General features: G+C 60.2%; 54 protein-coding genes and 1 pseudogene (1 of these 55 running past the window's edge). 33 read left to right on the top strand and 22 right to left on the bottom strand.

The features are described 5' to 3' along the window. On the bottom strand, positions 1 to 544 hold the 5' portion of the coding sequence (locus U1A53_RS20200) for a hypothetical protein (protein ID WP_322283667.1). The gene continues 290 nt to the left of window position 1, outside the view; only the first 544 of its 834 coding nucleotides appear in the window; it begins with the start codon at positions 542 to 544; its stop codon lies beyond the left edge, outside the window. Positions 545 to 666: 122 nt separating this feature from the next. Here U1A53_RS20200 and U1A53_RS20195 point away from each other — a divergent pair, with 122 nt between their 5' ends. From U1A53_RS20195 to U1A53_RS20185, 3 genes are all read left to right on the top strand, one after another. Next, positions 667 to 1605 carry a hypothetical protein gene (locus tag U1A53_RS20195; protein WP_322283666.1) on the top strand — a complete coding sequence of 313 codons (939 nt, stop codon included), beginning with the start codon at positions 667 to 669 and terminating at the stop codon, positions 1603 to 1605. A 31-nt stretch (positions 1606 to 1636) separates the two neighbouring features. After that, entirely contained in the window at positions 1637 to 2560 is a 924-nt protein-coding gene (locus tag U1A53_RS20190) for a hypothetical protein (protein WP_322283665.1), read from the top strand. Between the two features lie 150 nt (positions 2561 to 2710). Continuing rightward, the gene (locus tag U1A53_RS20185; RefSeq protein ID WP_322283664.1) at positions 2711 to 5050 is read left to right on the top strand and encodes a hypothetical protein; all 2340 of its coding nucleotides are present in this window, start codon (positions 2711 to 2713) and stop codon (positions 5048 to 5050) included. Between the two features lie 21 nt (positions 5051 to 5071). On the opposite strand, the gene U1A53_RS20180 is transcribed toward U1A53_RS20185, so the two are convergent. Beyond that, positions 5072 to 6553 carry a PQQ-binding-like beta-propeller repeat protein gene (locus tag U1A53_RS20180; RefSeq protein WP_322283663.1) on the bottom strand — a complete coding sequence of 494 codons (1482 nt, stop codon included), beginning with the start codon at positions 6551 to 6553 and terminating at the stop codon, positions 5072 to 5074. A gap of 23 nt (positions 6554 to 6576) precedes the next feature. On the opposite strand from U1A53_RS20180, the gene U1A53_RS20175 reads away from it, so the two are divergent. The 6 genes from U1A53_RS20175 to U1A53_RS20150 all read left to right on the top strand — a co-directional run bounded on the left by U1A53_RS20175 (position 6577) and on the right by U1A53_RS20150 (position 11029). Then, positions 6577 to 6981 carry a Dabb family protein gene (locus tag U1A53_RS20175; protein ID WP_322283662.1) on the top strand — a complete coding sequence of 135 codons (405 nt, stop codon included), beginning with the start codon at positions 6577 to 6579 and terminating at the stop codon, positions 6979 to 6981. 165 nt (positions 6982 to 7146) lie between these two features. Further along, on the top strand, positions 7147 to 8004 hold the full coding sequence (hemQ, locus tag U1A53_RS20170; RefSeq protein WP_322283661.1) for a hydrogen peroxide-dependent heme synthase: 858 nt from the start codon (positions 7147 to 7149) through the stop codon (positions 8002 to 8004). Between the two features lie 29 nt (positions 8005 to 8033). Further along, positions 8034 to 8816, top strand: coding sequence for a thiazole synthase (locus U1A53_RS20165; protein WP_322283660.1), 783 nt, complete (start codon positions 8034 to 8036; stop codon positions 8814 to 8816). A 192-nt stretch (positions 8817 to 9008) separates the two neighbouring features. Then, on the top strand, positions 9009 to 9278 hold the full coding sequence (gene rpsN / locus U1A53_RS20160) for a 30S ribosomal protein S14 (protein ID WP_322283659.1): 270 nt from the start codon (positions 9009 to 9011) through the stop codon (positions 9276 to 9278). A 67-nt stretch (positions 9279 to 9345) separates the two neighbouring features. Further along, complete coding sequence (locus U1A53_RS20155; protein ID WP_322283658.1) at positions 9346 to 9597, top strand: zinc ribbon domain-containing protein; 252 nt, start codon at positions 9346 to 9348, stop codon at positions 9595 to 9597. A 31-nt stretch (positions 9598 to 9628) separates the two neighbouring features. Beyond that, positions 9629 to 11029, top strand: coding sequence for a hemolysin family protein (locus U1A53_RS20150; protein ID WP_322283657.1), 1401 nt, complete (start codon positions 9629 to 9631; stop codon positions 11027 to 11029). Position 11030: 1 nt separating this feature from the next. Here the strand turns inward: U1A53_RS20150 and U1A53_RS20145 are convergent, their stop codons facing one another. The 5 genes from U1A53_RS20145 to U1A53_RS20125 are packed head-to-tail and all read right to left on the bottom strand — an operon-like array spanning position 11031 to position 15657. Beyond that, a complete protein-coding gene (locus U1A53_RS20145; protein ID WP_322283656.1) occupies positions 11031 to 12455 on the bottom strand; it encodes a Fic family protein in 1425 nt (474 codons plus the stop codon). A gap of 56 nt (positions 12456 to 12511) precedes the next feature. Further along, positions 12512 to 13546 carry a low specificity L-threonine aldolase gene (locus U1A53_RS20140; protein ID WP_322283655.1) on the bottom strand — a complete coding sequence of 345 codons (1035 nt, stop codon included), beginning with the start codon at positions 13544 to 13546 and terminating at the stop codon, positions 12512 to 12514. Continuing rightward, entirely contained in the window at positions 13543 to 13953 is a 411-nt protein-coding gene (locus U1A53_RS20135) for a MauE/DoxX family redox-associated membrane protein (RefSeq protein WP_322283654.1), read from the bottom strand. Before U1A53_RS20135 ends, U1A53_RS20140 begins: the two co-directional genes overlap by 4 nt. A gap of 13 nt (positions 13954 to 13966) precedes the next feature. Beyond that, positions 13967 to 14995: a hypothetical protein gene (locus U1A53_RS20130; RefSeq protein WP_322283653.1), complete on the bottom strand. Its 1029-nt coding sequence runs from the start codon at positions 14993 to 14995 to the stop codon at positions 13967 to 13969. Beyond that, a complete protein-coding gene (locus U1A53_RS20125; RefSeq protein ID WP_322283652.1) occupies positions 14992 to 15657 on the bottom strand; it encodes a hypothetical protein in 666 nt (221 codons plus the stop codon). Before U1A53_RS20125 ends, U1A53_RS20130 begins: the two co-directional genes overlap by 4 nt. A gap of 98 nt (positions 15658 to 15755) precedes the next feature. Here U1A53_RS20125 and U1A53_RS20120 point away from each other — a divergent pair, with 98 nt between their 5' ends. The 4 genes from U1A53_RS20120 to U1A53_RS20105 all read left to right on the top strand — a co-directional run bounded on the left by U1A53_RS20120 (position 15756) and on the right by U1A53_RS20105 (position 21724). Continuing rightward, positions 15756 to 17180, top strand: coding sequence for a sulfatase-like hydrolase/transferase (locus U1A53_RS20120; protein WP_322283651.1), 1425 nt, complete (start codon positions 15756 to 15758; stop codon positions 17178 to 17180). Between the two features lie 24 nt (positions 17181 to 17204). After that, positions 17205 to 18659, top strand: a complete 1455-nt coding sequence (locus tag U1A53_RS20115) for a DUF1501 domain-containing protein (protein ID WP_322283650.1) — start codon at positions 17205 to 17207, stop codon at positions 18657 to 18659. A 256-nt stretch (positions 18660 to 18915) separates the two neighbouring features. After that, positions 18916 to 19875, top strand: a complete 960-nt coding sequence (locus tag U1A53_RS20110; protein WP_322283649.1) for a TlpA disulfide reductase family protein — start codon at positions 18916 to 18918, stop codon at positions 19873 to 19875. A gap of 4 nt (positions 19876 to 19879) precedes the next feature. Further along, positions 19880 to 21724: a CocE/NonD family hydrolase gene (locus U1A53_RS20105; protein ID WP_322283648.1), complete on the top strand. Its 1845-nt coding sequence runs from the start codon at positions 19880 to 19882 to the stop codon at positions 21722 to 21724. Here U1A53_RS20105 and U1A53_RS20100 read toward each other — a convergent pair. Beyond that, the gene (locus tag U1A53_RS20100) at positions 21715 to 22668 is read right to left on the bottom strand and encodes a threonine dehydratase (RefSeq protein ID WP_345786501.1); all 954 of its coding nucleotides are present in this window, start codon (positions 22666 to 22668) and stop codon (positions 21715 to 21717) included. The two genes, U1A53_RS20105 and U1A53_RS20100, sit on opposite strands and share 10 nt — an antisense overlap. Before the next feature lie 70 nt (positions 22669 to 22738). On the opposite strand from U1A53_RS20100, the gene U1A53_RS20095 reads away from it, so the two are divergent. Beyond that, complete coding sequence (locus U1A53_RS20095; protein ID WP_322283646.1) at positions 22739 to 24190, top strand: Gfo/Idh/MocA family oxidoreductase; 1452 nt, start codon at positions 22739 to 22741, stop codon at positions 24188 to 24190. Positions 24191 to 24259: 69 nt separating this feature from the next. Beyond that, entirely contained in the window at positions 24260 to 25207 is a 948-nt protein-coding gene (locus U1A53_RS20090; protein ID WP_322283645.1) for an alpha/beta hydrolase, read from the top strand. A gap of 11 nt (positions 25208 to 25218) precedes the next feature. Here U1A53_RS20090 and U1A53_RS20085 read toward each other — a convergent pair whose 3' ends face one another. Then, positions 25219 to 25692: a PIN domain-containing protein gene (locus tag U1A53_RS20085; protein WP_322283644.1), complete on the bottom strand. Its 474-nt coding sequence runs from the start codon at positions 25690 to 25692 to the stop codon at positions 25219 to 25221. A 461-nt stretch (positions 25693 to 26153) separates the two neighbouring features. On the opposite strand from U1A53_RS20085, the gene U1A53_RS20080 reads away from it, so the two are divergent. The 7 genes from U1A53_RS20080 to U1A53_RS20050 all read left to right on the top strand — a co-directional run bounded on the left by U1A53_RS20080 (position 26154) and on the right by U1A53_RS20050 (position 33505). After that, positions 26154 to 27110, top strand: a complete 957-nt coding sequence (locus U1A53_RS20080) for an alpha/beta hydrolase (protein ID WP_322283643.1) — start codon at positions 26154 to 26156, stop codon at positions 27108 to 27110. Between the two features lie 37 nt (positions 27111 to 27147). Beyond that, positions 27148 to 27882, top strand: coding sequence for a DUF1080 domain-containing protein (locus U1A53_RS20075; RefSeq protein WP_322283642.1), 735 nt, complete (start codon positions 27148 to 27150; stop codon positions 27880 to 27882). 146 nt (positions 27883 to 28028) lie between these two features. Continuing rightward, positions 28029 to 29285, top strand: coding sequence for a hypothetical protein (locus U1A53_RS20070; protein WP_322283641.1), 1257 nt, complete (start codon positions 28029 to 28031; stop codon positions 29283 to 29285). Next, on the top strand, positions 29282 to 30547 hold the full coding sequence (locus U1A53_RS20065; protein ID WP_322283640.1) for a hypothetical protein: 1266 nt from the start codon (positions 29282 to 29284) through the stop codon (positions 30545 to 30547). The genes U1A53_RS20070 and U1A53_RS20065 overlap by 4 nt, the downstream gene beginning before the upstream one ends. Further along, positions 30531 to 31781, top strand: a complete 1251-nt coding sequence (locus tag U1A53_RS20060; RefSeq protein WP_322283639.1) for a hypothetical protein — start codon at positions 30531 to 30533, stop codon at positions 31779 to 31781. Before U1A53_RS20065 ends, U1A53_RS20060 begins: the two co-directional genes overlap by 17 nt. A gap of 18 nt (positions 31782 to 31799) precedes the next feature. Beyond that, positions 31800 to 32729, top strand: coding sequence for a glycosyltransferase family A protein (locus U1A53_RS20055; RefSeq protein WP_322283638.1), 930 nt, complete (start codon positions 31800 to 31802; stop codon positions 32727 to 32729). Next, a complete protein-coding gene (locus tag U1A53_RS20050; protein WP_322283637.1) occupies positions 32726 to 33505 on the top strand; it encodes a WecB/TagA/CpsF family glycosyltransferase in 780 nt (259 codons plus the stop codon). Before U1A53_RS20055 ends, U1A53_RS20050 begins: the two co-directional genes overlap by 4 nt. On the opposite strand, the gene U1A53_RS20045 is transcribed toward U1A53_RS20050, so the two are convergent. Genes U1A53_RS20045 through U1A53_RS20015 form a run of 7 tightly spaced genes read right to left on the bottom strand, consistent with a single transcriptional unit; the run spans position 33483 to position 39966 of the window. Then, positions 33483 to 34520, bottom strand: a complete 1038-nt coding sequence (locus tag U1A53_RS20045) for a polysaccharide pyruvyl transferase family protein (protein WP_322283636.1) — start codon at positions 34518 to 34520, stop codon at positions 33483 to 33485. The two genes, U1A53_RS20050 and U1A53_RS20045, sit on opposite strands and share 23 nt — an antisense overlap. Beyond that, entirely contained in the window at positions 34517 to 35824 is a 1308-nt protein-coding gene (locus tag U1A53_RS20040; RefSeq protein ID WP_322283635.1) for a hypothetical protein, read from the bottom strand. The genes U1A53_RS20045 and U1A53_RS20040 overlap by 4 nt, the downstream gene beginning before the upstream one ends. 22 nt (positions 35825 to 35846) lie before the next feature. Next, positions 35847 to 36242: a response regulator gene (locus tag U1A53_RS20035; RefSeq protein WP_322283634.1), complete on the bottom strand. Its 396-nt coding sequence runs from the start codon at positions 36240 to 36242 to the stop codon at positions 35847 to 35849. A 15-nt stretch (positions 36243 to 36257) separates the two neighbouring features. Further along, entirely contained in the window at positions 36258 to 37043 is a 786-nt protein-coding gene (locus U1A53_RS20030) for a HAMP domain-containing sensor histidine kinase (RefSeq protein WP_322283633.1), read from the bottom strand. Between the two features lie 9 nt (positions 37044 to 37052). Next, on the bottom strand, positions 37053 to 37748 hold the full coding sequence (locus U1A53_RS20025; RefSeq protein ID WP_322283632.1) for a hypothetical protein: 696 nt from the start codon (positions 37746 to 37748) through the stop codon (positions 37053 to 37055). Between the two features lie 14 nt (positions 37749 to 37762). Beyond that, on the bottom strand, positions 37763 to 38512 hold the full coding sequence (locus U1A53_RS20020) for a sugar transferase (protein WP_322283631.1): 750 nt from the start codon (positions 38510 to 38512) through the stop codon (positions 37763 to 37765). 32 nt (positions 38513 to 38544) lie between these two features. Beyond that, on the bottom strand, positions 38545 to 39966 hold the full coding sequence (locus U1A53_RS20015; RefSeq protein ID WP_322283630.1) for a hypothetical protein: 1422 nt from the start codon (positions 39964 to 39966) through the stop codon (positions 38545 to 38547). Between the two features lie 136 nt (positions 39967 to 40102). On the opposite strand from U1A53_RS20015, the gene U1A53_RS20010 reads away from it, so the two are divergent. Continuing rightward, the gene (locus U1A53_RS20010) at positions 40103 to 40729 is read left to right on the top strand and encodes a polysaccharide biosynthesis/export family protein (RefSeq protein WP_322283629.1); all 627 of its coding nucleotides are present in this window, start codon (positions 40103 to 40105) and stop codon (positions 40727 to 40729) included. A gap of 19 nt (positions 40730 to 40748) precedes the next feature. Continuing rightward, complete coding sequence (locus tag U1A53_RS20005) at positions 40749 to 41846, top strand: cyclic nucleotide-binding domain-containing protein (protein ID WP_322283628.1); 1098 nt, start codon at positions 40749 to 40751, stop codon at positions 41844 to 41846. 6 nt (positions 41847 to 41852) lie between these two features. Here U1A53_RS20005 and U1A53_RS20000 read toward each other — a convergent pair whose 3' ends face one another. Then, entirely contained in the window at positions 41853 to 42497 is a 645-nt protein-coding gene (locus tag U1A53_RS20000) for a hypothetical protein (RefSeq protein ID WP_322283627.1), read from the bottom strand. Positions 42498 to 42624: 127 nt separating this feature from the next. Here U1A53_RS20000 and glpK point away from each other — a divergent pair, with 127 nt between their 5' ends. From glpK to U1A53_RS19980, 4 genes are all read left to right on the top strand, one after another. Further along, positions 42625 to 44115, top strand: coding sequence for a glycerol kinase GlpK (gene glpK, locus U1A53_RS19995; RefSeq protein WP_322283626.1), 1491 nt, complete (start codon positions 42625 to 42627; stop codon positions 44113 to 44115). Further along, on the top strand, positions 44112 to 45185 hold the full coding sequence (locus tag U1A53_RS19990; protein WP_322283625.1) for a GNAT family N-acetyltransferase: 1074 nt from the start codon (positions 44112 to 44114) through the stop codon (positions 45183 to 45185). Before glpK ends, U1A53_RS19990 begins: the two co-directional genes overlap by 4 nt. 70 nt (positions 45186 to 45255) lie before the next feature. Next, positions 45256 to 45525 (top strand): UPF0175 family protein, encoded by a 270-nt coding sequence (locus U1A53_RS19985; protein ID WP_322283624.1) that lies wholly within the window; start codon positions 45256 to 45258, stop codon positions 45523 to 45525. Positions 45526 to 45716: 191 nt separating this feature from the next. Then, positions 45717 to 46283 (top strand): hypothetical protein, encoded by a 567-nt coding sequence (locus tag U1A53_RS19980; RefSeq protein WP_322283623.1) that lies wholly within the window; start codon positions 45717 to 45719, stop codon positions 46281 to 46283. 129 nt (positions 46284 to 46412) lie between these two features. Here the strand turns inward: U1A53_RS19980 and U1A53_RS27110 are convergent. Beyond that, positions 46413 to 46826 (bottom strand): annotated as a pseudogene (locus tag U1A53_RS27110) (SUMF1/EgtB/PvdO family nonheme iron enzyme); the annotation flags it as partial. Between the two features lie 285 nt (positions 46827 to 47111). Between U1A53_RS27110 and U1A53_RS19975 the strand changes: the two are divergent. Further along, a complete protein-coding gene (locus U1A53_RS19975; protein WP_322283622.1) occupies positions 47112 to 47675 on the top strand; it encodes a hypothetical protein in 564 nt (187 codons plus the stop codon). Between the two features lie 77 nt (positions 47676 to 47752). Here the strand turns inward: U1A53_RS19975 and U1A53_RS19970 are convergent, their stop codons facing one another. Next, positions 47753 to 48928, bottom strand: coding sequence for a glycosyltransferase family 4 protein (locus tag U1A53_RS19970; protein ID WP_322283621.1), 1176 nt, complete (start codon positions 48926 to 48928; stop codon positions 47753 to 47755). 12 nt (positions 48929 to 48940) lie between these two features. Beyond that, positions 48941 to 50464 carry an RIP metalloprotease RseP gene (rseP, locus tag U1A53_RS19965; protein WP_322283620.1) on the bottom strand — a complete coding sequence of 508 codons (1524 nt, stop codon included), beginning with the start codon at positions 50462 to 50464 and terminating at the stop codon, positions 48941 to 48943. A gap of 200 nt (positions 50465 to 50664) precedes the next feature. Between rseP and U1A53_RS19960 the strand changes: the two genes are divergently transcribed. After that, entirely contained in the window at positions 50665 to 51435 is a 771-nt protein-coding gene (locus U1A53_RS19960; RefSeq protein ID WP_322283619.1) for a DUF3313 family protein, read from the top strand. Between the two features lie 145 nt (positions 51436 to 51580). Further along, positions 51581 to 52087 carry a YMGG-like glycine zipper-containing protein gene (locus U1A53_RS19955; protein ID WP_322283618.1) on the top strand — a complete coding sequence of 169 codons (507 nt, stop codon included), beginning with the start codon at positions 51581 to 51583 and terminating at the stop codon, positions 52085 to 52087. Positions 52088 to 52140: 53 nt separating this feature from the next. Here U1A53_RS19955 and U1A53_RS19950 read toward each other — a convergent pair whose 3' ends face one another. Both U1A53_RS19950 and pgsA read right to left on the bottom strand, forming a co-directional pair. Next, positions 52141 to 52602, bottom strand: coding sequence for a RidA family protein (locus U1A53_RS19950; protein WP_322283617.1), 462 nt, complete (start codon positions 52600 to 52602; stop codon positions 52141 to 52143). A gap of 24 nt (positions 52603 to 52626) precedes the next feature. Further along, the gene (gene pgsA, locus U1A53_RS19945) at positions 52627 to 53226 is read right to left on the bottom strand and encodes a CDP-diacylglycerol--glycerol-3-phosphate 3-phosphatidyltransferase (RefSeq protein ID WP_322283616.1); all 600 of its coding nucleotides are present in this window, start codon (positions 53224 to 53226) and stop codon (positions 52627 to 52629) included. Between the two features lie 148 nt (positions 53227 to 53374). On the opposite strand from pgsA, the gene U1A53_RS19940 reads away from it, so the two are divergent. Together U1A53_RS19940 and U1A53_RS19935 are read left to right on the top strand one after the other, a co-directional pair. Continuing rightward, positions 53375 to 54340 carry a phosphatidate cytidylyltransferase gene (locus U1A53_RS19940; protein ID WP_322283615.1) on the top strand — a complete coding sequence of 322 codons (966 nt, stop codon included), beginning with the start codon at positions 53375 to 53377 and terminating at the stop codon, positions 54338 to 54340. Positions 54341 to 54381: 41 nt separating this feature from the next. Then, the coding region (locus tag U1A53_RS19935) for a DUF1549 domain-containing protein (protein ID WP_322283614.1) at positions 54382 to 56237 on the top strand (1856 nt) is incomplete at its 3' end.

The raw sequence follows: 56237 nt of genomic DNA, 5'->3' as shown, positions 1-56237 counted from the left end.
CGATGATGAGTGTGCGGCGCTTCTCATTCCCTTTTTGGTTGAGTGATTGCATGATGTCGACCTGCAGGCAGCCCATCTCCCAGAAAACAAGAGTCCATTGCCCCTTGTTGGCCAGGGCGCGTGTTTTCTTGGCGCGTTCCAGCTCATTTTCACCAACCTTGAGTTTCCTGGCCAGAGCCTCGATGTCACTCGCGCACTCGTTGAGGGCATTCGCGTCACGTGCCTTCACGGCCATGATGCCGTCGGCGATGCGGATGCCTAGAGCGAGGCAGATGTTCGGCTCCGCTTTCAAGTCCGACATATTGGCGTTGTGTGCAATGTCCTTGTAAATGCCGCCCCAGTTAACCGCCTTGCCACTGATGGCGGAATCAAGCCCAAGCAGCTTGTCCATCGGGCTTGGCAGTCCAAGTTCTGAATTCTGGGCCTGGGAAAGATCGAAGGGCGCCTTTTGGTCCTGGGCAAATGTGAAGGGTGCGGCGAGGGCAAGGGCGAGCAGCAGGTAGAATCTTTTCATGACAAAAATCAGGTTCTGTTTTAGTTTCAAGCAGGTGGAATTGACAGCAATGCCTATCAATAAAGTTAACGCCCTCCACGTCATTCAGGTCAAGCCTGTTTCTCATCATGAAAGCAAAAACATCTTCATCTCGCGAAAGTCTTTTGTGGCGGATGTCCGGTCTCGCCATGTGTGCCTTGGTGTTTGCTGGTTGCTCCGAGAATGAGAGTCAGGTTCAGGAACTGCGGCAGCTTCGTGAGAAGCTGGCGGCGGCGGAGAAAAAAACGGCCGAGGCCTTGGAGGCCGCACAACAAGCTGCCGCCACACAGGCGGTGCCTGCCACGTCCGGTGCGCAGGAATCGGCGGATTCCGTCCAGAAACTTGCGCTCGCGGAAACTCGGATTGCATCGCTGGAAAAAGAGCTTCTTGAAGCGCGCAACACTGTGCCGCCTGCCGCCAGGGGCAATGCGGAGAGTTTCAGGGAGTTCGTCAAATCGATGGAACGTGATCTGCTAGCCAAGACGGGTGAACTGCAGCAATCCGTCGAACAGGCTGTTCCTGCTGCAAACATCCAGGAGACCACGGTGAAACGCCTCCGCCTGCCGGAGCAGATCGCGTCCGCTCTCAGCTCCGCGATTGTTTTTAGCGTGCCAGATTCGGCGGGAGGCACGCGGCGCCTGGAGTTTCCAGTGCAGGCCGGGCTGGACGGTCAGTGGCGCTTGCCTGGCGTGGCTGATGTGCGGCAGCATATCACCGCCTCTGCGGCTCCTGCTGCCGCAAGCGATCCCGCTCAGGCGCAACCGGCTCGTGCACCGGCGGCTCCAGTTGCAGCCGCTGATCCGCACACACCCGTTTCGCTTCCAAGCCCGGCAACTGCCAGCGCGCAGCCACTAGGAGGTTCTAATTTCCAGCAGGGGGGGCCTCCCACTGTTGTCATTAACTGGGGTGCCTCACCGGGACAGGTGCCTCCGCTCAAAGCACAGCCTCCGACCCCAGCGGCGATCCAGCCGCCACCGGTGGCGACAACAGCAAAACCGCCGCCTGTCGCTGCTCCGACGGTGCCAAAACCGATCATGCCCGTGCAGCAGTCAGTGCAAATTCGCTTTGAATAGCGGGGCATCACCGTCAAGTCTGCTTCTCATCATGAAAACCATCACATCTTCATCCGGCGGAAACCCTGTGGGGGTAATGTTCGCCCTCGGACTTTGTGCTCTGGTCTTGTCCGGCTGCACGGAAAACGAGACCCAGGTGCTGGAGCTAAGGCAGCTTCGCGAAAAACTGGCGGCTGTGGAAAAGAGGGCTGCGGCAGCCGCTCAACAACCTGCACGGCCATCAGCAACGGGCATCCCGCAGGAGTTGGTGGATTCAGCACAAAAACTAGTGATGGCGGAAGCACGAATTGCTTTGCTGGAGAAGGAGCTTCAGGAGGCGCGTGATGCTCCGTTGGGTGCGGAACGTGTCAGTGTGGTCAATGTCAGGGATTTTGTCGAGGCCATGAAAAATGACCTTGCCAAAAAGGTGGGTGAGTTGTGCCGGTCCGTCGAGCTGGCTGTTCCGGCGGAGACGATTAAGGTCATCGAGCTGACCTCACTTCCCCCGTTGGAAAAAATCGTCGGAGCCTACGAATCAAAGATCACCTTCCAAGTGGTCTCGTCAGGCCAGACCCGGCATTTTGTCTTCCGGGTGCAGCCCGGACTGGATGGGCAATGGCATCTGCCGGAGGTGGCGGTCGTGAAACAGCAGATCATGGACTTCATCAAGTGGAGTGGAGACCAAAATTTTTCAGCCGGGCAGCACAACATGCACAAGCCCTCCCCGCTGCCCTTGCCGCCGCAAGACACGCCTCCGAAGCAAAAAGAGAAGGCGCACGGCAGCATTATCATTCGCTGGGCCGCAGAGGCAGTCATGCCGCAACCGCAAGGTGTTGATATAGCTGGCAAAGCAACCATCCCGCCTGCGAAGCCGCCGGAGGCAAAATCGCTGCCGCAGGATGTTGCCAGGCCGGGTGTTCCCAAGTTGATCATGCCTGTGCAGCAGGATGTGCAGGTTCGTTTTGAGCAGAAATGAGCAGGAAGGCGCACCAGACACATGTCCAGCACTTCGAGTCTCGATCGGGAACTCCTTGAACGGTTTAATTGGGAGATACGGCTGCAGGCACCCTCTGGCCGCCAGCGCCGTGTGTTGAGCAGGGACCGTTGGCAGCCCCCGTCCCGGCCCTTGCTCATCAACTGCGCCCATCATGCGCCGTTGCCGCTTGAATCGGTGGTGCGGCAGCGTGCGCTTGCAGCGTTGATGCAGTCCCCCGCCTCGCCTTTGCTCACGGCGGTTCACGAATTCATGTTCGAGCCGGGGTTTCATCTGATGACGGCGGAAATGCCCCCAGGCCGTGATCTGCGTGACATTCTGCGCGTGCAACAGAGTCTGACAGTGGAGCAGATGGAGCAGGTGCTGATCATGCTGCGGGATGCATTGAAGGCGGCTGTGGAGCAGAGCTGGCCGCGCTTCACCCTCGATGCCACCCAGATCGTCGTGGATGCTGAGTCCAACACATCAGCCCTGCTGATTCCCGACATGCCGTTGTTTGGCATGTCCGCCACCATGCCGGTGGATGCCATGCAGACGATGGCCTTCAATCCGACCGCGTTCGCCAGCACCGAAGAGAATTCGGTGCCCGAAAGCACCCGTGAATATGTGACTCCCCTGGCCACTCTCTGCTCCGAGATGCTGGGCGCATCCGCAGGTGGTGGTGGACAGAATGAACGCTTTCGCGCCATCCCTTCGCTCACCATTTATCAGAACACCCTGCTGCGCAGTGCCCTCGCCGGCACGCAGCGCCACAGCTTTGAAAGCCTTGATGAATTTGTCGGGCAGTTTCTCAGCGGTGGTGAAGGAGGGCGCACAACCATCCCCCCACGTCACACGGCCTCCCCCTCTCGCGTGGGAGCTCGCACCGCGCATACCGCCGTGCCCGCAACCTCCGGCTCAACACCTGCTGCTTCGATCACCACGCGCACTCCGGCGGATGTGGACACTGCTTTACTGCAAGCCCCGCCTGCTGGCTATGAAATCAACCGCGAACTGCGGACCCGGGATGGCTGGCGCCTGTGCGTGGCCCGCCATCCATCCATGGGAGATGTACTGCTGACCACGCTCGATGTTTCCGCCGAGGTAGGCGAGGCGATGCGACGTCTTTCTGGTCTGATGCAGACGTTGCAGCAGTCCACACGCCTGGAACTGCTGCGCCCATTGGATGTGCAGCGCAGCCAGCGCATCCTGCATGTCGCACGCCCTTTGCCTCCCGGACGTAGTCTGCTGGATGCGTTACGCGAACGCCGCTCCTTTTCCCGCCCCACCGTGGCCCGTCTGCTGGTGGCCATCTTGGCATCCTACGAAGCTCTGTGGTCCTTGGTCGAGCGCCAGTTCGTGGCCACTTCACTGGACCAGTTCTGGCTTCCTGCTGGAAAAGGTGAGGCTGATGACAATGGCCTGCTGCTGGATGCCTCGCAGCTCATTCTGGAGTCTGTTGGCACGCGCGCGCAGCTTGCCACACGTCCCGTGACCCACTTCGCTCGTCTGGCGCTGCTCTTGCTGGGCCAGGACAGCGGAGCCCTCTCAGGAGAAGGTCCGGTGCGTTTCTCCCCCGTTCCTGAACTCAGCTCCGAGATCAACGGCATGCTGCGTCGTGCGGTTTCACCCGACCAGTCAGGAGATCTCACGCTGGCACGCCTGCACGCACAGTTGACCGCAGCCCTGGCAGGCCACACCGCCGTAGCCCATGCCAGCCGCCATGTGCTCAAGGTTCCTGAGGACCTCCAGTCCGTTCCCGTTCAGGCAAACCTTCGCCTGCGTTTGAGCCCGGTGGATAATGCCCAACCGACCATTGCCCTCGTCGCTGACGACTCCCTTTGGCTCGGCCGTGTTGGCACGCATAGCGACTACGTGGCGCAATTCCGCCCACGCAACCCCGTCAACGACAGCCGCACACGCTTGATCAGCCGAGCACAGGCCACTGCCTTCATGCAAAACGGCCAGATATTCCTGCGCGACATCGGCACCACGAATCCCTCCTTCACCGCAGGCCACCACATCGGCAGTCCTGAAATCGCTGATCTGCCCATGACGCTCGTTCTGGCCGGCGAATACTCTGTGGAGATTCGCCTGTTGAAATCCGCCTATGCCACGCCCGGCCCGGCGGTCATCGGCTGGCCGTCCTCAAAGAGCAGGTCGCTTCGCCGCGGAGGTTGCGTGCTTTACTCGTTGGATCGTGGCACGCTCCCTTGTGAAGTCGCCTGGATCTTCACCGATGCCAGCCTTGCCATAGACACGACTGGCCGCCTCGCCTTTGACGACACCGATGCGCAGAACAGCGCCGCCCGCTTTCACCATCACGCCGGAGGGTTCTGGATCGAGGCCACGGCAGCTTCCGTGATGGATCTCAATGGCCGACACCTCCAGCCCGGAGAAGTCGCCCCGCTCGGTCAAGGCGACACATTGCGCCTCCAAGGCCAGCTCTTTCAGATCCAGCCCTACTCACTCGAAAGCACTCAAGAAGGATAAGATTCCGGGCCAGGACGCTGCTCACTCCCCTCTCAAATCCAAACAGATCACCCGCTCACCCGTTTTTTGCATGAGATCCTTCTGCTGCTGGCGCACATAGAGCAGTCCGTGGCTCAACGCGGGGAGGCTCCAGGTGTTAAGCGCATAAAACGGCTGCGCTTGGGCGATCACTTTGGCTCCGGCGGGGCTGAGGTCGAGCCAGTGGAGGGAGCCGATCTCGCCGAGGCAGAGGAAGGCACCATCGACCTTCATCAAGCTCGCGCGGAGGATGCTGAGGCGGGTGGGATTGGCGCGTCCGGTCTGCTTGCTGAACTCGGCGTCTTCCCACTCGATCTTTTGCTCCCACACTTCAGCGCCGGTGTCGGCGTTCACGCAGACGAGGCGGGACTTCGGCTCCGTCTCGCCGTCGATGGCGTAGAGGTGACCGTCGTGATAAACCGGGTTCATCCAGTGGACGCCGAGCTTCGCGGACTTCCATAGCTCCTTCGGTTGGAAGTCGGCATCGTATTCCACCATCGCGCCGCCGAGCGGACGGCCCTTCGGATACGCGGTGGTGATGAAGGCGCGGTTTTTCTCCGGGATGACCACGGGCGAGGTGCCGATGGCCTGGATGTATTCGTCATCACGCCACGCGAACTTGGAATGCAGCTTCCCATTTGCCGGATCGATGCACATGAGGCCGCCGGTGGCCGGATCACTCTCGCCGCCGGCATAGACGAGCACTTTGAACTGCCCGTGCAGCTTTGCGGGAATGGGAGACGCGTAACTCGCGCCCCACGCGTCCTCGACGGTCCACACGACCTCGCCGCTCTTCAAATCAAACGCCGCCACGCTCACGCCCGCCTCGGCGAGACGCTCTTTTCGATCGCGAAGGCCTTCCGAGTCCTCAATCGCCGCCTTTTTGCCGCCCACGTTCACAATGACGCGACCATCGAGAATCAACGGCGTGCCGCCTGCGCCGAAGAAATCCTGCGGCACATGCATCTCGGCCCGCAGATCGTGTTTCCACAGCAGCTTGCCGGTTTTCAAATCGAGCGCTCGAAGTTCGCACGTCACGCCATAGGTCACCACGATGCCATCGGCGATCACCGGGCTGCCACGCGGCCCGTTGCCGAAGCCGTAGCGATCCTGATACGAGATCGGGTAATCATGCGACCAGAAGCGTTTCCCATTCTCGCGATGCAGGCACTCGATGATCTCCTTCCCCTCCATCGCGTGGAAGATCACGCAGAAGTCGCCGCTGATCGCGGGCGAGTTGTAGCCCTCGCCCATCGACACCTCCCACACGGCCTTGGGCTCGCCTGTGGCCCATTTTTTCGACAGATGCGTCTCCGGCGAGATCGCATCGTCCGTGGGGCCGAGCACGCGCGGCCAGTGGCTCGTCTTGGCGTCCTTTGAGAGCGGCTTCGGTGCCGCATGGAAGGTCAGGCGGTCAAACGCCTCCTGCGCGGAGCAGGTGGCGAAGGCGAAAAGCAGCAGAAACAGTCTCGACGGGTTTTTCATGTCGTGTCAGACTAACCAACGCCATGAAGAACGCCATTCTCATTCTCTCCGCCGCTGCCGCTCTCGCCCTCAGTTCTTGCACTACTTGTCCCTTCGGCTGCAAAACGACCGCCAAGGGCAAGGTCGAGCACGTCGTGCTCGTCTGGCTGAAGCGCCCCGGCAACGCCGCCGACCGCGCCACAGTCATCGGAGCCGCGAAGATGTTTCAGGCCGAGATTTCACAGATCCAGCACCTTAGCGTCGGCCCCGCCGTCGCAAGTGAGCGCCCCGTCGTCGATGACAGCTTCGATGTCGGCTTGGTGATGCGTTTCAACAGCAAGGCGGACATGGACGCTTATGAAAAGCATCCCGTGCATGTGAATGCCGTGAAGCAAACCCTGATGCCCCTGGCGAAGAAGCTGCTCGTTTATGACATTGGGTGTGAGTGAGGCGTCAAGATCGTCAAGGCTTCGCCGGTCAAGGTGGTCAAGACAGTGGCACCTTGACCTCTTGACCATTCCTTGACAGCACAGCCTCAGCAAATGCCAAGGATCGTCCGTTGAGCCGCTCGAATTCCAGCGTATGGGAAAAGGCAACCCCATCACAGACCAACCATGCTCATCCCGACCTCCTTTCCCACGTCCAACGGACCCGCTGAATCAAAACCGCTGATTTCTGAAGAGGGCTGGATCGTGCAGCATCTGTTCTTCACGATCGACCACGGTTACTGGGCCGCGCTGACGCCGGAGGAGCGCCAGGAGCGCCGGGAGAATTTTACGCGCACGATTGAGGCGATCCGCAAGCATCCAGGGACCCAGTTGCTTGCCTTTGCGATGGTGTCGCCGAAGTCCGAGCTGGGCTTCATGCTGCTCACACCCGATCTGCACGACTCACAGCGCTTTGAAAAGCAGATCAGCCTCGCGCTTGGCCCGGACGTGCTGACGCCGACCTACAGCTATCTTTCGATGACGGAGTGGACCGAGTACTCGCAGAGTGAAGAGGAATTCAAGGCGCAGATCGAGAAGGCCGAGAATCTCACGCCTGGCACCGAGGCCTTTGAGAAGCGTGTGACGGAGTGGAAGACCCACATGACGAAGTATTTCAACGACCGCCTTTATCCGAACATGCCGGACTGGCAGGTCTTCTGTTTCTACCCAATGAGCAAGCGCCGCAACGTGGGTGCGAACTGGTACGCGAACGATTTCGCCAAACGTCGCGAGTTGATGGGTGGCCACGCCAAAACGGGCCGCAAATACGCTGGCAAGGTCCGCCAGCTCATCTCCGGCTCCACCGGTCTCGACAGCCACGAGTGGGGCGTGACGCTGTTTGCGCATGACATGGTGCAGATCAAAAACATCGTCTATGAGATGCGCTTTGATGAAGTGACCACGCAGTATGGCGAGTTCGGCGACTTCTACATCGGCATCCAGACACCGACGAACGATCTGTTGCAGCGGGTGATGCTTGCGTGAGGCGGGATTTGGTTCATTGCTCACGCCTCGTGCCAAATCAGCCCCTCACTATCGCCAACCGTCAGTTCAGCTCCCGCCTCATGCTGGGGACGGGCAAATTCGCGAGTGGCGAGCTGATGCGCGATGCCATCGTGGCCTCGGAAACGGAAATCGTGACCGTGGCGCTGCGCCGGGCTGATTTGACGGGGAGGGGCGATCCTTTTGCTAACATCCTCGATTTCATCCCGAAAAACGTGCTGCTGCTGCCGAACACCAGCGGCGCAATGAACGCCGAGGAGGCGGTGCGTCTGGCACGGCTGGCCGTGGCCGCTGGTTTGCCGAACTGGGTGAAGCTCGAAATTCATCCTGACCCGCGCTACCTCCTGCCGGACCCAATTGAGACGCTCAAAGCGGCTGAAATCCTCGTGAAGGAGGGGTTTATCGTGCTGCCCTACATCAATGCCGACCCCGTGCTGGCCCGTCGCTTGCAGGATGTGGGAACTGCCACGGTCATGCCGTTGGGATCGCCTATCGGCTCGCATCAGGGTATCACCACACGGCGGCAGATCGAAATCATCATCACCCAGGCCACCGTGCCGGTCGTGGTGGATGCGGGGATCGGAGCGCCCAGCCATGCCGCCGAGGCCTTTGAAATAGGGGCGGATGCTGTGCTGGTGAACACCGCCATCGCCGTGGCCTCGGACCCGGTGCGCATGGCCCAAGCCTTCAAAATGGCCGTGGAGGCCGGGCGCAGCGCCTATGAGATCGGCCTGAGCGAAGGCGCAGCAGAGGCTTCAGCCACCAGTCCGCTGACGACTTTCTTGTATCAATAGCCCCTCAATGGGGAGTTTTCAGCCCTTCACCAAGTAGGTGAAAGCGAGGACGCCGCAGAAAAGGAGAGCGGCTGCGAGACACATTCCGTAAAAGATGACCATAGTGGCCGGGCATTTAGCGTGAAACACAGCGTCCGCCAATGGAAATTTTTTCTTGCGTAAGGAGGGCTTTGGGGCAGACTCCGCGCCCCTATGGCAAAAACATGCTGGCTCGAGCGCGACAAGCGCAAACGTAAAACCGTCGAAAAGTACGCAAAGCTGCGTGCTGAACTCAAGGCGAAAGGCGACTACGTCGGCCTCTCGATGCTTCCTCGTGATGCAAGCCCGACGCGTCTCATCAACCGCTGCCGTGTCACCGGTCGTCGTCGCGCGTTCATCCGCCGCTTCCAGATGTCTCGTATGACTTTCCGCGAACTCGCCTCCCAGGGCATGATCCCCGGTGTGACGAAGTCCAGTTGGTAGTTTCTCGTCCGAACTTGCAGTCAGGATTACGCCTGACTGCATGGAGAGGCGGTGTTCATTATCCCTGATGCCCACCTACTCCTACATCGCTGCTGACCCAGACAAAGGATGCCCTGCATGCCGCAAGGGTTTTGATCTGCGTCGGCCGATCAGCAGACCCGCGCTTGAGGTCTGCCCGTTGTGCAAACAACCGGTGAAGAAGCTGGTCTCAGCCTTCAACACACCCAAGCTCACCAAGCCGCTCTCCGTCTCCGACGCCAAAGCCGCCGGATTCACCATTCTGGAAAAGCGCTGCGACGGGAACTACGAGAAGCTGTGACTTCCGTCCCGTGTTTTATTGACGCCACTCCATGACCCCCCTGCTTGCCAATCTCTCCGCCGAACTGGTGCATGAGTGGGCGTTTACCTCCAGCGAACTTTTCTGGCAGGCCTTCATCGTCCTGGCCATCGTGCTGCTGAACGCCTTCTTCGTCGCCGCCGAGTTTGCCATTGTCAAAGTGCGCGACAGCCAGCTCCAGGCCGCCATTGAGGAAGGCACCCATGGGGCCAAGTTTGCCCAGCATGTGACGCGGAATCTGGACGCCTACCTTTCCGCCGGCCAGCTTGGCATCACGCTTACCAGCATCGCGCTCGGCATTTTTGGCGAGCCCTACGTCGCGATGGTGGTGCAGCCGCTCATGTTCAAGCTGGGCATCGTCAACGAAACCGTCATCAGGTGGTCCTCCATCGGCATCGCCTATGCGGTCGTCACCTACCTGCATGTCGTGCTTGGGGAGCAGACGCCGAAGGTGCTCGCCATTCGCAAATCCCTGGCCGTCAGCCTGGTCATCGCCCGTCCGCTGCATTTTTTCTATGTCCTGCTCAAGCCGGCCATCATCATCCTCAACGGCTCCACCAACTTTGCGCTGAAGTTTCTCTTCCGTATTGATCCCGTCTCCGAAAGCGAGCTGGCCCACTCCGAAGAGGAACTGCGCCACATCGTCGCCGAAAGCCAGAAGTCGAAGGAGGTGACGGAAACCGAAAAGGACATCCTCCTCAACGCCCTTGCCCTCAACGACCGCTGCGTGCGCGATGTCATGACTCCGCGCAACCAGGTGGTCTCGCTCGATGCCGATGAGACCTTTGAGGCCAGCCTCAAAGTCGCCATCGACTCCAAACACACGCGCTACCCACTCGTCGAAGGCCACCTCGACCACGCCATCGGCACCATCCACATCAAGGATCTCCTCAGTCTCATCGGCAAACCACAGCCCGACCTGCGCAAAATCAAACGCGAGCTGCACATGGTGCCGGAGATGATGCCCATCGACAAACTGCTGCGCTTCTTCCTCGACAAGCACGTCCACGTCGCCCTGGCCGTCGATGAGTTCGGCGGCGCTGTAGGCATCGTCACGCTTGACAACGTGCTTGAAGAAATTGTCGGCGACATCCAGGACGAGTTCGACCACGAGGTCAGCGAGTTCCGCCGCATCAACGAGAACGAGTTCACCGTCGAAGGCACCTACAATCTCTACGAACTCGCTGATCAGACCGGCATCGACCTCGAGAGCGACGAAGTCACCACCATCGGTGGTTACGTCACCCATCTGCTCGGTCATCTGCCCAAGGTCGGTGAGAAAGTGACGATTGAAGAATACGAAGTGACCACCACGAAGGCCGATCTCCGCCGCGTGCTGCAGTTGCACTTCAAGCGTCTTTCCAGCGTCGCCGATGAAAAAGCCGCTGCCGACGGTATGCCCGAAGGCGTGTGAGTCACTTCGGACGCACCTCGTTCCATACAGGCCACCATGCCTCAAACTCGGACGGGCGCACACGTACGCGCACGATGCTGCCTTCGCTGAGCGACAGCAGCCGCTCCTCGACCACCTCGATGAACTTCGACCGCTCGCTCGCGGTGATGTTTTGTCCGGCCCAGCGGCGCAGCAGAGCGGCGGCATCCAGCTTGCCCAGACGTTTCACCACCACATCACGAATGAAGTCCGCGATCTCGTTGCGGTAGCGCAGCAGGATTGGCTCCGGCTCGCCCAGTTCATCGCGGATGGCCGCGTAGCGAGACGCGGACTGCTCATACGCATGCACAAAGACCTCGCGTAGCAGTTCGATGCGGTTCATCTCGTACACGCCGAGGACGCCGGTCGTGTAATCCTGCACCGGGACACCCACAAACGACAGCGGCGACATATTCGCGCGGATCAGCGGGATGTTCGCCGCCAGACGCGAGGTGCGTTTGTTGCCGTCCTCAAAAGGTTGCAGATACGGCATCTGTACCATGAGGAAAAAGCAGCACTCCAGCGGATCGCGGATCACTGCGGCCTTTTGCAGGATCAGGTCAAAGCACTCTTCGATCACGGCGGGGTTGCTCGTCGGATGATAAACACTTCCGCCGATGCCCACTGGGCAGGTGCGCAGCGCTCCTTCCGCTTTCCAGTTCTTCAGTAACCCTTCAGTGAGGATCGAGTGCAGGTTGAGGAAGGTGTAGCGGTTGAAACCCAGATCGTCTGGTGAATCCACGAGGAACTCGATGGCCGCTTTGTGATTGAGGATCATCCGTGCCTCTTTGTGGCGTACGGGATCATCGCTGTGTCCCTGCTGGAGCAGGAAATCCGTCTCCAGCAGCGAATAGGTGCTGCCTTCGAGGCGGCTGGAGTTCCAACTGAGGTCGATGATGAGCCGGTCGAGCACCTGCCGTGCGTAAGTCCCTGGCGGCAGTTCTGCCATTTGTGCAGACTGTCCTTTTGCGCGTAAATGCTCGCGTAGTTCTGCTGGTAAATACGCTGTCTTATTCGGCACATACGAATTGAGAAATTCGCGGTGATAGCCCACCGGCTTGCGCAGCGAGTAGTGCTCACGGAACACATCCCGCAGTTCACGCAGCGTGGCGTCATTGCCCTCTGACTCATCAGTCGGAGTATCCTCGCGCACGACTATGGATTCACGCTCAGGCATTTCATACCGCATCTCGCGTCGTGGCAGATTTGCCGCAGCTTTTGCGATGGCATGGTACTTCGTTGCCCGTGCTTTGCCGATGCGTTCAACCTCACCATGCCTCACCATTTCTTCGAGGCGGCGCAGCAAAGTGCGGCGTGAAGCTTCCTTGCCGAGCTTATGCACGAGCGCATCAATCCCGATGCCGTGTGGGGCATCGGCGATGGCACGATTCAGCCTGGTGTCACTCATGAGTGGCACGATAATGGCGTGATTTTGGCACGATTCAACGTTTATTTGGCACGATTTCAGACGAATCGTGCCGCGTCGGTTACGAAGGCATCGACATCGGCTTCTGCGGTGTGCCAGGAGCACATCAGTCGCGATCCACCGCCGATGAAGCTGTAGAACACCCAGCCACGCTCCTTGAGACCGTCCTTCATCTTCTCCGGCAGTTTGGCAAAGACCGCGTTCGCATCCACCGGATACAAAATCTGCACACCGGGCAGATGGCCCAGCGCATCAGCGAGACGTTTCGCCAGCAAGTTGCCGTTTTGCGCATGCCGCTTCCACGTTTCATCGCTCAGAATGCGCAACCATTGCGCGGAGATGAAACGCATCTTCGAGCAAAGCTGCCCCGCCTGTTTGCAGCGGTAGGCAAACTCCTGGGACAGCTCCTTGTTGAAGAACACCACGGCTTCCGTGACCGCCATGCCCAGCTTCGTGCCGCCACAGCACAGCACGTCAACACCGGCTCGCCAGGTGATGTCGGCGGGAGCACAGTTCAAACCGGCCAGGGCATTGAAAAATCGCGCGCCATCCATGTGAATCGCCAGCCCATGTTGTTTCGCGAGAGCGCCGAGTCCTTTCACCTCACCGGGGCGATACACCGTGCCCAGTTCTGTGCTTTGGCTGATGCTCAGCGCACGCGGCTTCGGAAAATGCACATCATTGCGGCTCGTCGCCAACCGCTCGACATCAGCAGGATCCAGTTTGCCCAGCGGACTGCGGGCGAGCAGGATTTTTGACCCGTGGCTGAAAAACTCCGGCGCGCCGCACTCGTCTGTCTCCACATGCGCCTCCTGCGCTGTGATAATGCTGTGGTAGCTCTGGCACAGCGTCGCCAGCGAGAGCGAGTTCGCCGCCGTGCCGTTGAACACGAAATACACGTCGCAGTCCGTCTCAAAAAAACGCCGGAACGTCTCGCAAGCCTCTGCTGTGATCGAATCGGCACCGTAGCTTGGCTGGTAGCCCGCATTCGCTTCTTCCAGCGCCTGCCACGCTTCAGGACAAATGCCTGAGGTGTTGTCGGAAGCGAAGTGGTATTTGGTTTCGACGCTCATGATTTGAGTTTGGGCTTGCCATGCCAGACCAGCACGATGCCTGCCGCCAGCAGCAGCAGATCACGCAGGATCAGGTCACGGTAGTTGGTGGTCGCATCCGAGTGGCCGAAACAACCGCAGCGGATGTCGATCCCGCGCCACCAGGCGCTCGAAATCGCGACGAGAAAAATGAGGAGCGAGGCATTCAGGATCAGCAGACCGCCGGAACGCAAAAAGCCGCTCATCACCGCCAGTCCGGCAAAGATTTCGAGCCACGGCAGCCCCATCGCCAGCCACGCGGCAAACGGATCGCCAATCAGGTCAAAGCTGCGCACATCATCGAGGAACGACATCGGGTCCGCGACCTTGAGAATGCCTGAGTACACAAACACACCGCCGAAAAAGAAGTGAAGAAGGAGTCGAAGCATGAGGAGGCAAAACTTACGGCACCAGTTCCGCCATCGGCAACAGGCAGATGACGAGCTTTTTGTCCTCGTAGGCATCACCCGCCTGCGGCAGGTCGCGCACATCGAGCGAGCGTCCCAGCAACGTTCCAAGCTGCGTGGCAAACCCGGCCTTGGGCGGCTTGTCGCCACCGCCAAAGCTGAGTGTGGGATCATCGTACACGCGCATCAGTTCACCACCGTGCAGCACAATGGGGGATTTCGCATCCGGCTCGATGCCTTGGATGGAAATCAGGTCCGCGGCCTCATCGCCCAGCAGCCGGGAAGGCCGGAAAAGATCGAGTCTGCGGCTGAGGTCGCCTGCGTCGTCACGCTCAAGGATCGTGGCATTGATGATCGGCGTTTCGGTGCTCGCCAGCCGTGGAAATTTTTCGCGCACATGCTTGTTCAGGGCCAGCGCAATCGCCTTCATGGCCTCGGGCGTCCAGTGGCTGTCCTGGGCGAAAAAAATCTGCTCTCGATCACGGAACTCCCACAGCGCGTCAGTCATGTCCAGCACATCAATGCCAGCCTCTTTGAGCGCGGCGATTTTTTCAGCCTCGTCCTTCAATCGCACGGGTCCGCCATATTGGCCGGGGCGGAGCTGCTCTGGATACAAGGCCAGCCGCCCGGGAATCGCGACCACCAGCAGTTGCGCCTCCTGCGCTTTCAAGCGTGCCGCCAGCTTGATCAACCCGGCATGCACCTCGTTTGCATCGTGTTTTGCATGCACCAGCCGGTTGATTTCAGCCTGGGCAAACAACCAGCCTTCGCGTCCGAGCTGCACGTCCTTGTTGCCTTCGTTCAAGGCCTGCGTCAGTACCCATTGCATGCCGCTGCGGACGCAGCCTGCGGCGAGATTACTTCTGGACGTTGTGAACCATGCCGCGACCTCAAACACCAGCGTCACCGCGAGCACCAAAACAAACGCGTGGATGACGTTGCGCGCGGCCTTGAGGCTGAACTCCGGCGGGGGCGGCACAAACGTGCGCTTCGTGGGGTCAATCTTGGGCGGGGCAGGCTTCATGACATGGGTGCGGCATGGGTCCACAGCATCGCCACCGCGAGCAGGAATGTGAAAAGACAAACGGCCGCCTTCCACGGGGCGGAAACGCGTAGAAAATCACGTGAGCATGGCAGGCCGATGAAACAGGCCAGCGCGGCAAACAGCGTGAGGACATGAAAATCCGTCCACACCCGCGCCTGCTGAAACACCGTGGCGACGGTGCGCGGCGCCGACACAAAGAACGATTTGGGATGGAGCCAGACCTCGCCGCTGGCCAGTGCCAGCACGACGAGAATCGCCAGATGCCGGAGGAATTTTCCCTTGGTGAAGCGACGCAGCGTGAGAATTTCCTGAACCTTGTCGGTGAGCTTGAATCCGAACATGCCGCCGAGCCCGATGATCACATCCTCCAGCGAGGTAAGGGCAAAATGCAGGCCCAGCACTCGCGCCAGAAATTCCATCCACGCCAGGCTCGTGCTCAGGCTTTCCGGGCCGCCGATGCTGATCACAGACGCCAGATGCCACAGAGGATCCACCAGCAGCACCCATTTGCCAAAGCCCAGACAGAAATGCATGACGCCGTTCGCCACATCGAGCGTGGCCGGCCGTGGCTTGAGGGCCATGCGCACTGCCAGAGCGACGGGCAGGAGCACAAACAGAACATGGTGGAGGCTGGGAAACACGGCTTATGCAGATGGCGATGGCTACACGCCAGTCAAACGCGGAATCTTGGGGCTGGTTCATGACAGTTCGGCTCGCATGGCATCGTTTCGCCGCTGCCATGCGCTTTATTCTTCTTTTAGCTCTCTGCCCTTCGCTCTTCGCGGCGCGGCCAAACATCATCTTCATCCTCGCCGACGATCTCGGCTGGGGTGATCTCGGGTGCTACGGCAACAAAACCATCCAAACGCCGAATCTCGACGCCATGGCGAAGCAGGGCACGTTGTTCACGCAGTTCTACGTGAATGCGTCCGTGTGCTCGCCAAGCCGCTGCGCCTTCTTCACCGGCCAGTATCCGTCGCGGCATCGCATTCATGGCCATTATGCGACGAAGCAGCAAAACGACGCCCGTGGCATGTCCAACTGGCTGGAACCGCAGGTGCCGAATGCGGCCAGTTTGATGAAAACAGCGGGCTACACCACCGCGCACATCGGGAAATGGCATCTCGGCAGCAATTCCGGCGGCCCGCCGCCAGACGCGTATGGCTTCGACTTCGTCGGCACCTCGGAGAAAGACGGCGCGAACGGTCCGGCGGCCGATCCTTACTTTCGTGCGAAATCCACGGCCATCTTTGTCGATGAGTGTCTCCAGTTCATCGAGAAAGCCGGTGACACGCCGTTTTATCTTCAGCTCTGGACGCTCGTGCCGCATGCCACGCTGAATCCCACGCCGGAGCAGATGGCGCCGTATGCACGGCTGCGTGCGAATGGAAAAGACTTCCCGCACGCCTCGGCGATGCAGATCTTCGCCGCCAGCGTGACCGATCTCGACACGCAAATCGGCCGCTTGCTCGCCGGACTCGAAAAACTCGGCAAAGACGAAAACACGCTCATCCTGTTCAGCAGCGACAACGGCCCCGAGGACATTCACATCGGCAATGCGGGCCACAGCGGCGTCGGCAGTGCGGGGCCGTTCCGTGGTCGCAAACGCAGCCTCTATGAAGGCGGCATCCGTGTGCCTGGAATCCTGCGCTGGCCGGGCAAGATTCCCGCAGGCCGCATCGAGGACAAAGCCATCATGGCTGGTGTCGATTGGCTGCCCACGATCTGCAAACTCGCGGGCGTCACCCCGCCTGCCGATCACACGTTCGATGGAGAAGACGTTGGCGACGTGCTCCTCGGCCAGTCACATCCACGCACGAAACCGCTCATGTGGGAATGGCGTTTCAACATCTCCGGTGAGCCGTTTCATCACAGCCCCGAGCTCGCGATCCGCGATGGCGATTGGAAACTCCTCATGAATCCCGACCGCAGTCGTGTGGAACTTTACGACATCACCAAAGATCTCACTCAGCTCAACAACGTGGCCGAGCATCATCCTGACATCGTCGAGAAACTCGCTGCTCAGGTCACGACTTGGGCCAAAACGCTTCCCTCAGGCCCACGTGATCCCACTGCCGGTCAAATGCACTCCGGCATGCCTGGGAAGCCCGATTCGCGCCCGCTGAAAGGGCAGGGGAAGAAGAAAAATGAGCCAGTGAAGTGATCTTGGGAACGTTTTACTTCCAACATGCACGATCTCGATCCCAGCCTCCCAGAGCATCTCGTTCGCCGCGATTTCCTGAAGAAACTCGCCGTAGCGAGCACCGCAGCGTGGATGACCGGCGCACCGAAGGCGATCTGGGCCAAATCGGGGGACAAAGTCACGCATCCACCCGCGAAGGCTGATGCCTGCATTCTGCTCTGGATGGCGGGCGGCATGGCGGCACCGGACACGTTTGACCCGAAGGGCTACCTGCCGTTCGAGAAGGGTCTCGAAGTGAAAAGGATGCTCAGCACCTTTCCGGCGATCAACACGAACGTGGACGGCATCAAAATCTGCCAGGGCCTCGAAAACATCGCGCAGGTGATGGATCGCGGCACGCTGATCCGCAGCGCGGTGCAGCCGGACCTCGGCAGCATTTTGCACTCGCGGCATCAGTATCACTGGCACACGGGTTATGTGCCGCCGCAGACGGTCGCCTGCCCGCACATCGGCTCATGGATGGCGAAGGTGCTTGGACCTCGCAACTCGGTGATGCCCGCGTTCATCAACATCGGCCAGCGCCTCGAAGGTGTCGGCGAAAGCGAGGAGCTGAAGGCCTTCACCACCGCCGGATTCTTCGGCAGCGAGTTCGGGCCGATGAACCTGCCGTTTCCTGAAGAAGCCGCGCAGTCCGTGAAGCCGCCGAAGGGCATGGACGCGAATCGTTTCGCCAACCGCGACCGCCTGTTCCGCAAACTCGTTGATCAAAGCCCGCAGCGTGAGTTCATGAGCGATTATCAGCAGGAATCCATGCTCCGCAGCATGGACAACGCCTACCGCCTGCTCAGTGCGAAGGAACGCGAAGCCTTCGACATCACGCTGGAGCCGAAGGAGAGCTACGCGAAGTATGACACGGGCCGATTCGGTCGGGGCTGCCTGCTCGCACGCCGTTTGATCGAGGCTGGCACACGGTTCGTCGAGGTCACCACCGAGTATGTGCCGTTTTTCCAATGGGACACGCACAAGGACGGCCACACCACCGTGGACGCCATGCACAAGGAAATCGATCGCCCCATCGCGCAGCTCGTGCGCGATCTGGAGGCGAAGGGCCTGCTGGACCGCACGCTCATCGTCATCGCCAGTGAGTTCAGCCGTGATGCGCTCATGGAAGGTAAGCCCGGCTCCACCGCGAACGACCAGACGACCTTCAAGGTCGATACGCTCAGCGAAATGAAGCACTACGGCCTGCACCGCCACTTCACCGGCGGCACCAGTGTCATGACCTTCGGCGGCGGGGTGAAGAAAGGCTTCCTCTACGGCGAAACGGCGGACGAACGCCCGCTCATCGCCACGAAAAATCCCGTCAGCGTCATGGACCTGCATGCCACCATCATGACCGCGATGGGCATCAGCCCGAAAACCGAGTTCGAGATCGAGGGACGGCCGTTTTACGTCACCGAGGATGGGAAAGGCAAACCGGTGACAGAAATCTTCGCGTGAGATGTTCGAATCGTAGGCCGGATGTGTTGGGCGGAAATCAACATCTCCTTTCCCCTCGCATCCTTCGCCCAACTATCCGGCTCTTGGTGCTCTCGTATGCTCCCCGGCCTGCGCACGCTCCCCAAACCCAGCAGGATAGTTCGGCGAACACGCCACTCGTGTTGGCGAGGCTCAACGCGCCGAACACATCCGGCCTACGAAGGAAATCTTCGCGTAAACGATTGTCAGCGGCGGTTTGCCCCGTTTAGGCTGGATCATGAACGCGCACCGCCTTCTTCGCATCGGGGTCACGACTTTGGTCCTGGCCGTTTCCTCTTCTCTTTGTGCTGCTGACGGCGACGCCGAATGGCAGAAGGTCACCGATGTCGTCGAAGGCATCAAGAATCCGAAGGAGAAGCCCAACTCTCGAGAGGAAGCCATCGCCAAGCTCAAGACGGGCCTGATTGAATTCGACGCGGCCTACGCGGCGGCGATGAAAGCGGCTCCAGCGAATCCAGCCCGCTATGAAGCAGCGTTGTTTGAAGCGATGGTCGGGCGCGCGCGTGAGATCGCGGGCGTTCCAGCTCCTGCCAAGGTCGCCATCAGCATTGATGACATCCTCAAGGCCGAGGACGCCAAGCCCGAGACCAAATCGGAGGCCAGCCTGATCAACGTCATGGAATCTGCGGAGGCTGCCGAAGGTCCCGGAGGCGACACCGCCGCCTGGATCGCCAAAGCCGAGAAGCATTTGAAAGATTTCCCTGCGGAGAAGATGAACAAGATGGTCGAGGGCAAGGTGAAGAGCATCAAGGCCACCGCCGAGTTGAAGAACAAGCCCCTAGAAATGAAATTCACCGCTGTGGACGGTCGTGAGGTCGATCTGGCGAAACTTCAGGGCAAGGTCGTGCTCATCGACTTCTGGGCCACTTGGTGCGGACCCTGCGTGGCAGAGCTGCCGAACGTCATCAAAGCCTACAAAGAACTGCATCCGAAAGGCTTCGAGATCGTCGGCATCTCGCTCGATTCGGACAAGGCCGAGCTAGAGGCCTTCGTGAAGGACAAGGGCATGGAATGGCCGCAGTACTTCGACGGCAAGGGCTGGCAGAACGAGATCTCCACCAAGTATGGCATCAACTCGATCCCGGCCATGTGGCTGCTCAACAAGAAGGGCATGGTCGTCAGCACCAATGCTCGTGGCGGACTCGAAGAAACGGTGGCGAAACTGCTCGCGGAGTAAGCTCATGATTCCGCGCTCGTTGTTCACGGCGGTTCTGCTGGTCGCCTTCTGTCTGCATGCCCAGGAACCTGCCATCAAGGTTCAGAAGAACGTCATGGTGGCCATGCGCGATGGCGTGAAGCTGGCCACCGACATTTACCTGCCCGCAGGAAACAAAGACAAACTGCCCGTTATTCTCACGCGTCTGCCTTACAACAAGGACGGCGCGAAGAGCTTCGGTGAATACTTTGCCGCGAATGGCTATGCCTTCGTGGCGCAGGACACGCGAGGCCGTTACGCTTCGGAAGGCGTGTGGCACTGGATGACTGATGACGGCGTCGATGGGGCCGATTGCGCGGCATGGATTGCCGTGCAGCCGTGGTCGAACGGGAAAATCGGCATGGTGGGCACCTCGTATGTCGGCGGCACGCAACACGCGATGGCTTTGGAAAAAGTGCCGCAGCTCACCACAGTCATTCCGGTCGATGCCGTGTCCAACATGGGCCGCCAGAGCATGCGCAACGCTGGTGCGTTTGAGATGCGCTTTTGGAACTGGATCATGCTCAACGCGGGTAAAGGAAGCAACGCGGCGCTCGATCCCGCCACGCAGGCCGAGTTGAAGGAGATGGCGGACAACCGCTGGGATTATCTGAACCACCTGCCGCTGCGTCCTGGCTCCACGCCGCTCAAACTCGCTCCTGAATACGAGGACTGGCTCATCCAGGCCATGCGTCACGGCAAAGACGACGGTTTCTGGGCGCAGAACAACATCCTGGCCGATCCCTCGCGCTACAAGGACATGCCGGTCTATCTCGTTGGCGGCTGGTATGATTCATGGGCGGGCAACACCTCCGCCAATTTCATCGCACTCTCGAAAACGCTGAAAAGCGATGTGTATTTGATCATGGGGCCGTGGATTCACGGTGCGCAGACGAAATCCTCGCACGGTCAGGTCGAGTTCGGCAGCGATGCGGCCATCGCGGATCAGTTCGCCTGGCGTAAGGAGTGGTTTGATCACTGGATGAAGGGACTCGACAACAGCGTCGGCAAATCCGCGCCTTTCGCCAAGAAAGTGCGCATCTTCGTCATGGGCACCGGCGATGGCAGCAAGACCAAGGACGGCCTGCTCAATCACGGCGGTCAGTGGCGCGATGAAAAGGAATGGCCGCTGGCCCGTGCGAAGCCCACGCCTTTCTACTTGTATCCCAATGGCCTGTTGAGCGATGTGAAGCCGAAAAACGAGAGCGGATGGATGGCCTATGCGTTTGATCCGCACAATCCCGTGCCCACGCTCGGCGGCAACATTTCCTCCGGCGACGGCATCATGCAGCAGGGCGCGTGGGATCAGCGTGGCGGTGACAAATTCTGGAACTGGACGAAACCCATCCCGCTGTCCGCACGCCGCGACGTGCTCGTATTTCAGACGGCACCGCTTGCCGAAGACATCGAAATCACCGGCGAGATCGAGGTGAAGCTCTGGGGCTCGTCTTCTGCCGTGGACACCGATTTCACCGCCAAGCTCATCGACGTTTATCCTCCCAGTGCCGACTGGCCGCATGGCTTCGACCTCAATCTCCAGGACGGCATCGTCCGCGCCCGTTTCCGTGACTCGCTCCAGGAGGAAAAGCTCATGGAGCCGGGGAAAGTCTATCCCTTCACGATCAAGCTCTACCCCACGAGCAACGTCTTCAAAAAAGGCCATCGCATCCGCGTGGACATCAGCAGCAGCAATTTCCCACGCTTCGACGTGAACCCGAACACCGGCGAGCCGCTCCAGCAGCACCGCCGCACGGTCATCGCCACGAACACGATCCATTACGGTGCCGAGCATCCTTCGCACATCGTGCTGCCGTTTGTGCCTCAGCATTGAAGCGCTTCGCGCAGCATGCCCATGCTCGCGTTCCCGCCCGTGAGCACGCAGGCCACGCGTTTGCCCCGCCACGCATCGCGATGCTTCTTCAGCGCCGCATAAGCCAGCGCACCTGCGCCTTCGGCGATGTTGTGCGTGGCTTGAATGATCTCTCGCATGGCGGTGATGGCGTCGTCGTCGTTCACAGTCACGATGTCATGCGCATGGCGGATCACATGCTCCAACGCGTCCTGGTTCGGAGTTTTGCACGCCACACCTTCCGCTACTCGCGTCGTGCTCGATTGCTCGACGAACTGTCGCTGCTGAAACGACAGCGCATACGCGGGCGCATGCTCGGACACGACGCCGATGATCTTCGTCTTCAATCCCAGTGCCTCACGGGCCGCTGCGATGCCGCAGAAGCCGGAACCGAGGCCGATGGGCACGAAAACCGCGTCCAAATCCGCCACGGAGCGAAACATCTCCAAGCCATACGTCGCCACGCCACGCACGAGCCAGGGATGAAACGACGGCACCGCATGCAGGCCCTCTTTGGCAGCCAGTTCGCGTGAATATTCGAGCGCTTCTTGAAACTCACGGCCATGCTCGATCAATTCGGCTCCGAGCGAGCGCATCGCCGTGTTCTTCTCCGGGTTGTTGCCATGCGGCACCACGATGACTGCGCGCAGGCCGTTCAGTTTGGCCGCGAAGGCGATGGATTGGCCGTGATTGCCCGTCGTGGCGGCGATGACGCCGCGTACTTCGGGCTGCTGGCGTTTCAGTTCATCCATATAAACCAATCCGCCGCGGATCTTGAAAGCACCGACGGGCGTGTGGTTCTCATGCTTCAACCACAGCTCGCAGCCGAGACCCGCTTCGAGCAACGGCCAGCGATAGGTCGGCGTTTCGCGGATGTGCGGACGAATGAGAGCCTTGGCGGCTTCGATTTCGCTGAGGGTTGGCAATGGCTCCATGTGACATGGCTAGGCATGAACTTCGCAAAGGCAAGCCCGCTCCCGGCGTATGACTCGCACCATGAACACGCCCGCCACCTCACGTCGTCGCTTTCTGCAAACCTCCCTCGCTGGAGCCGTCTCGTTGCCTGCCTGGGCCGCACCGCTGGGTGCCAATGGCGATGTGCGCGTTGCCGTCATCGGCTTTCGCGGTCGTGGCGGCGGTCATATCAACGAACTCTTGAAGGTGCCCGGTGTGCGGCTGGTGGCTCTCTGCGATGTGGATTCCGCCGTCGTGGACAAAAAGGTGGCTGATCTCGACAAGAAGGGAGTGAAGGTGAAAACCTACCGAGACTTCCGCGAGTGCTGCGCAGACAAGGATGTGGATGCCGTGACCATCGCCACGCCGAATCACAGCCATGTGCTCATCGCTCTCACCGCTTTGCAGCATGGAAAGCACGTCTATGTCGAGAAGCCGGTGAGTCACAATCTCATCGAAAGCGCCAAACTGATGGCTGCGGCAACGAAAGCCGCTGCGAAGGGCATCGTCGTGCAGCACGGTATGCAGCGCCGATCCGATGAGGGCTGGGCGTCGGCGATGCAGTGGGTGAAGGAAGGCCACATTGGCAAGACCAAGCTCTCCCACGCGCTCGTTCATGGCCTGCGCATGAGCATTGATAAAGTGGACGGGCCACAGCAGCCGCCTGCCACGGTGGACTACAAACTGTGGTCCTCACCGCGCCCTGAGATGCCGATCATGCGGAAACAATTTCACTACGACTGGCATTGGCAGTGGCCGTATGGCGGCGGCGACATCGGCAATCAGGGTCCGCATCAATATGACGTGGCCCGTTGGGCGCTTGGCGATCCCGACACGTTGCCGAAGCGCGTGATGAGCTTCGGCAATCGCTGGGGTTATGTGGATGACGGCCAGACCGCGAACTGCCAGATCGCCTTTCATCCGTATGAGCCGGTGCCGCTCATCATGGACAAGTTTGGCCTGCCCATGAAGGATATGAATCCGAAGCTCGGTTCCGCTCCGTTCAAAGGCGTGCGTGACGGCAACATCATCCATTGTGAAGGCGGTTATGTGGCTGAATCGAAGGCCTACGACAACGAGGGCAAGGCGATCATGAAGTTCGAGAACTTCCTCACCGGCCCCGACCACATGAAGAACTTCATCGACTCCGTCCGCGTCGGCAAATACACCAAGGACGTGCTGCACATCCGCCACGGCCACCATGCCGCCTGCTTGTCCCACCTCGCCAACGTCTCCTACCGCCTCGGCAAGGCGATGAAGAACGACGAAATCAAAGAGCGCCTCGAAGGCGACAAGTTGGGTCAGGAACTCTTTGCCGAGTTTCTCAAGAATCTTGCCGCCAACCGCATCGACCTCAACTCGCAGCAGATCATCGCTGGCCCCTGGCTCGACTACGATCCCGCGAGCAATCAATTCACTGGTGAATTCGCCGCCGAGGCGAACAAGCTCTGCCAGGAAGAGTACGCCGCCGGTTTTGAGCTGCCGGAGGTGTGAGTTTTTCAGAGAGAGCGCCCACGATTGATCAAACGCGGCGTTTGCCGCGTTTTGGAATGACTTCCCTTCATGAAACGATTCGCACTCCCCTTCCTCTTCGTTGTATCTCTGCACGCGCAAACACCTGCACCAGCCGCCAAACCGGCTCCGGTGCCGAAACGCGCTCCCACCATGGCGAATGTGGCCTACGGCACGCATGAGCGCCAGGTGCTCGACCTTTACAAGGCGGAGTCCGCGAAGCCCACGCCGCTGCTGTTCTTCATCCACGGCGGTGGCTGGGTGAATGGGGACAAATCGGGTGTTGGTGAACTTGAAGCCTGCCTCGCCGCAGGCATTTCTGTCGTCTCCATCAACTACCGCTACTCCTGGCAGGCACACCTAGCGGGCGTGATGCCGCCGGTGCAGTGGCCGCTGGAGGACGCGGCGCGTGCGTTGCAGTTCGTGCGTAGCAAGGCGGATGAATGGAACATCGACAAGCAGCGCATCGGGGCCAGCGGCGGCAGCGCGGGTGCATGCAGCAGCCTCTACCTCGCCTTCCACGACGACATGGCCGATCCGAAGAGCAGCGATCCCATCGCTCGCGAGTCAACCCGCCTCTGGTGCGCGGCGGTGACCGGCGCGCAGACCTCGCTCGACCCGAAACAGCTCATCGAGTGGACGCCGAACAGCCGCTACGGCGGTCACGCCTTCGGTTTTATGGATCCGAACGACCGCAAAACCCGTGACACCCGTTTTGCCGAGTTCCTGGAGAAGCGCGAGTCCGTGCTGAAGTGGATCAAGATATACTCGCCCTACGAGCTCGTCAGCAAAGACGATCCGCCCGTTTATCTCTTTTACTCAGCGGTCCCCGCCATCGGCCAGCCGCAGAAAGATCCCACCCACACTTCCAACTACGGCGTCAAACTTCAGGAACACTGCCAGGCCATCGGCACCGAATGCGAACTCGTCTATCCCGGTGCTCCGGACGTGAGGCACAAGACGATCGCGGAGTTTTTGATCGCGACGTTGAAGAAGTAAAACTAATACCTTCAGGCTTGTGATTGAATAAGCTTATCAGCCTCGATTATCGCTTCGCAACCAGCGAGGATTTCCTGTATTTCGTAAATTCCCAATCTGGTTGGTTCTATATCGTGATTTTGCTCCCTAATTCTGATTCGAAGCTCAATGTCGTCAGAGAAGAAATAGACCTGCTGATCGAGTTTTAAGGCATCTCGAACGATTTTAGCTACAATCGGATCGGCGTAGGCTCGCTTATCAGCGTTTGTCGAAATTGAATCTATTCTGAGCCATTTTTCTTTCTGAGCCTTCTCTATTCGGTTGATCGCTAAACGAGCTCTCTTGTTTTTTTGATCTTCATACCCCGTACGATTTTTGATATTACAGATTTCGTCAAACTGGACACCCGGCAATACAACTTGTCGTTTAGCTTCTAAAGCTGCCAAGCGCAGAGCTCCAAAGAAAGCCTCGTACTCACGATTCATCCAGATGTTGGAATCAACCACCAAACAGCCAGCGAGTACCTTGTTGAAAGAATCCAGGTAGCTATCAGCTGTCTCAAAAACTTTTTCCTGCCGCTCGGCCTCCTGCTGTTGTCTCGCAGCTTCTTGCTGCCTTAGAAAAGACTCACGTTGTTGATGAATTAGTTGTTGTCTTTCAATCTCTTTTTTCCTTGAGTCGCTTTAATCCAACACGAAACCCCATACCAAATACCGAATGGAACGCATAAAACGAAAAGCCAAAATAATTTTTCCATCGATTGCGCATGTTCGCGCGCCTCACGTTCAGCGTCATTTTCACAGGCAACGAGGAACAGTGCCTGTATCACAAAAATGGATAGATAAGTCCTGGTTCGCAGGTTTGAGCACATAATTTCTAAACAAGAATCGGGCACCAAATGAGGTGCCAATCGTTTGTCAAATTCTTAAAGCCAGATGCGCGGCAAACCGTGCGTACTATGCGGTCCATGAAACTCACCCTTTCCCTCCTCCTGCTCACCAGCATTGCCTTTGCCGCTGACACACCGGCCAAGAAAGCTGAAGCGCCCGCCAAGAAGGCTCCGGCCAAGAAAGTTTATCCGCAGAACCCGCCGAAGACGGTGGCTGATTTCAAATATGGTCCGCACGAGCGCAACGTGCTCGATTTCTGGCAGGCGAAGTCGGACAAGCCGACGCCGCTGCTGTTTTACATCCATGGCGGCGGTTGGATGGGCGGGGACAAGGCGGGGATCGCGGTGGAGCCGTTTTTGAAGGAGGGGATTTCAGTGGTGTCGATCAACTACCGCTTCATTCATCAGGCGCAGGAGGTGGTGCCGCCCGTGAAGGCGCCGCTGACCGATGCGGCGCGTGCGTTGCAGACCGTGCGCAGCAAGGCGGTGGAGTGGAACATCGATAAGCAGCGCATCGGCGCGAGCGGCGGCTCGGCGGGCGCGTGTTCGAGTCTGTGGCTGGCCTTCCACCCCGACATGGCCGATCCGAAGAGCGATGATCCCATCGCGCGTGAATCGACACGTTTGTTGACCGCTGCGGTGAATGGTCCGCAGACCACGCTTGATCCGAAGCAGATGCGCGAATGGACGCCGAACAGCAAGTACGGCGGTCATGCCTTCTTGAAGAAGGAGGAAAACACGAACTTCGACGCCTTCCTGGCGGCGCGGGAGAAAATCCTGCCGTGGATCGCCGAGTACTCGCCTTACGCGCTCGTGTCGTCCGACGATCCGCCGGTTTATTGCTTTTTCGGTGCTCCTCCTGCGATTGGGCAGGAGCAGAAAGACCCGACGCACACGGCGAACTTCGGCGTGAAGTTGCAGGAGCATTGCAAGGCCAACGGCGTGGCCTGTGACGTGGTTTATCCCGGTGCGCCGGAGGTGAAGTTCAAGACGGTCAACGAGTATCTCATCGCGAAGCTCAAGGAAGCGAAGTGATTCCACACAGCAGCCAGTTCAACCATTCCAACCGACCATGAAACGCCAATCCATCCTCCTCTGTAGTTTTGCACTCGCATTCGGCTCCGTCTTCAGCGCGGATCAACCCGCTTTCCGTCCGATCTTCAACGGCAAGGATCTCACCGGCTGGTATGGCCTGAATCCGCATTCTGTGATGAAGCTCGAAGGCGAGAAGAAGGACGCGGCGCTCAAGAAGATGCGCGATGAGTTCGCGACGAACTGGCGGGTGGAGAATGACGAGTTGGTCAATGACGGTCACGGACCGTATGCCACGACGGAGGAGGAGTTCGGCGACATCGAGTTTCTCATCGAATACAAGACCGTGGCCGGTGCCGACAGCGGCATCTACATGCGTGCCACGCCGCAGGTGCAGATCTGGGACAAGAACCAGGTCTTTGACCCTGCCAAGCCGACACGTCGGCCGCATCTCGGCTCCGGCGGTTTGTTCAACAACACGCCGGACACACCGGGCCGCGATCCGCTGGTGGTGGCGGACAAACCCTTTGGCGAGTGGAACAGCTTCCGCATCCGCCAGATCGGCGCGCGCACCTGGGTGTGGCTGAACGACCAGCTCGTCGTCGATGGCGCACCGCTGGAAAATTATCCTGACAAGACCAAACCACTGCCCACCAAAGGCCCGATCATGCTGCAAACGCACGGCGGTGAGATCCGCTGGCGGAACCTGAAGGTGCGCGAGATCGGCGCTGAGGAAGCGAAGACGATTCTCGCCGAAGCCGACGCGAAGAAGTGAGGCAATCAACTCTGTCGAAAGAGCCGTGGTGGTCAGCCGCCACGGCTCTTTTTGCTGAGGACGCATAAAAAGATTGCGTGTGCCGGGCGTTTTCGGCTTTGATGACGGTTGAAGCCGTTGCCCAAAAGCATTCTCCCATTTCGACAATGACCCTGCCCAACAGTCTGATCGAAAAAGTCTTCTTTGGAGCCTGCCTGTCGCCCTACCTTATTTACTTCGTCGGATTGGGGCCGATCGCGCCGCTGCTGCTGGCGTGGCCGCTGATCGGCATCGCATTTTTCGTGTGGTTGCGGGAGGGCATCCGCCCGCCGATGCTGGTGCTGGTGTGGTGCGCATGTTGCACGGGCATCCTGGTGGAGGAGCTGCTGTCGCTTTACCTGCACGGGCTGGGCTTCAAGCACATTCCGTGGTGGTTCCTGACGTATGCGCTGGGCGCGTTTCTGCCGTTGGTGGGCGGCTTGATCCGTCCGGGCGTCATTGCCACGGCGGCGGCTCTGCTGGGCGTGCAGACGCTGATTTATTGCCTCGTCGCCTTCGCGCTCACCGGGGCGCAAGTTTTGCCCCTCATCGAGTACAAGGCGCTCATCCCCAGCTCGCTGTTTGGGAACAAGGATCTGTTCAGCGTGCATTTCCTCGCGCCTGCCTACCGCATCGACCAGGAATGGCGGCTGGTGGCCACCACGCCGTATGCGCCGTTCGCCGGTGCGATGGCGCTGATGTTTCTCATCCTCACGCTGGTCGGGAAGAACTCGCTGTGGAAGTGGACCGGTGTCGCAGGCTGGGTGCTGCTGCAGATCTGCACGTATTCACGCATGGGCATCCTGGCCAGTTTCACCTGCCTCATGATCTACGTGATTGTCGGCCAGGGGCGACGGTGGTTTTTCCTCGCCGCAGGTGCGGGCATGCTGGCGGTGGCGGCGCTCGCCGGGCCGATGCTGCATCTCAGCGAGAAGGCGGCGTCGGCGGTACACTCCGCACGGCTGAACTCCTCGCAGGACCGCGAGAACCTGCGCACCATCGCTTTTGAAAACTGGCTGTATGGCGAGCACTCGGTGCTGGGCGCGGGCGAAACCGTGCCGGGCAGCCAGATCGTGAACCAAGTGTACATCGGCGACCTCGATTCATTGGGAGCGATGCTGTTCCTGCGCGGCGCGCTGGGCTTCTGCTTCACCGTGGTGCCGATTTTGTTCACCTGGGTGTTTGGCATGAGCGGCGGCACGCATCCGTATTATCGCGCGGTGCTGTGCATCGCCACGGCGCTGATGTTTTACTCGTGGTCGCAGTCCTTGAAGGATTTGTTCATGTATTTCTGGCCGATTTTCCTGTTCATTGGCGCGGTGGCGTTTCGCGACCGTGACCGCGTTCCCTCTCCCGTCCTGCAACCCGCACTCTGCACTCCATGAAGCTGATTCGTTTTATCCTCATTCTCACCATCTGGCTCGCGCTGGGTGCCGCCGGCGGCTGGTTCGCCTATCAGCAGATGCCGGGCAAATACGTCAGCGAGGGCGAGGTGGCGCTCATCAGCGAGACGCTGTCCTCCGCCGGGCTGGCGCAGTTCTCGCGCATCTCGCTCATGGGCAGCGTGGACCGCGAGCTGGCGGCGCAGAATTTCCAATCCCTGCGCGTGCGTGAGCATGCGGCCAAGACCGTCGGCGGCATCACGCCCGCCGAGATCACCGACAACCTGAATGTGAAAACGCGGGACACCTCCGCCGTCATCTCCATCAAGGTGTCCGCCGATTCACCGAAACGCGCGGCGGATCTCGCCAACGCGCTCATCGACGAGGCCATCCGCGTGGATGGTGAAAAGCGCGAGTCCACGGCACGCACCGCGTTGCAGGCTGTGGGCACGCGCCTCGCCGAGGTGCGCAAGGAGCTGGACGAGGTGAACACCCGCATCCGCCAGTTCAATCTCGACAAGGGCATCATGATCAGTGACGAAAACGAGCGCCAGCAGGTCGTGGCGCTGACCATCGCCGACACGGAGAAGCGGCTGGCGGAGTTGCAGGTGGAGCAGACCGCGCTGAAAAGCCGTCTGAAGCAGGCGGCAGACCTCATCGCCGCGTTCAACAGCAAGGGCGAGCTGCCCAGCGGCTTTGAGTTCGACGATCAGGAGCGCAACTACACGCTCTCCGAGGCGCGGCGAAAGCTGCTGGACCAGGAGTCGCAGCTTGCCTCGCTGAAAAGCCGCTATGGGCCGGAAAATCCGAACACCCAGGCCGCGCAGGCGGAGGTGGAAACCACGAAACGCACCATCTCCGACACCCTGGGCATGCAGGGCGTGCGCCTGACCTCGCGGCTGAAGGACAACGAGGAGGCGGTGAAGTATTTCGAGAAGAAACTCGCTGACACGGAGGAGAAGGCGCGCAAGACGGACATCTCGCTCGATCCCATCTATGTGGGGCTTAAATCTCAGCGTGAGGCGCTGCAAAGCTCCCTGAGCCAGCTTTCCACGCGCTTCACCGAGCTGTCCGTCTATGCGGCGGCCAAACCGGTGACGATGCAGCGTTTCTCCGATCCCTATGTGCCGGACGGGCCGTCGAAAATGAAGATCCTCAGCGCGCTGGCCGTCGGGCTGTTCGTGGGCGGTTTCCTCGGTCTCCTGCACATGGTTCTGAGCGCCGGTGTGGTCTCCAAACTTCAAACCTATGTGGCGGGCAAGTAAAACCAGCTTCCTGGCATGGAGCCTCACGGCGGTGGTGCTCGTCACCACTGTGGCGGTGATCTGGCTGGCGCCGCGTGCCTGGCTGGCGCAGGCGCGGGTGGAGATCAGCCCGCTGGATGTCTCGCCCACCGGCATGGCCGGCTTCGTGCGCGTGGACTTCGCCTATGGCAACCGCATGCTGCCACAGGAGATGGTGGCGCGCATGACGAGCAGCGGCACGCTGCGCCGTGCGCTGAAAAAATTGCAGTGGCCGGATGACGAGGCCGGTCTCGAAATGGCGGCGGACTCGGTCATGGCGCACTTGGTGCCCGGCAGCACGGTCATCGAGGTGATGGCACGCAGTGACAAGCGCGAGGAGGCTCTCACACTGGTGGAGGCGGTCATCGCCGTGCAGGACGACATCCGCCGCGAGGAGCGCGGCACGCTGGCGGGGCAGTTGCTCGGTGTGCTGGACAAGGCCGCCGCTGATCTCGGCAAGGAGCGTCTCGAACTCGCAGGCAGGCTGGCGAAGATGGACGTGCATCTGCCGCTCGATTACTCCTCCTTCATGGTCAAGATGGAGACCACGCTCGCGGACATCACCGAGCAGCGGATGCGGCTGGCCGGAACCCTCCGCCGAATTGAAACGCTGGGGACCGGCGGCAGTGTCACCGCCAAAGGCAGCGTGGAGGAGGAGCTCTTCGCCACCAATGCCGGTTACGCCGGCCTGCGCTCACGTCTTGGCTCCAAGCAGGCCATCCTCGCCCGCATCACCACCACGCAGGGCGTGAACAGCGACGAGTACAAGCAGACCGTCTCCGAGGTGAGCGCCTTGGAGAGCGAGCTGAAGCAGTTCGTCTCCGGCGCGGCCGCCCAGTTCCGTGCGCAGATGCAGGCGCTGGACCAGTCCGCCGAGGAGATCGAGAAACGCATGAAGTCACGCGAGGACGCGCTCAGCGCCGCGCGTGCCACGCTGCTTTCGCCCGAGTACGAGTCCCTGCGGCTGCGCGCCGAGATGGTTCGCGAGCAGCTCAAGCAGATCGAGCAGCGCCGGGCGGAGATCCAAACCTACCAACAGCTCTATCAGCCCGCGCTGCGCCTCGTCGTGCCACCGGAAGTCGGGGCCGCGCCGGAGGATCGCCTCCGTGGGGCACGCGTCGTGTTCGCCGTGTTCGGCGCGTTGTTCATCGGCCTGTCTCTCAGCACCATCCTGCGGCATCGCGTCGCGCCGCCGCCGGATTCGGCCTTCGCTTAAACCCGCCTCCCGCGCCTTATGGACAACACGCTCGTCTCCGTCATCATCCCCTGCTACAACATGGAGCCCTATCTGGCGCAGACGCTGGAGTCGGTGATCAACCAGACCTACAAGAACCTGGAGATCATCGTCGTCGATGACGGCTCGAAAGACGGCACGGCGAATGTGGCGCGTGAGTATGAGAAGCGTGATTCGCGGGTGAAGGTGCTCGTGCAGGCCAACAAAGGCGCCTCCGCCGCGCGCAACCTCGGCCTCGACCATGCCAGCGGCAAATACATCGCCCTCACCGACGGCGATGACTGGTGGGCGCCCACCAAGATCGAGAAACACGTCAAGCATCTGGAGGGCGATCCCAGCGTCGGCTGCAGCTACTCCGCCACGCAGTTCGTCACGCTTGATGGCAAGCTGCTGCACTGCCGCTTTCCCAAGACGAAAAACCTCAGCGACTACTACCTCTACTGCCGCAATCCCATCACCAACGGCTCCACGCCCGTCTTCCGCCGCGAGGTCTTCGACGAGCACAGCTTTGACGAGGACAAGCCGCGCAACAATGACGTGGACTGCTGGCTGCGCATCTGCTTCACCCCGCCGCGGAAATGGAAGCTGGAGGGCGTCAACGAGGCGCTCACCTTCTACCGCGTCACACCCGGCAGCCTCTCCGACAAGCTCGACAAGCACTACGACGCCTGCCTGCACACCTGGCAAAAGTCGTACCAGTACGCGCCCGACATCGCCAAGAAGTTTGCCAAGCTGGCCGAGGCCTTCCAGCTCCGCAACTACGCCCGCCGCGCCTTCTCCATGCGCCAGAGCGCCGACTGCCGCCGCTTCATGTTCCAGGCCATGAAGACCGACATGCGCATGTTCCTCTACGAGCCCGTGATGACCGCCGCCACCCTCGCCGCCGTCCTGCTCGTGCCCTTTGTTCCCGGAGGAAAAAAGAAATCATGAAGCACCGGCTGCCCACCCTCACGATTCTCGACATTCCCATCGTGCGCGCGACGGAGGCGGAGGCGATGGAGGAGATCCGGCGGCTGACGGAACAGCCGGAGCCGGCGCTGGTGATTTATGTGAACGCGCACACGCTGGAACTGACGACGCGTGATCCTGCGTATCGCCAGATCGTGCAGGAGGCGGCCATCGTGATGAATGACGGCATTGGGGTGTCCATGGCGGCGAAGATCGTGGGCAGCGTGTCGTTTCCGGCGAATCTGAACGGCACGGACCTGACGCCGTTGATTTTGAAACTGGCGGCGGAGCGGGGCTGGCGGGTGTTTCTGCTGGGAGCCCAGCCTGGCGTGGCGGAGAAGGCGGCGGCGAAGTTTGTCTCGCAGAATCCGACCCTGGTGATCAGCGGGACGAACTCGGGGTTCTTCAAAGCCGAGGAGCTGGAGGGCGTGATTCAGAAGATTCGTGAGGCGCGAACGGATGTGCTGATCGTGGGCATGGGCAATCCGGTGCAGGAGCAGTGGCTGGCGCGGCATCAGGCACAGACGGGGGCGAAGCTCGGCGTGGGTGTGGGCGCGTTCCTCGATTTTTCAGCGGGGGTGTTTCCGCGTGCGCCGCTGTGGATGCAGAAGATGAAGATCGAGTGGCTCTACCGCATGACACGCGAGCCGAAGCGGCTGTGGAAGCGCTATCTGGTCGAGGCGCCGGTGTTTCTGGCGCACGTGGCCCTGGACGTCTGGAAGAAGAAGCGGCGGGCTAAGTCAGCGTCGCCGCAATAGCGGCACGCAGTTCGTCACGCGCGGGGCGGAGATCCACCGGCGTATTGGCGGGGGACATCAAATCGTTGCGCTGGTCGATGCTGAGGAGGCGGTCGCCGAGATGCAGCTCTTGGAAGGCGTCGATGATCTTGTGGTCCTTGGCCGGATCGCAAACAGCCCAGGCATTGGCACCGAGGCTGAGGGAGGTGAGGGCGACGTGGAGGCGGTTGGAGAGAATCAGCGATGCGGCGCAGTAGGTGGACGCGAGATTTTCCAGGGTGATCTCACTCAGGGCGGTTTCAATGCCCATGGCGTTGAGTTCAGCGGCGATGGCGCGGACGCAGGCTTCATCCCGCTCCACCTGCCAAGTGAGCATGACTGGCAGCGCATGCTGGCGGGCGTAATGCGCGGCCAGTGCGGCGACCTGCTGCACGAATCCGGCGCGCTTTTCCTCGGGGTAGTAGTCGAAACGGAAGGAGACGATGAGCCCGCCATTCTTCACCACGTTCGGCGGTTGTTTACCGGAGAGCAGGACGATGAGATCCGGCGCGCAGGAGATGTTCCGCTGGTTTTTGAAGCTGCGGATGCGCTCCAGGCTGCCCTGATCCCGCACCATGGTGTGATGCGAGAGGCGGACGAGGAGCTTTTCCAGCCGGGCACCGAGGCCGCTGTTGTTCGGGATGGATTTGCCCAGGCGCATGTAGCGCACGCCGAGCAGGCGGTAGTAGATGGCGAACGCGATGGGCACCACATGCCGCCAGCTCGCTTTGCCAGCGTGGCCGGGCGGGGCGATGATGACATCAAAGTAGGCACGGCAGAAGATCAGCTTCAGGTAATAGCCGAGACCGCGTTTCGTGGCAAAAATGACCGGTGAAGGGACATCGGCGATCAGCGCATCGCGAAACTGCTTCGAGACACCGGAGACATCGAAGAGCATGCGATCCGCTTTTTCGGCGAGGAGGTCGATCAGGAGCTTGTTGATCAGGAGGTCCCCGAGGTTCGAGTCCTGGGTCTTCATCAAATACAGGATTCTCATGGTGTGCGGAGGATTTTGGCGGAGGCGGGGAGGTTGAAGAAGATCATGTCCACCGTGGCGAGCATGATGAAGGCGCTGGTGGCGCCCCAGCCGCTGAATGCCAGCGCGGTGACGCCGAAAGCAGCGAGACTCGCGACGGAGGTGATGAGCAGGAACTTGCGCTCATGCATGCCGATGAGGAAATAAGCGCCCCAGTATTTGATGAGCAGGCTGGCGAGGAAATAAGCGCCGCTGATGACATGCCAGCGGCCAATGGGCAGTCCTTGACCAAACAGGAGCTCACCACCACGGCTGATCCAGGCGTCGGGAAACACCGCCACGATCAGCGGCGCGGCGCTGAGCACCACGGTGATGAGATAGGCGCGGCGTATCCAGGTGCCTTTGTTCTGCTCCAGAGCCTGTTTGATGGCAGGAATCATCGGGCCAAAGATCAGCGTGGCCGAGTTGCGGATGAGCAGGGAGATGCTCATCAGGGCTGAGTAGATCGCGAGATCAGCGGCACCGGATTTGGAGTCGAGGATGAACTTCAGCAGCTCACGCGGCAGGTTGGAGGAGAACTCGAAGATGAGATAGATCAACCCGCCGAAGAACAGCGTTTTGCCAATGCCCAGGCCCACGCTGCCGTCCTGGATGCCATAGCGTGATTTGAGCTCACGCCGGCTGTAAAGATACAGGGGCAACGTCTGGACGAGGCAGGTGGTGGTGACGAGAAACCAGATCTTTGGGTAAAACGGAAACAGCAGCAGCATGGCGGCGGCGATCGCGTTGCCGAGGCCGTTGTAGAGGTAGGATTTGTGAGCTCGCAGCGCGGCGGTCTCGATGCGGATGAAGGAGTTGCACACCGCGCGCATGACGAGGCTCAGGGCAAACACGACCAGCGTCAGGAGATGCTCCAGCAGCGACGATTGCACCGATCCTGCGAAGTTGGGCGAGAGGAAGGTGAAGACGGAGGCTCCGAGCGCACCGATGATCGAAACCAGGATCGTCAGGATGAGGGAGGTGCGGATCACATCCGCGTTTTTGTGATCGAGCTTCGTGCCGGAGAGCAGGGAGGTCAGATTTGGCCCGCCAAACACCTGCGCCGGTGATTGCAGAATAAAAAGCGCGATGAAAAGCGAGTACAGCCCGTAGCCCTCGGCACCGAGGTGGCGGATGGCGAGCGGGATCGAGGCGAGTTGCAGCACCGCTCCCAGGGCCTTGCTGACGAGGCCGGAGGAGATGACCTTCACAAACACCCTGCCATGCTGGTGCAAAGAGGCGTTTTCACCATCCGGAGCTGGTGCAGCGCTTTCAGGTGTCGGCATGGCGGTGATGATTGCGGGATGCCTACTTCGGCAGGTGCTTCTCGATGAAGTCGATCATCTGGTCGGTCGTGGCCGGTTTGGCGAGGAAGGGGAAGCCGCTGATGATGCCGCCGTGAGCGTGCAGCTCAGCCTCGCGCACGGTGGCGGTGTGGAAGACGACGGCGATGTGCTTGAGCCGCGAGTCGTTCTTGAGGCGGTAGATGATGTCGGCGCCATCGAGGTCGGGCATCATGACATCGAGCACGACGAGGTCCGGGACGAAATCCATGATCGTGTCGAGCGCCTTGAGCGAGTCGTTTTGCTCACGCACCTCGTAACGACCGGTGTCCTCCAGGTTCATGGCCATGAGGCTGGTGATGAACGGCTCGTCATCAATGAGCAGGATTTTTTTCTTCGCGGAATCGGGAGAATCGCTCATGGAGTTGGTTGGGAATCAAGGTTGGGCGGCGGATTTCAAGGTCAGAACGACCAGAACTCCGCCTGCAGGTTGGTTGCTTATCTCTAATCGTCCGTGGTGCAAATCAACGACCTTTTTGGCGACGGTGAGGCCCAGCCCCGCGCCTTTGCCGGCGGCCTTGGTGGTGTAAAACGCTTCAAAGATGAGAGGCATCTGGCTTTTATGAATGCCATGGCCCGTGTCGGCGATCTCAATGACCACGGCATGGTCACCCGCGCGGAACCATGACTGTCGCTGCCAGCCTTCACGCTCGCTGGTGTTGAAGGTTTTCAAAGCTGTGGTGATGGTGAGCGTGCCACCGCCGGGCAGCATGGCATCAACCGCGTTGGCGCAGAGGCCGACGATGGTCTCGGTGATGTGCTTTTTATCGACGAGAATGGTGGGCAGGCCCGGCACCAAGCGCTTTTCGACGCGCACGGAGGGATCCAGGGTCATGGAGGCGAGAGCGCTCTCGATGAGGGTGTTGGCATCCTCGGCGGTCATGCTGGTCTCAATCGGAGAGCAGGTTTGCAGCATGCTTTTCATCGCCTTGTCGATGCGGTCCGCGCCCTGACGCAGGAAGCTGACGATCTTTTTGCGCAGATCGTCGGTCATCGGTCGCGGCCCGGCGAGCAGGTCGGTGGCGAGGACGATCTGGCTGAGCGGGTTGCAGACCTCGTGAGCGATGCTGGAGGCGAAGTGCGAGAGCGCACCGGCCTCCTCAAGCTTCTTGAGGGTGTCTTCCTGCGGCGGTGCGCTGTCAGGCGTGGGTGCGCTGTTCATGATGCGGGGCTATGACACGACGGCGGGCGCGCCCGTTGCGTGATCGATGAAATTTTTGGCCGTGGCGATGACTCCGTCGAGTTTCATGTTTGGACGGATGAAGGTACGGCTCAGCACGTATGACTCGGTGATGTGCGTGCCGGAGGCGATGACGCATTCCTCGCCGATGACGACGTTTGGGCCGATGGTGGCACCGCTGATGGTGCAGCCGCTGCCGATCCAGCACGGGGCGTTGAAGACCGTGTCCTTCGAGATGCTGCAATGATGGCCGATGATGACACCGGGGGCGATCAGGGTCTCCAATTCGGGCAACTGGGTGCCGAATTTCTGCAATTCGAGCAGCCATTTTTTCACCATCGCGAACCAGGTTTTCGTGACGGGCTGGTCCGGCAGGCAGGGAACGATGGCGGTGCCGCGTTGAAGCTGGATCGAGCCGCTGGCATCCACAAACGCGCAGGTGTCGGTGGCGGCCTCGGGCACGCCGTTTTTGACCTCGGCCTGCTTGCAGAGCGGAAAGGTGTCGCGCACGTAGGCAGCGAGCGGTTCATCGTCTTTTTCGAGCCAGAGGGTCAGCAGGGCATTGCTGCGGAACAGATGGTCCATCCAGTGCTCGATGACGCGGCGCTGGCCAATCTCCCAAAGGAAGAAGGACTCGCCGTTGAGCAGGACGGAGGGTTTGTCGTAAAGAATGGCGTCGGCGTTCATCGTTGAGAAGGAGATCAGTTGCCGCCGCGGTTCTTGAGCGCAATGGGGACGGTCATGAGCAGGATTTTGAGGTCGAGCCAGAGGCTCTGCTTCGCCGCGTACTTCAAATCGAGGCCGATGGCCTCGTCGTGGGTGATCTTGCTGCGATTGCTGATCTGCCAGAGGCCGGTGAGGCCGGGCTTGATCTTGTGGCGCAGCAGATCACGCGGCGTGAATTCCGCCACCTCCCACATCGCAAACGGGCGCGGGCCGACGAGGCTCATGTCGCCGTTGATGATGTGGAAGAGCTGCGGCAGCTCATCGACGGAGAATTTGCGCATGAATCTGCCGAAGGGCAGGATGCGCGGGTCGTTGGGGTATTTTTCCGCGTCGGAGAACTTCAGCAGCGCCTTGCGCAGCTTCATGACGGATTCGTGTTCTGGATCGACGAAGTGCTGCGCGGTCTTGCTGATCTTGTGCTCCTGGATTTTTTTCTCGATGGCCTCCGCGTCGCGGCGCATGGTGCGAAACTTCATCATCGGGAACAGACGGCAGAACTTCCCGACGCGCTTGCCGGCGAAGGTGACGGGCCTGCCATCGACGATGATGATGGTGAGCGCAGCGGCGATGAGTAGCGGAGACAGCGCCAGCACCACGAGTGATCCGCAGATGATGTCGAGCGCGCGTTTCGCTCCTTTGCGCAAGCCGTGGCGCAGATGATGGCGCGCGCGCAGGGCGCAGGCGGCTAGGTGCTGTCCCAGGCTGGTCGGTGAGGTTTGGATCATGGGCGGAACGCGATGGGGAAAAGAGTGGCGGCCTAGAAGAAGCGGGTGAGCTGCACACCGGCCTGGGTGCGCTCCAGATCGGCATTGGGGATGTCGTTTCGCTCACGGCGATGCCATTGGAGGAACAGTTCGATGTTGATGCGATTGAACGCCTTGTCGGAATCCTGACGCCAGCCGAAGGCGAGGCGGGACATCGGCTCCCAGTCGAGCCGGCCCGTGTCGTAGCGGCGGCGGATGACTTGAAATTCGGCGGAGGCATAAAAATTGGGGCTGAAATCATGCAGCAGCTCGGGGCCGAAGCGCAGCTCGCGAAACAACGCTCCTTGGGCGAGTACGGAGGGACGGTTGGCAATGCCGAAGCGAAAGTTGAGCCGGGTTTTGTCCGTGGCCTGCCAGAAAAAGGTGCTCAACGTCACAAGGCTGACCTTGTCATTGCGCGGGGGGGAGCGGTTGAACTGCCGCCACTCCAGCCCGGTGCGCGTGGTGAGGCCGAGTTTGGGCGTGGGCTTCCATTCCAGCAGCAGCAGCGCCTGCTCGTAGTCCTGGGTGCCCAAGGCGCGCTGTTTGAAGGCGAGATGGCCGGTTTCTGCGCCCAGGCCGATTTTGGTCTTTGGCGAGAGTTCCCACAGCAGTGCGCCGTCGCCGATCCATTCGTCGCGGCTGGAGCCGCCCTGTGCCACGGTGATCTGCCGGTACACCGCCCTGCCGCGCAACGTGGTGCGTGGGGAGAGGCGGTATTCCAGCAGCGCGGAGGCGTCCAGCAAGGTGAAGTTTTCCTCGGGCGAGGTGTTGTCTGACGAGGCCTGGATGCGCTCATCGTAATCGACACGAAGCACGGCACGCGACACTTCGCTCACGCGCCCGATCTCACCGAGAAAGTGCTGCGCGTAGTCATCCATTTCGTCGTCAATCCGATAGTAGAAGGTCGGGATGTAGAGCAGGCTGGAGTAATACCTGGAGAGACGCGAGCTGGAGCCGCTGATCCAGCCCTGCGGGTCACCGAGATCGAGTTTCAGAATGGGGGAGATCTCAAACACCGTCTCGCTTTTGGTGATGTTGTTGGTCTGAAAGTCGATGTTGTCAGTGTAAAACAGCGTGGTTTGCAGGCCGAAAGCCGCTCGGGCCGCCACCGCGCCGGAGATGCCCCAGGTGTAGGGCTGGAGTCCGGCGGAGGAGGCCACGGTCTGCCAGCGGCGCGGCTGCGTGGTGAGATCGGCATCAGGGTTGGCGGTGCGGCGCAGGGAGTTGGAGCGTGTGATGGCTTCCGTCTCCGCAGGAAGCCGTGGCTCCAGAAGCACCAGGCCTTCAGGCAGGCGCAGTGTTTGAGCGCGGACGGTGCCCGGCGGAGGCAGCAACAGGCTGGGCTCCAGCATGCGCAAAGCCCCCGTTCTGGAGGTGCCGGGAGCCGCCGCGCCTGGTGAAGACGGCTCCACGGCCATGGTGCGTTGTTGCACGAGAGCCGTGGTGATCATCAGCACAATTGCGACACGAATATCCACGTTTCATTAAGTGAAGACCGGTGGAAACCGTCAAGACTTTTCATGATCCTTTGTATTGACACCCTCGGGCCAATCCGTTAACCACGCCGCCATGAAGGCCCTGACCACACCCTGCCTCACGGTTTTTGGACTGCTTTTGGTCGCCTGTGCGGCGAATCGTCCATCCTCCCAACTGCCGCCGCCCCCGCCTCCGCCGCGCGTCGCTTCTCATTACAGCATTCAGCCGGGGGATTTGCTGGGCATCACTTTTGCCGGAGAACCGGATCTGACACAGCAAACACGGGTGGACTGGAATGGCATGATCAACGTGCCAACGCTCTCTGCCGAGGGAAATGCGGAGATGCACGCCGCCGGCCTCAGCCCTTCGCAACTGGCTGCAAAACTCAGCTCCTATGCTGTGAGCAACAAAATTCTCGTCAAGGCCCGCGCCCAGGTGCTGGTGATCGAGTATGCCACGCTGGCCTACTCGGTGCTCGGCCAGGTGGCGCAGCCGGGGCGCTACAACTTCCCCCGTGGCGTCCAGCCGCGCCTGCCCATCGAGGAGGCGGTTGCACTGGCGGGTGGCTATACACGTCTCGCACGGCAGACGAAGGTGCTGCTCAAACGTGGCACTCAGGTTTACACGGTCGATTTGAAAAAACTCGCCGCTGAACCCGGCCAGCCGCCGGTCATCATCATTCCGGGTGATGTCATCACGGTCACGGAACGCATGTTCTGACCATCGAAAAGCCCACCTCATGAGCGCTGCCGAACCCAGAGCCACCTTTGTCAGCATTCTGGAGTCCGAGCTGAAGCAGCAGCAGGTCGAGCCGGTCATCCGTGAATACAAGGCCGGGGAGGTCATCTTTGAGGAGGGTGATCCTGGCGATGGTCTTTATGCCATCCTCGACGGCCTCGTGCGCATCTCCGCGTTCGTCAGCCAGTCGAACAAGCACGCGCTACGCGAGTTTGCGGCGGGTGATTTCTTCGGCGAGATGGCCATCATCAACAATGCGCCGCGTTCCGCCTCGGCGACGGCGCAGCAGGACTCGCGCCTGCTGTTTGTCTCACGCGACCAAGTCACGGATCTGATGGAGCAGTCGCCGAAGCTCGTCTTTGCTTTGCTGCATGCGTTCAGCCATCGCATGCGCGAGACGAACAGCCATTTCGTGCAGGAAATGCTCGAAGCCGAGCGCCTCTCGCTCATGGGCCGCTTCGCGCGGTCCATCGTGCATGATCTGAAAAATCCGCTCAGCGTCATCGTCCTCGCCGGTGACGCCGCCGCCTCCGAGCGCGCCAGCCCGGAACTGCGTCAGAAGGCGAAAAAGCGCATCCAGCAGCAGGTGGAACGACTCACGCACATGCTTAACGAGCTGCTGCGTGTCAGCGAAGGCTCCACCCAGCATGCGCTGGAGCCGACCAACTTCGCCACTTACTTCGCCGAGGTGATTGAGCAGACCCGCGACGAGTTGGAGAACAAAAAGGTCGTCGTCGAGGTGCAGACCGAGGTGCCCTCGGTGGTGATGCCGCTCAACATTCGACGCCTCGACCACGTCTTCTTCAATCTTTTCAACAACGCCGCCGATTTCATGCCGGATGGCGGGCGCATCATGGTTCGCTTCGAGGAAAGGCCGCGTGAAATTTATGCCGAGGTCGAGGACACCGGCCGCGGCTTCAAGCCCGGCATCGTGGACAAGCTGTTCACACCCTTCTTCACCGACGGCAAGCCCACCGGCACAGGTCTCGGCCTCTCCATCTGCAAAAACATTGTCGAAGACCACGGCGGCCGCATCTGGCCGAAGGAAGTGGCCGGATGCGGCGGTGTTTTTTGCTTCACGTTGCCTTTGAAGGCCTGAAGCGGATTATTTGTTCAGGACGAGACGCAGCGTGCCGTTGTGAATCTCCATCGACTGGATGCCGGCGAGGAATTTTTGCAGCGCCGGGTCGGACTCGACATTTTCCGCCACGAGATCGACGCCCTTGATGTCGCCGATCCAACTGTTCGGCAGCGAGATGCCGCCGAGGCTCAGATCGTCGAGTTTCAGCGACAGCTTGTGCTCCGGCGTCAGGCTGGTGCCAAAGGTGAAGCGCAGGCGGATTTTCTGATTCGGAAACACCGGGAAGTCCTCGGGTGCCTGGAAGATGACCGCGGCGGAGACGCTGCCTTCGCCAAACTTCACCTCCACGTTTTCTCCGAGCTGCTGTTGGGCCAGGTAGGCGTTCACCTCGCGCTCGTTGACGATGATCGTGCGGTTTGCCTCATCCGCAGGAATGGCGGCAGGATTGTTGAGGGCTTGCAGCTTGCTGTCGAACTCCGCCTTCTCGGCAGCCGTGAGGCTCACGGGATGGATTGGTGAAGGGTAGAACGTGTGTTTGACCCAGAGGCCTCCGGTGGCGGCGGCGATGCCCGCGCAGCCAAGAATGACCGCGAGGGTGATGAGAACGGTTCTTTTCGTGGAACGCGCCCGCGGAGCGGCGGGCGCAACAGTTTCGGTGATGGTTTGCATAGCGGTGGGATTGGATGGTTTCGCGGCAAGAGTATTCATTCACGGCCCAAAACGCCACCTACATGTTGCCCGGCTGTTTGTAAGCCATTGACTCCGGTCGCAGGTCTTGGGAACATCGCGATTAACCATGAAATACATCCTCGCACTCGACCAGGGCACCACCAGCTCACGCGCCATTCTGTTCAACCACGACGGCGGCATCGTGGCGACGGCACAGAAGGAATTCCGGCAGATTTTCCCCAAACCTGGCTGGGTGGAGCATGACGCGCAGGAAATCTGGGCCACGCAGGCCGGTGTCGCCTCGGAAGTCATGCACAAGGCGCATGCCAAAGCCTCGGACGTGGCGGCCATTGGCATCACCAACCAGCGCGAGACCACCGTGGTGTGGGATCGCAAGACCGGGAAGCCCGTTTGCAACGCCATCGTCTGGCAGGACCGCCGCACGGCCTCAATCTGCGACAAACTGCGCGCGCAGAAGCTCGACAAGCTCATCCAGCGCAAGACCGGCCTTGTCGTCGATGCCTACTTCTCTGCCACGAAGGTGCAGTGGATGCTGCAAAACGTGAAGGGCCTCAAAGCCCGCGCCGCGAAGGGCGAGCTGGCTTTTGGCACCATCGACACCTGGCTGCTGTGGAACCTCACAGGCGGCAAGGTGCATGCCACCGATGTCAGCAACGCCTCGCGCACGATGCTTTACGACATCCGCAAAGGTGACTGGGACGACGAACTGCTCAAAATTTTCGGCGTGCCGCGCTCCATGCTGCCGGAGGTGAAGGATTCCAGCGGTGTGTTTGGCGAGACGACGTTGCTCGGTGGCAGCATTCCCGTCGCTGGCATCGCAGGGGATCAGCAGTCGGCCTTGTTCGGGCAGGTATGCACGAAACCGGGCATGGTGAAGAACACTTATGGCACCGGCTGCTTCATGCTGATGAACACCGGCACCAAACCCATCGCTTCGAAGAACAAACTGCTCACCACCATTGCCTGGCGCATCGGCGGACGCACCGAATATGCGCTGGAAGGCAGCGTGTTCATCGCCGGTGCGGCGATTCAATGGCTGCGCGATGGTTTGGGCATCATCAAGAATTCTGCCGACGTCGAGGCGCTCGCCGCGAGTGTTCCCGACACAGGCGGTGTCTATCTCGTGCCTGCGTTTGCCGGTTTGGGCGCTCCGCATTGGGATGCCTATGCGCGTGGCACGCTCGTCGGCATGACGCGCGGCACCACGGCAGCACACATCGCGCGTGCCGCGCTGGAAGGCATCGCTTTGCAGGTCATGGACATCTTGAAGGCCATGGAGGCCGACGCGGGCATCAAATTGAAGGAACTTCGCGTCGATGGCGGCGCGTGCGTGAACAACCTGCTCATGCAGATGCAGTGCGATCTGCTTGGCGTGCCCGTCGTGCGTCCGAAGGTGAATGAAACCACCGCGCTCGGTGCGGCGTGCCTCGCCGGACTTGCCGTTGGCTACTGGAAGAACGTGGCCGACATCGCGAAGCACTGGCAGATGGATCGCACATTCAAACCGGCCATGAAAGCGGCGGCACGCGCCAAAATCACCCATGGCTGGAATCGTGCGCTCACCCGCGCCAAAGCGTGGGAGGAGAAATCCGCATGAAGCACACCGCGTGGATCAATCCGCCCTGTCCGTTGCTGCCGGAGGAGAATCGTCATTACGATCACACGGACATTGAGGCGATGAATCACGAACGCGGCCCGCTGTTCTATGAAACGGCGCTGCATTATGCGCAGAGCCTCTGGCGCGAAGGTTTCCCGGCCAAAAGCATCCTGCTTATCAACCGGGCGCTCTCGCTGCCGTTGAAGGCGGACGAGCCGATCCTCGCGAAATGGCCGCTGCCGTATCAGGCGCTCATGTGGATCATGCAGAACCGCGTGGAGGGCCAGTTCATCGGCAATCCGCGCCGTCACTGGCAGCATCTGGCCACGCGCATGGTCGAGCCGAACAAGGAACTGCGCACCTGGCGGGCCTGGGCCTGCTGGTATCTCGCGAAGACGATCCTTCCGGAGATGGAATTTCCCGCGGATCCCAAGCAAATCCGCGAGGAGCAGCTTGTGAAGCCGACGCGGGATCAGATCGCCGCCAACTTGCAGCGGCTCTCACCCGCCAATGACCTCGAAGTCTGGCAGCAGACCTTGCAGACGATTCAAGCTGCCATCCAGCCGCTTGCCGCACGCATCCGCCGCATCGGCGCCGATGAACTGCCCATGGTGCAGAAGCTCGGGCATGCCATCTGGTTCGCGTATTACCCCGGCATCATCAGCGACGCGCAAATTAGCTACATGCTCTCCATCTGGTATCAGCCCGGCAACATGGCGCATGAGATGCAGGCACGGGACGTGTGGTATGCGCTCGTCGAGGTCGAGGAGCGTGGCGCGGTGGGCTACATCTCGTTTGAAAAGCTCGCCATGGAGCCCGTGCTCTTCATCAACAAGCTCTACCTCCTGCCCGAGGTGCATGGCCACGGCCTCGGCGGCCTCACCCTGCGCTGGGCCGAGGACCGCGCCCGCGACTTGCGCTGCAAGCTGGTGCGCCTGCGCGTGAACAAACGCAACGCCCCCGCCATCCGCGCCTACCTTCGCCACGGCTTCCACTTCACCGAAGATGTCATCAGCGACATCGGCAGCGGCTTCGTGATGGATGATTATGTGATGGAGAAGACGGTGTGAGGCGGGCTCAAGCCTCGCCCTGTCAGATGAGGCTCGTTGCATGACCGGCTTTTGAAGTTAGTTTTCGCTCATGAGCACGATCACCCTCGAATACCCGCCGTCCTGGCTTGCCGCCATGGGCGTGGACGCGCCGCGTTTCGCAGCGGACACGAAGATCGCTGCGGCGATGAAGCTGTTCGAGTGCCACCGGCTTTCCAGCGGGCAGGCCGCCCAGTTGGCGGAATTGTCCCGCGTCGAGTTTCTGCTTACCTGCCGCCAGTGGGGTGCTGCCAGCGTGAACTGGGATGAGGACGATCTCGCGGCGGAGTTCGGCGGCACTCTGCCCGTAGTGCGCTCATGAGCACCGTCGTTTGCAATTCCGAGGATCGCGACCGCGAGATGTGCTGCAAGTCCGTGCGCCTCCGCGTTAACAAACACAACGCCCCCGCTATGTGCGCCTTGGCTGCCGTTACATCGAAGACATCGCCAGCGTATTGGTGTTGTGTAATTCCATGATGGTAACAGGGTTGTTTCGGTGATAGCAGAGGTTTCATGGTCATCAGCCCTGCAGAAATCCCCGCTTCGCTGCAATTCAATGCCGTTGAATGGTTCTCCCAGTTTTCGGCGGATGGAAAACCAATAGACAGCACAGAGCTGCAGCCCGTGCTCGAGTTCACACTGCTTTGGAATCTGTTTGAGCGTGAAACCTGTGATCGTTTTGTCCGGCTCGTTGATTTAAGAAAGCACGTTGATGAGGCTTTTGCCAAGGATCAACTTATGCGAGACGCATATGAACCGTATCTTCTGTTTTTTCGCACTCGGTATTCGCAATTCGGTGAAGCTGGCTACTTATCAAGCTCGCTGGAGCCTGCACAACACTCACAGGGATGCGAAGACAGTAATGAAATTCTGCTTCTTCAAAAAGTGCTTGAGGGAACGTGCAAAGGTTTGAACGACGTGGTGTTCGCACTTCTGTTCATCGCCTACAGGATTCGGAACAACCTGTTTCACGGTGAGAAGAACATCTACAGGCTGCATACACAGAGATCCCTGTTCGTGGCTGTGAATTCGCTCCTGGCAACTTATCTCGGACAGACATGCCGACGAATGAGGAATTGACTCGTGCGTAGCACTCCTTCCCGGTGCTGGGAGCCAACCAACCCATAACCTGAACGCCTCCGTATGATAAGTAGCAACTCAGAGACACTGCAAGGCATTCGAGAAATAAGCCGCGCGGGTTAACTCTCATCAGGACCGAATTGGGGCCAGGACAACCCGGAAGCCGAGGCTGCTGCCGTCGATGTCCGGTGAGGTACGCCCAAGGCACGCCGAACGGTGGAATGCGCGCATTGCTTCCACCAAGTCTTCCAAGTGGCACACGCGGCACGCCGATCTGCAGTAGTCGGCGATGCTGCCCATGCTGCCGCCACGGATCACGCGGTCCGAACCTTCAGGAGGTCCTAGCGGATCTATTCCGCCCAGCAGGTCTCTTCCATACCAATCCTGACAAAATTCCCACACATTCCCATGCATGTCGTGCAGCCCCCATGCATTCGCTTGTTTCCGGCCCACCTCGTGTGTTTTGCCGCCACTATTCTCATCATACCACCCCACGTCACAAAGTTCGCCATGGTAAGGGCCTGTGGTTCCGGCGCGGCAGGCGAGGAAACGGGGAAACGGGGTCAGTGTGCAAAATTCTGACAACTGATTCCGTGAAGTAAGAGCCAGATCATACTGTCAATTATTTGCACGCTGACCCCGTTTCTTCGAACTCCGACCAGGAAAGTCGGCCATCCGACCTCTGAGGTGCGCCATTTCTCCACCATTCCAAGTCTCCTCTTTGCATTCGCTCGCGCCTCCCGCTCATCTCACCCTGCGGGCCTTGCTCCGCTCCGCTCCGCTTTTCAGCTTTCCCATTTCAGCTTTCAACTTTTCCCCCTCCCCGCCATGCCCTACGACCCCGCTCTTCCCGCCAATAACTCCCCGCTCGTCTCCGCCGAGATGCGCGCCCAGCTCAACGGGCTGAAGGATCTCATCAACGCGATCCAGACGATCACGGCGGCCCAGGTCGATGCGGTGAGCACCGGCAATCCGGGCGATCCGGCGGTGGTGACGCTCAACGTGGATGCCAGCACCCTGCGCTTCACGTTTATCATTCCCAGAGGGCCCGAAGGTCCGGCAGGTCAAGCGGGACAGGATGGTGCCTCTGGGGCAGGCGTGACGGGGGCGGTGGTGGACAGCGTGATGACCGGCAACCCGGGCGACCCGGCCAGTGTGAGCGCCAGCTTTGACGGCAGCCTGGTGCGCTTCAATTTCAGCCTGCCGCAAGGTCTGCAAGGCCCGCCGGGAGAAGTGACCAGCATGCAGCTTTCCACCGCGATCAACGGCACCAGCAGCAACAGCAACGCGGTGAGCACGCTGGCACTGGCGGTGAACGATCCGCCGACGCAGGCGGAGGCGCAGTCCATCGCGCACAAATTGGATGAGCTGATCCTGGCGCTGCGGAGGTAGGAACAAGGAGCGTCAAAAGGTCAAGGGTCGTGCCCTCCATCATTTCAGCGATGGCTTCGAGACAAAACCGGGCAGGTTCAACGCTGCGCCTCCTGATACGCCGCAACCAACTGCTCCACGCTACGCTCCCAGTTCAATTCCTGCGTGAGACGCTGGTGGCCCGCAAAGGCAATGGCTTGGCGGCGTGGTTCGTCGTCGAGGAGTTCGAGGATGGCGTCGCCCAGCTTCTCCGCGCTGTTTTCCATGACGTAAACCGCGCCATCACCGGCGGAGAAGCGGCCCTCGACGGTGCCGAACATGACCATGGGCTTCGCGAAGGCCATGTATTCGAGCACCTTGTTCATGGTGCAGTGGTCGTTGTAGGCGTTGATGGGATCGCAGGCGACGCCGAGGCAGATGGTGCGCAGGGCGCGGCAGAGGAACTCGTCACTGACACGACCGGGCATGCTGATGTGGTTTTGCAGGCCGAGTTGGTCGCGCAGCGCAAGCAAATCGGTGTGCTCGGGACCAGAACCCATGAGGAGGAACTGTACATCGTCGCGTTTGCGCGTTTTGACGATGTGCTCGGCGGCGCGGACAAGGTAATCGACGCCGTCGGCATTGCCCATGACGCCGATGTAGCCGACGAGATGCTTTTTTCCGGCCCGCAACGATTCGTCCGGCTCCGCCTGGGTGTTCATGCGGTTGGGAGCGGTGCGGACGACAAAGGCGCGGTCATCACGCAGTTTGCCGCGCTGTTTGACGGCACGCAGCACGCTCTGATTGGTGGCGATGACGACATTGGCGAGCGCCAGGGTGCAGCGCTCGGCGATGCGCACGGCCCAGTACATGAGGCCGCGTTTGCCGAACTTGGCCTCGAACATCTCGGGCCAGAGATCATGCACGTCGAAGATGACTTTCACACCGCCGAAGAGCTTGAACGGCAGCGCGACGAGGAAGAGCAGGTCGGGCGGATTGCAGAGGTGGATCACGTCGAATCCGCCGCGTCTCCACGCTTTGAGCGTGCAGGTGAGCTCACCCCAGAGGGCGGTGGTGTATTCGGCGATGAAGCCGCCGAGTGATCCCGCCTCGCCACTGATCCAGTGGCGGTAGATTTGAATGCCGTCGAGCACCTCCTCCGCCTGCGTGTAGCCGCGCATCTGCGGGCAGATGACGGTGACCTGATGCCCGGCATCCCGCAACGCGCAGGCCTCCTGCCACACGCGCCGGTCGAAAGGCACCGGGAGGTTTTCGACGAGGATGAGGACGCGCATGGCTCGCGAAAACTAAGCGCCGGGGGCGGCTTTTGCTGCGCGCTGTTCTTTGGTCAGCCAGATGATTTTCAACTCCTTGCCCTCTTTGGCACCACCGCCGAAAAAGTCCCCCGTGTCCTTGAGCGTGACAAAAATGATGAAGCCAAACAGCATCAAGGCACACGCGGTCTGCACGTATTCGAGAATCCTGCCCTGCGGGGGCTTGCGGCGGATGGCCTCGGCAATGGCCATGGTGATGTGGCCGCCATCCAGTACCGGGAAGGGCATCATGTTGAGGATGGCGAGGTTGATGTTGAACACGACGCTGAACCACAGCACGAGCCGCCAGCCATCGGGATGCTGGAAGAGCTTGTAGTAGAGGCGGCCCACGCCCACGGGACCGCTCATGTGAGCGGGACTGAGGTCGGATTTGGGCGAAAGCAGCTTGGAGACAAGATTGCCCATGTGCCGCACGGCGTCGCTGATCTGTTCCCAAGGCGTGATGACGATGGGCGTGCGCTTGCCTTCCACATCCCAGGCCACGCCGATCATCGGATACTCTTTTTTGTCCTCCATGACCTCCTTCATGTTGTTCTCGTCAGGAATGCGCGGCAAAACCGGAATCTGGATGGTCTTTCCAGCGCGCTCGACGTCCAGCGTGAGGGTCTTGCCAGGGTTGGCTTTGATGTAGTCGGCGAGATCGCCCATGCTTCTCAATGGATTGCCGTCCACACGAAGCACGAGATCATCGATCTTGATGCCAGCCTCGTCTGCGGGGCTGTTTTTGGCGACACCTCCCACCATCGGCGTCATCTGCCCTTCCATCCCCACGGAACGCAGATCAGGACGCTTGAAGATGGACTGCCACCAGGAAACGGCCGGAGCTTTTTCATCCGACTTCGGCCAGGCTTTGGGATCGACCTCAAACTTCCGCACCCCTTGCCCCGGACGCTCCACCTCAAACGCAATCGTGTCCCCTTCGCTGGCCACCACGCCCCAGCGCACGCTGTCCACGAGGCCCTCGAAGCGTTTCACCGGCTGGCCGTCCACCGTGAGGACTCTGTCACCCGGAAGGAGGCCTGCTTTCTGGGCCGGGCTTTCCTTCGCGACATACCCGACGATGGTGGTCGTATGCCCTTCGCTCTGTGGTTTCCCTGCCACCCAGACGGCCACGGCAAAGACGCAGGCGAGCAGGAAACTGAACAGCGGCCCGGCGAAAGCGACAATCGCCTTGTCCAGCGGCGTGATCGGCGGCAGCGGCTCGGTGCTGGACTCGCCTTCGAGGCCACCCATCGGGGCCATCTGCGGCAGGGCCACGAAACCGCCCGCCGGAATGCTGCCGAGCCCGTATTCGACGCCATTGATGGTCTTTTTCCACAGTGGCTTGCCGAACCAGATGTAAAACTTGTCAATCTTCAGCCCGCGCCAGCGCGCGGCGAGGAAGTGACCCCACTCGTGAACGACAATCATGAGATTGAAAACCAGGATCACCTCCAGGATGAGGATGATGAAACGAAGGATTTCACCGAAGACGCCGAGAGAGGAAAGCCAAGCCATAAAGGGGACGAAAAAATCCTGCGGAGCATGGGCGGGATTGCCCGTGCGCCGGAAGACAAGACCGGGAAGCTAACATCCCGCCATGACTGGCGCAAATGATGCGGGGAAGTTTATGCCGCGAAGCTCAGAAATGTTGACCCGGCCCACCTGCTGAAATATTTGCCAGCTTACTCTCTCATACGTATTCAAAATTGCCCCTGATGATGACGATTCGCGCCGCCACTGTCCTGCTCCTGTCCTGCCTGCTGATGTCCTGCCGCAGTGCCAAAAGCGTGGTGGCCTCTGTACATGTCAAGCCCACGAGTTTTCTGCCGCATGCGGCGGATCTCAAGGAGGACCGCAAACGCTCGCCCTTCCTCGGTAACTGGTGGAATCCTGACCCGCAGGTGCAAAAAGCAGCGGAGAGGGTGCAATCTCTCTACATCGCCCCGGTGATCACGGATCACCTGCGGCCCATGCGGCAGAAGCTCGCAAAAATGGAGTTCAGCCAGGATCGGCGTGATGAAAAAATCCAAAAGCTCACCGATTACGCACGAGGAAAGTTCCTCCATGCCTTCAAGTCCGCCAAAAAGCCGAGGTTCAGCATCGTGGACGCACCGTCAAAGGACGCCATGACCCTGAAACTCTCCATCATCGAGTGGGAGCCCAACACCCTGACCGGGCTGGCCCTGCGGGAGGCCGTGGACCTCGTGACCCTGCCCATGGTGGGGGATCTGCTGGCCAAACCCGCGCGCGGCCAGATCGCCATCGAAGGCGTGCTGGTGGAGCCGAAAACGGGAAAACCCGTCTATGAGTTCGCGGACAAGGAGGAGGCGAAGACGCTGTTCATTTTCTTTCCCCAAGAACTGTTTCCTTCAGGCCAGGCGAAGTATGCCATCCGCGAATGGGCACGACAGTTTGAGAAACTCATGAGCACCCCGCCCGACAAGAAGATAAGGGATAGTATGCCTTTCCAGATCATCGCATTCTGATAGCACGAAGCCTTTTGAGGAGGCCTGTCCATAAAAATCACAGCCACTCCAGCCGGTCGGAACTATTCTCCCGGTGGCTGAATGTTTCGTGATTGCCAAGGTCAGAGGTTTCGTGCGCTACTCTCCTTTGTACACCTCATTCACCATGAAAACGAATCCTCTTCGCTCAGCCATGATCCTGTTCGTCGGTGTTTCACTGGCACTGACCTCCTGTGAGTACCCCTACTATTACAACAACGGTTACTACGGTGCCGGCTCGAACCAGCGCAGCGGCACGGTCTATGGAGCCGCAGGCGGTGCGTTGCTGGGCGGCATCATCGGCAACCAAAGCCGCCGCCCCCTGGAAGGCGCTCTGATCGGCGGCATCCTCGGTGGTCTCGCCGGGAATGCCATCGGAGCCAACCGTGACCGCTACTACTATGTGCGCGGCGGTCCGGTTTACAGCAGCCGCTACAACTACAGCCGCCCCTACTACTCGAGTTCGTACTACCGCCACCCTTACTTCTCCAACAGCTACTACGGCAGCCCGTACTATTCCCGCCGCCCGTCGTATTTGGGAAGCTATAACTACCGTCCTTGGGGAGGCGGTTATGGCTTTGGTCAGCCCTTTGGCTGGGGAAGCGGCTTCGGCCTCGGTTCACGCTGGTACTGAACAGCGGTCGCAACACCTTGAAAAAACCTGCGCTGGCAACGGCGCAGGTTTTTTTAATGCAGTTCGAAGATGCCCTCGATCTCGATGGCAATGTTACCCGGCAGCGATCCCATGCCCACCGCGCTGCGCGCACCAATGCCGTTCTCCTCGCCCCAGACCTGGCCAAACAACTCGCTACAGCCGTTGATGACCTTCGGATGTTCTGAAAAATCCGCCGTGCTGTTCACCATGCCGAGCAGTTTCACCACGCGCTTCACCCGGTCCAGGCTGCCCAGTTCGCTTATCAACGTCGCCAGCAGGGCGAGACCGGTCTGACGCGCGGCGGTCTTGCCCGCATCGAGATCGAGATCCGCGCCAACACGGCCCGTGAGGTACTTGCCATCACCCAGATAAGGCCCGTGGCCGGAGATGTAGGCGATGTTGCCGACGATCACGACCGGCTTGTACACACCGCCACGCGGCGGTGCGGATGGAAGAGTGAGTCCGAGGGCGGTGAGTTGTTGTTCGGCATTCATGGCTGTTAGATCGTGGGGAAAAATTCAAGCATCGTCAAACAGACGACGATTCTTCCAGAAGTAGCTGAAACCGGACACCAGCGTCAGCAGCGTGGTGAAATAGACAATGGACGAGGCCACGATTCGTTCCGTGTCTGGATTGGCGGTGAACGCAGGCCGCATGAAGCCAAACAGCGGCTCTGTCGAGGCCTGGCGCATCATGAAATAGATCACCGTCAGGATCTGCCAGAGCATCTTGTGTTTCCCCAGCTTCTCTGCCGACAACACCGCCCCCTGCCCTGCCGCCACCAGCCGGATGCCCGTCACAAAAAATTCGCGCGCCAGGATGATGATGGTGATCCACGCCGGCATCCGCAACTCCTCCGGGATCGTCTTGTCAGCCGACAGCAGGATGAAGGCCGCAGCAATGAGGATCTTGTCCGCCAACGGGTCAAACAGCTTGCCGAAGTTCGTCACGATGCCCCGCGACCGTGCGATCTGCCCGTCGAAGTAATCCGTGGCCGAGGCGATGCCAAAAATGATCAGTGCCAGCGAGATCGTGTTCGACCATGGCAGATAAAAAAACACCACAAAGACACCTGTGAGGACCAGGCGCGAAAGGGTGAGTTTGTTGGGCAGATTCATGTGGACGGCAGGTGCCTCTGTCTAGCGATGGAATGGCCGGGCTGTCAATGACAGTCCTGCGACAAAAAACTCCGCGCCTCTTTCACAAACCAGGGCAAGGCCGATTTTTCTCGCTGGCTCGGGCACCCTCATGCTATTGCTTGGCCCCATGCCGTCTCTTTTTTCCAAAGCAGGTGATCCCGAACTCCTCTGGCTTGTTGGCGGCACGCTCGGTCTGCTCATCATTGCATCAGCCATCGGCTTTATTTTGGCAAAACGAGCAACCTCCGACGCCGCCAAGGCAACGATGACGAATCTGAATGCTCGCACGAATGCCTGGTGGATGATGGCGGCGGTGTTTGCAGGGGCGCTGGCGCTGGGGAACATCGGGACCACGATCTTGTTCGGGCTGTGCTCGTTCATGGCTCTGCGGGAGTTCATCACGTTGTCACCGACGAAACCGGGCGATCACCGCACGCTGTTCTGGGTGTTCTTCGTCATCACGCCGCTGCACTACTATTTTCTGGCGACGCAGTGGTACGGCGTGTTTGTCATTTTGATTCCTGTTTACGCCTTCCTCTTCGTACCGCTGCGCACAGCGATGGCGGGGGATTGTGAACGCTTCCTGGAACGCACCGCGAAGATTCAGTGGGGGCTGATGGTCTGCGTGTATTGCATCAGCTATGCCCCCGCCATTCTGCTGCTGCTCAAGATTCCTGGTTATGAAGGACAGAATGCCAAGCTGCTGTTCTGGTTCGTCGCCATCGTCGAGATGAGCGATGTGATGCAGTACGTGTGGGGCAAAACCTGCGGCAAACACAAGATTGCCCCCGCCGTCAGTCCTGGCAAGACATGGGAAGGTTTGCTCGGCGGTGGTGCGACCACTGTCGGTCTTGGCACGGCACTGTGGTGGGCCACGCCGTTTTCACCGCTGCAGGCCGCAGGCATGACCGCTCTTGTCGTGCTCATGGGTTTCGCGGGCGGCCTGGTGATGTCAGCAATCAAACGTGACCGTGGCGTCAAAGACTGGGGCACCGCCATCGGCGGCCATGGCGGCTTCATGGACCGCATGGATTCGCTCAGCTTCGCCGCGCCGGTGTTTTTCCATGTGGTGCGCTATTCGCTCAATGCGTGATGGAGGAAAGCAGTGGAGCATGGCGAACGTACTCCCACCCCATGATTTTCCGCGTCTGCCTTGTTTCTGCCATTATCGCTGCCTCTGCCCAAGGGGCGGGGAAGCTGGACTTCAATCGCGACATCCGGCCGATCCTCAGTGACAACTGCTTCGCCTGCCACGGGCTGGACGCGAAGAAACGGAAGGCGGATTTGCGGCTCGACCTGCCGGAGGGCGCGTTCACGGCCATCGACGGCGTGTTGCCCATCAAACCGGGCGATCCTGAGGTGAGCTCGATCATTCAGCGCATCGTTTCGACGGATGAGGACGAGGTGATGCCGCCGCCGGAGGCGCACAAGAAGGTCACACCGGCGCAGGTCGAGATCCTGAAGCGCTGGATCAAGGAAGGCGCGGAGTACAAGAAACATTGGGCGTTTGAATCGCCGGTCAAAGCGGCACCGCCGCAGGTCAAAGGGATGGTCAAGAACGGGATTGATGCGTTCATCCAGGCGCGACTGGCTGAGGAAAAACTGCCGCCATCACCGGAAGCTTCGAAGGAGACGTTGATTCGTCGGGTGACGCTCGATCTGACCGGCCTGCCACCGACGTTGGCGGAGATCGACGCCTTTCTAGCGGACACGAGCCCGGATGCGTATGAAAAGGTCGTGGCCCGCCTGCTGAAGTCGGAGCGTTACGGCGAGCACATGGGCCGCTACTGGCTGGATGCGGCGCGCTACGCGGACACGCACGGGCTGCATCTCGACAACGAGCGCAGCATGTGGCCTTACCGCGACTGGGTGGTGAACGCGTTCAACCAAAACCTGCCGTATGACCAGTTCACCGTCTGGCAGCTTGCGGGCGATCTTTTGCCGAATGCGACGGTGGAACAGCAGATCGCCTCCGGCTTCAATCGTTGCAACGTGACGACCAGCGAAGGCGGCAGCATCAATGAGGAGTTTGTCTTCCGCTACGCGGTGGATCGCGCGGACACGACGATGGCGGTGTGGTTGGGCCTCACGGCGGGCTGCGCGGTGTGCCATGATCACAAGTTCGATCCCATCTCCGCCAGAGATTACTACGCCATGACGGCGATACTCCAGGGCGTGCAGCATGGTGAGCGTCCGCTGCGCACACCGGAGGTGGCGGCGAAGGAAAAGCAAGTCGCTGCGTTACGGGAACAGCTCGCGCCGATCGAAGTGCAGCTTCGCAAGTTTCAACCCGTCTCGCATCTCAACCGTGTGCTGCTCCTTGACGACAGTGCCGCACCTTCCACCGCCGACAAAGCTGGTGTCACCCAGATCGAACAACCGAAGAACGGCCAGCCGATCACATACTCGCCGGGCAAGGAGCGCGGACAGGCCGGCGACCCCGGCGATGTTACGCGCCTCCCGAATCTCGGTGCGAGCTATCGCTACTGGCAATCGGATTCCGGCAAGCCCGAGGACTTTTTTACCTGGGATCCGAGGCTGAGCGGACGCCACCGCATCTGGATCTCCTGGGGTGCATGGACGACACATACCAAGGATGCCCGCTACATTCTCGATCGCGATGGCGACCTCTCCACCACCGGCGACCAGACGGAGATCGCGCAGATCGACCAAAGCCGGTTTGCCGATGGAACCCAGGCCATCGCCGGGGAAAAGCGCTGGAGCGGATTTCGACTCGCCGGTGAGCACGACCTCACGTCTCATAGCGTGCTCATCCTGCGCACTGGAAGCAAAGGCGGTCCGCACATCGCCGACCTCGTGGCCTTTGAAGAAGTGGCGACCGCAGCCAAGCCCGGCATGCAGCCGGCCTTGCGTACTCCCGTCAGCCATCTCGCCAACGAAGACCGCTTCATGCCGACCACGGCGAAATATCTTCGCTTTACGATCACTGAATCCAGCAGCGGCGAGCCATGCCTCGATGAACTTGAAGT

Origin of the sequence: Prosthecobacter sp., from assembly GCF_034366625.1 — a bacterium.
Lineage (GTDB): Bacteria > Verrucomicrobiota > Verrucomicrobiia > Verrucomicrobiales > Verrucomicrobiaceae > Prosthecobacter.
This window is presented reverse-complemented; position numbering and strand designations above follow the sequence as displayed.

Excerpts from the sequence above, each read along its gene's own strand:
- U1A53_RS20195 (WP_322283666.1), top strand. The coding sequence starts at position 667 with ATGTCCGGTCTCGCCATGTGTGCCTTGGTGTTTGCTGGTTGCTCCGAG.
- U1A53_RS20190 (WP_322283665.1), top strand. The coding sequence starts at position 1,637 with ATGAAAACCATCACATCTTCATCCGGCGGAAACCCTGTGGGGGTAATG.
- U1A53_RS20180 (WP_322283663.1), bottom strand. The coding sequence starts at position 6,553 with ATGAAAAACCCGTCGAGACTGTTTCTGCTGCTTTTCGCCTTCGCCACC.
- U1A53_RS20175 (WP_322283662.1), top strand. The coding sequence starts at position 6,577 with ATGAAGAACGCCATTCTCATTCTCTCCGCCGCTGCCGCTCTCGCCCTC.
- hemQ (WP_322283661.1), top strand. The coding sequence starts at position 7,147 with ATGCTCATCCCGACCTCCTTTCCCACGTCCAACGGACCCGCTGAATCA.
- rpsN (WP_322283659.1), top strand. The coding sequence starts at position 9,009 with ATGGCAAAAACATGCTGGCTCGAGCGCGACAAGCGCAAACGTAAAACC.
- U1A53_RS20155 (WP_322283658.1), top strand. The coding sequence starts at position 9,346 with ATGCCCACCTACTCCTACATCGCTGCTGACCCAGACAAAGGATGCCCT.
- U1A53_RS20150 (WP_322283657.1), top strand. The coding sequence starts at position 9,629 with ATGACCCCCCTGCTTGCCAATCTCTCCGCCGAACTGGTGCATGAGTGG.
- U1A53_RS20145 (WP_322283656.1), bottom strand. The coding sequence starts at position 12,455 with ATGAGTGACACCAGGCTGAATCGTGCCATCGCCGATGCCCCACACGGC.
- U1A53_RS20140 (WP_322283655.1), bottom strand. The coding sequence starts at position 13,546 with ATGAGCGTCGAAACCAAATACCACTTCGCTTCCGACAACACCTCAGGC.
- U1A53_RS20135 (WP_322283654.1), bottom strand. The coding sequence starts at position 13,953 with ATGCTTCGACTCCTTCTTCACTTCTTTTTCGGCGGTGTGTTTGTGTAC.
- U1A53_RS20130 (WP_322283653.1), bottom strand. The coding sequence starts at position 14,995 with ATGAAGCCTGCCCCGCCCAAGATTGACCCCACGAAGCGCACGTTTGTG.
- U1A53_RS20120 (WP_322283651.1), top strand. The coding sequence starts at position 15,756 with ATGCGCTTTATTCTTCTTTTAGCTCTCTGCCCTTCGCTCTTCGCGGCG.
- U1A53_RS20115 (WP_322283650.1), top strand. The coding sequence starts at position 17,205 with ATGCACGATCTCGATCCCAGCCTCCCAGAGCATCTCGTTCGCCGCGAT.
- U1A53_RS20110 (WP_322283649.1), top strand. The coding sequence starts at position 18,916 with ATGAACGCGCACCGCCTTCTTCGCATCGGGGTCACGACTTTGGTCCTG.
- U1A53_RS20105 (WP_322283648.1), top strand. The coding sequence starts at position 19,880 with ATGATTCCGCGCTCGTTGTTCACGGCGGTTCTGCTGGTCGCCTTCTGT.
- U1A53_RS20095 (WP_322283646.1), top strand. The coding sequence starts at position 22,739 with ATGAACACGCCCGCCACCTCACGTCGTCGCTTTCTGCAAACCTCCCTC.
- U1A53_RS20090 (WP_322283645.1), top strand. The coding sequence starts at position 24,260 with ATGAAACGATTCGCACTCCCCTTCCTCTTCGTTGTATCTCTGCACGCG.
- U1A53_RS20080 (WP_322283643.1), top strand. The coding sequence starts at position 26,154 with ATGAAACTCACCCTTTCCCTCCTCCTGCTCACCAGCATTGCCTTTGCC.
- U1A53_RS20075 (WP_322283642.1), top strand. The coding sequence starts at position 27,148 with ATGAAACGCCAATCCATCCTCCTCTGTAGTTTTGCACTCGCATTCGGC.
- U1A53_RS20070 (WP_322283641.1), top strand. The coding sequence starts at position 28,029 with ATGACCCTGCCCAACAGTCTGATCGAAAAAGTCTTCTTTGGAGCCTGC.
- U1A53_RS20065 (WP_322283640.1), top strand. The coding sequence starts at position 29,282 with ATGAAGCTGATTCGTTTTATCCTCATTCTCACCATCTGGCTCGCGCTG.
- U1A53_RS20060 (WP_322283639.1), top strand. The coding sequence starts at position 30,531 with ATGTGGCGGGCAAGTAAAACCAGCTTCCTGGCATGGAGCCTCACGGCG.
- U1A53_RS20055 (WP_322283638.1), top strand. The coding sequence starts at position 31,800 with ATGGACAACACGCTCGTCTCCGTCATCATCCCCTGCTACAACATGGAG.
- U1A53_RS20050 (WP_322283637.1), top strand. The coding sequence starts at position 32,726 with ATGAAGCACCGGCTGCCCACCCTCACGATTCTCGACATTCCCATCGTG.
- U1A53_RS20045 (WP_322283636.1), bottom strand. The coding sequence starts at position 34,520 with ATGAGAATCCTGTATTTGATGAAGACCCAGGACTCGAACCTCGGGGAC.
- U1A53_RS20040 (WP_322283635.1), bottom strand. The coding sequence starts at position 35,824 with ATGCCGACACCTGAAAGCGCTGCACCAGCTCCGGATGGTGAAAACGCC.
- U1A53_RS20035 (WP_322283634.1), bottom strand. The coding sequence starts at position 36,242 with ATGAGCGATTCTCCCGATTCCGCGAAGAAAAAAATCCTGCTCATTGAT.
- U1A53_RS20030 (WP_322283633.1), bottom strand. The coding sequence starts at position 37,043 with ATGAACAGCGCACCCACGCCTGACAGCGCACCGCCGCAGGAAGACACC.
- U1A53_RS20025 (WP_322283632.1), bottom strand. The coding sequence starts at position 37,748 with ATGAACGCCGACGCCATTCTTTACGACAAACCCTCCGTCCTGCTCAAC.
- U1A53_RS20020 (WP_322283631.1), bottom strand. The coding sequence starts at position 38,512 with ATGATCCAAACCTCACCGACCAGCCTGGGACAGCACCTAGCCGCCTGC.
- U1A53_RS20010 (WP_322283629.1), top strand. The coding sequence starts at position 40,103 with ATGAAGGCCCTGACCACACCCTGCCTCACGGTTTTTGGACTGCTTTTG.
- U1A53_RS20005 (WP_322283628.1), top strand. The coding sequence starts at position 40,749 with ATGAGCGCTGCCGAACCCAGAGCCACCTTTGTCAGCATTCTGGAGTCC.
- U1A53_RS20000 (WP_322283627.1), bottom strand. The coding sequence starts at position 42,497 with ATGCAAACCATCACCGAAACTGTTGCGCCCGCCGCTCCGCGGGCGCGT.
- glpK (WP_322283626.1), top strand. The coding sequence starts at position 42,625 with ATGAAATACATCCTCGCACTCGACCAGGGCACCACCAGCTCACGCGCC.
- U1A53_RS19990 (WP_322283625.1), top strand. The coding sequence starts at position 44,112 with ATGAAGCACACCGCGTGGATCAATCCGCCCTGTCCGTTGCTGCCGGAG.
- U1A53_RS19985 (WP_322283624.1), top strand. The coding sequence starts at position 45,256 with ATGAGCACGATCACCCTCGAATACCCGCCGTCCTGGCTTGCCGCCATG.
- U1A53_RS19980 (WP_322283623.1), top strand. The coding sequence starts at position 45,717 with ATGGTCATCAGCCCTGCAGAAATCCCCGCTTCGCTGCAATTCAATGCC.
- U1A53_RS19975 (WP_322283622.1), top strand. The coding sequence starts at position 47,112 with ATGCCCTACGACCCCGCTCTTCCCGCCAATAACTCCCCGCTCGTCTCC.
- U1A53_RS19970 (WP_322283621.1), bottom strand. The coding sequence starts at position 48,928 with ATGCGCGTCCTCATCCTCGTCGAAAACCTCCCGGTGCCTTTCGACCGG.
- rseP (WP_322283620.1), bottom strand. The coding sequence starts at position 50,464 with ATGGCTTGGCTTTCCTCTCTCGGCGTCTTCGGTGAAATCCTTCGTTTC.
- U1A53_RS19960 (WP_322283619.1), top strand. The coding sequence starts at position 50,665 with ATGATGACGATTCGCGCCGCCACTGTCCTGCTCCTGTCCTGCCTGCTG.
- U1A53_RS19955 (WP_322283618.1), top strand. The coding sequence starts at position 51,581 with ATGAAAACGAATCCTCTTCGCTCAGCCATGATCCTGTTCGTCGGTGTT.
- U1A53_RS19950 (WP_322283617.1), bottom strand. The coding sequence starts at position 52,602 with ATGAATGCCGAACAACAACTCACCGCCCTCGGACTCACTCTTCCATCC.
- pgsA (WP_322283616.1), bottom strand. The coding sequence starts at position 53,226 with ATGAATCTGCCCAACAAACTCACCCTTTCGCGCCTGGTCCTCACAGGT.
- U1A53_RS19940 (WP_322283615.1), top strand. The coding sequence starts at position 53,375 with ATGCCGTCTCTTTTTTCCAAAGCAGGTGATCCCGAACTCCTCTGGCTT.